The 55,806-nt window shown below is 72.6% G+C and carries 55 protein-coding genes (2 of these 55 only partly in view); 25 read left to right on the forward strand and 30 right to left on the reverse strand.

All coding sequences use genetic code 11. The features are described from left to right. Positions 1–252, forward strand: the 3' portion of a protein-coding gene (locus ACYQ8Q_RS20285) for a nitroreductase/quinone reductase family protein (RefSeq protein WP_460066763.1). It extends 144 nt beyond the left edge of the window; 252 of the gene's 396 nt are visible here — the last part of the coding sequence; its start codon lies beyond the left edge, outside the window; its stop codon occupies positions 250–252. 52 nt (positions 253–304) lie between these two features. On the opposite strand, the gene ACYQ8Q_RS20290 is transcribed toward ACYQ8Q_RS20285, so the two are convergent. The 7 genes from ACYQ8Q_RS20290 to ACYQ8Q_RS20320 form a co-directional block, all read right to left on the reverse strand. Next, on the reverse strand, positions 305–862 hold the full coding sequence (locus ACYQ8Q_RS20290) for a DUF3455 domain-containing protein (RefSeq protein ID WP_460066764.1): 558 nt from the start codon (positions 860–862) through the stop codon (positions 305–307). Positions 863–1,139: 277 nt separating this feature from the next. Further along, positions 1,140–2,621, reverse strand: a complete 1,482-nt coding sequence (locus tag ACYQ8Q_RS20295) for an aldehyde dehydrogenase family protein (protein ID WP_460066766.1) — start codon at positions 2,619–2,621, stop codon at positions 1,140–1,142. Further along, positions 2,618–4,348, reverse strand: a complete 1,731-nt coding sequence (locus tag ACYQ8Q_RS20300; protein WP_460066769.1) for an N-acyl-D-amino-acid deacylase family protein — start codon at positions 4,346–4,348, stop codon at positions 2,618–2,620. Before ACYQ8Q_RS20300 ends, ACYQ8Q_RS20295 begins: the two co-directional genes overlap by 4 nt. Positions 4,349–4,434: 86 nt before the next feature. Next, positions 4,435–5,553, reverse strand: coding sequence for an LLM class flavin-dependent oxidoreductase (locus tag ACYQ8Q_RS20305; protein ID WP_460066770.1), 1,119 nt, complete (start codon positions 5,551–5,553; stop codon positions 4,435–4,437). Positions 5,554–5,657: 104 nt separating this feature from the next. After that, the gene (locus ACYQ8Q_RS20310; RefSeq protein WP_460066772.1) at positions 5,658–6,428 is read right to left on the reverse strand and encodes an SDR family NAD(P)-dependent oxidoreductase; all 771 of its coding nucleotides are present in this window, start codon (positions 6,426–6,428) and stop codon (positions 5,658–5,660) included. Between the two features lies 1 nt (position 6,429). Then, positions 6,430–7,362: an LLM class F420-dependent oxidoreductase gene (locus ACYQ8Q_RS20315; RefSeq protein ID WP_460066773.1), complete on the reverse strand. Its 933-nt coding sequence runs from the start codon at positions 7,360–7,362 to the stop codon at positions 6,430–6,432. Further along, entirely contained in the window at positions 7,359–8,600 is a 1,242-nt protein-coding gene (locus ACYQ8Q_RS20320) for an amidohydrolase family protein (protein ID WP_460066775.1), read from the reverse strand. Before ACYQ8Q_RS20320 ends, ACYQ8Q_RS20315 begins: the two co-directional genes overlap by 4 nt. Positions 8,601–8,815: 215 nt before the next feature. Between ACYQ8Q_RS20320 and ACYQ8Q_RS20325 the strand changes: the two genes are divergently transcribed. Together ACYQ8Q_RS20325 and ACYQ8Q_RS20330 are read left to right on the forward strand one after the other, a co-directional pair. Then, on the forward strand, positions 8,816–11,791 hold the full coding sequence (locus ACYQ8Q_RS20325; protein ID WP_460066777.1) for an AfsR/SARP family transcriptional regulator: 2,976 nt from the start codon (positions 8,816–8,818) through the stop codon (positions 11,789–11,791). A 208-nt stretch (positions 11,792–11,999) separates the two neighbouring features. Further along, on the forward strand, positions 12,000–12,206 hold the full coding sequence (locus ACYQ8Q_RS20330) for a hypothetical protein (protein ID WP_460066779.1): 207 nt from the start codon (positions 12,000–12,002) through the stop codon (positions 12,204–12,206). Between the two features lie 141 nt (positions 12,207–12,347). Here ACYQ8Q_RS20330 and ACYQ8Q_RS20335 read toward each other — a convergent pair whose 3' ends face one another. The 4 genes from ACYQ8Q_RS20335 to ACYQ8Q_RS20350 all read right to left on the reverse strand — a co-directional run bounded on the left by ACYQ8Q_RS20335 (position 12,348) and on the right by ACYQ8Q_RS20350 (position 15,954). After that, a complete protein-coding gene (locus ACYQ8Q_RS20335) occupies positions 12,348–12,566 on the reverse strand; it encodes a hypothetical protein (protein ID WP_460066782.1) in 219 nt (72 codons plus the stop codon). Then, complete coding sequence (locus ACYQ8Q_RS20340; RefSeq protein ID WP_460066783.1) at positions 12,567–13,631, reverse strand: CU044_5270 family protein; 1,065 nt, start codon at positions 13,629–13,631, stop codon at positions 12,567–12,569. Next, positions 13,628–14,281: an RNA polymerase sigma factor gene (locus tag ACYQ8Q_RS20345; protein WP_460066784.1), complete on the reverse strand. Its 654-nt coding sequence runs from the start codon at positions 14,279–14,281 to the stop codon at positions 13,628–13,630. Before ACYQ8Q_RS20345 ends, ACYQ8Q_RS20340 begins: the two co-directional genes overlap by 4 nt. 83 nt (positions 14,282–14,364) lie before the next feature. Beyond that, a complete protein-coding gene (locus tag ACYQ8Q_RS20350; protein ID WP_460066786.1) occupies positions 14,365–15,954 on the reverse strand; it encodes a FadD3 family acyl-CoA ligase in 1,590 nt (529 codons plus the stop codon). Between the two features lie 116 nt (positions 15,955–16,070). Between ACYQ8Q_RS20350 and ACYQ8Q_RS20355 the strand changes: the two genes are divergently transcribed. The 3 genes from ACYQ8Q_RS20355 to ACYQ8Q_RS20365 are packed head-to-tail and all read left to right on the forward strand — an operon-like array spanning position 16,071 to position 18,422. Next, a complete protein-coding gene (locus ACYQ8Q_RS20355) occupies positions 16,071–17,216 on the forward strand; it encodes a lipid-transfer protein (protein WP_460066788.1) in 1,146 nt (381 codons plus the stop codon). 13 nt (positions 17,217–17,229) lie between these two features. Further along, positions 17,230–17,646: a Zn-ribbon domain-containing OB-fold protein gene (locus tag ACYQ8Q_RS20360; RefSeq protein WP_460073420.1), complete on the forward strand. Its 417-nt coding sequence runs from the start codon at positions 17,230–17,232 to the stop codon at positions 17,644–17,646. 2 nt (positions 17,647–17,648) lie between these two features. After that, positions 17,649–18,422, forward strand: coding sequence for an enoyl-CoA hydratase/isomerase family protein (locus ACYQ8Q_RS20365; RefSeq protein WP_460073422.1), 774 nt, complete (start codon positions 17,649–17,651; stop codon positions 18,420–18,422). Positions 18,423–18,426: 4 nt separating this feature from the next. On the opposite strand, the gene ACYQ8Q_RS20370 is transcribed toward ACYQ8Q_RS20365, so the two are convergent. Beyond that, a complete protein-coding gene (locus ACYQ8Q_RS20370) occupies positions 18,427–18,885 on the reverse strand; it encodes a hypothetical protein (RefSeq protein ID WP_460066790.1) in 459 nt (152 codons plus the stop codon). 258 nt (positions 18,886–19,143) lie between these two features. Here ACYQ8Q_RS20370 and ACYQ8Q_RS20375 point away from each other — a divergent pair, with 258 nt between their 5' ends. Next, positions 19,144–20,064: a helix-turn-helix transcriptional regulator gene (locus ACYQ8Q_RS20375; protein ID WP_460066791.1), complete on the forward strand. Its 921-nt coding sequence runs from the start codon at positions 19,144–19,146 to the stop codon at positions 20,062–20,064. Between the two features lie 224 nt (positions 20,065–20,288). On the opposite strand, the gene ACYQ8Q_RS20380 is transcribed toward ACYQ8Q_RS20375, so the two are convergent. The 3 genes from ACYQ8Q_RS20380 to ACYQ8Q_RS20390 all read right to left on the reverse strand — a co-directional run bounded on the left by ACYQ8Q_RS20380 (position 20,289) and on the right by ACYQ8Q_RS20390 (position 22,379). Then, the gene (locus ACYQ8Q_RS20380; protein ID WP_460066792.1) at positions 20,289–21,131 is read right to left on the reverse strand and encodes a hypothetical protein; all 843 of its coding nucleotides are present in this window, start codon (positions 21,129–21,131) and stop codon (positions 20,289–20,291) included. Positions 21,132–21,382: 251 nt separating this feature from the next. After that, positions 21,383–21,508, reverse strand: coding sequence for a DUF397 domain-containing protein (locus ACYQ8Q_RS20385; RefSeq protein ID WP_460066793.1), 126 nt, complete (start codon positions 21,506–21,508; stop codon positions 21,383–21,385). Beyond that, positions 21,462–22,379: a helix-turn-helix domain-containing protein gene (locus ACYQ8Q_RS20390; protein WP_460066795.1), complete on the reverse strand. Its 918-nt coding sequence runs from the start codon at positions 22,377–22,379 to the stop codon at positions 21,462–21,464. Before ACYQ8Q_RS20390 ends, ACYQ8Q_RS20385 begins: the two co-directional genes overlap by 47 nt. A gap of 156 nt (positions 22,380–22,535) precedes the next feature. On the opposite strand from ACYQ8Q_RS20390, the gene ACYQ8Q_RS20395 reads away from it, so the two are divergent. Further along, positions 22,536–22,967 (forward strand): ATP-binding protein, encoded by a 432-nt coding sequence (locus ACYQ8Q_RS20395; protein WP_460066796.1) that lies wholly within the window; start codon positions 22,536–22,538, stop codon positions 22,965–22,967. 19 nt (positions 22,968–22,986) lie between these two features. Here the strand turns inward: ACYQ8Q_RS20395 and ACYQ8Q_RS20400 are convergent, their stop codons facing one another. The 5 genes from ACYQ8Q_RS20400 to ACYQ8Q_RS20420 all read right to left on the reverse strand — a co-directional run bounded on the left by ACYQ8Q_RS20400 (position 22,987) and on the right by ACYQ8Q_RS20420 (position 27,904). Continuing rightward, a complete protein-coding gene (locus ACYQ8Q_RS20400) occupies positions 22,987–23,310 on the reverse strand; it encodes a cytotoxic translational repressor of toxin-antitoxin stability system (protein ID WP_460066797.1) in 324 nt (107 codons plus the stop codon). A gap of 98 nt (positions 23,311–23,408) precedes the next feature. After that, on the reverse strand, positions 23,409–23,825 hold the full coding sequence (locus ACYQ8Q_RS20405) for a prevent-host-death protein (RefSeq protein WP_460066799.1): 417 nt from the start codon (positions 23,823–23,825) through the stop codon (positions 23,409–23,411). 90 nt (positions 23,826–23,915) lie between these two features. After that, positions 23,916–24,425, reverse strand: a complete 510-nt coding sequence (locus ACYQ8Q_RS20410; RefSeq protein WP_460066801.1) for a hypothetical protein — start codon at positions 24,423–24,425, stop codon at positions 23,916–23,918. 153 nt (positions 24,426–24,578) lie between these two features. Continuing rightward, the gene (locus tag ACYQ8Q_RS20415; protein WP_460066803.1) at positions 24,579–26,942 is read right to left on the reverse strand and encodes an outer membrane protein assembly factor BamB family protein; all 2,364 of its coding nucleotides are present in this window, start codon (positions 26,940–26,942) and stop codon (positions 24,579–24,581) included. 215 nt (positions 26,943–27,157) lie between these two features. Beyond that, positions 27,158–27,904 carry a VOC family protein gene (locus ACYQ8Q_RS20420; protein ID WP_460066805.1) on the reverse strand — a complete coding sequence of 249 codons (747 nt, stop codon included), beginning with the start codon at positions 27,902–27,904 and terminating at the stop codon, positions 27,158–27,160. A 133-nt stretch (positions 27,905–28,037) separates the two neighbouring features. On the opposite strand from ACYQ8Q_RS20420, the gene ACYQ8Q_RS20425 reads away from it, so the two are divergent. Beyond that, positions 28,038–28,673 (forward strand): TetR family transcriptional regulator, encoded by a 636-nt coding sequence (locus ACYQ8Q_RS20425; RefSeq protein WP_460073424.1) that lies wholly within the window; start codon positions 28,038–28,040, stop codon positions 28,671–28,673. 81 nt (positions 28,674–28,754) lie between these two features. Here the strand turns inward: ACYQ8Q_RS20425 and ACYQ8Q_RS20430 are convergent, their stop codons facing one another. Then, positions 28,755–29,207, reverse strand: coding sequence for an Lrp/AsnC family transcriptional regulator (locus tag ACYQ8Q_RS20430; protein WP_460066807.1), 453 nt, complete (start codon positions 29,205–29,207; stop codon positions 28,755–28,757). A gap of 82 nt (positions 29,208–29,289) precedes the next feature. Between ACYQ8Q_RS20430 and ACYQ8Q_RS20435 the strand changes: the two genes are divergently transcribed. Beyond that, the gene (locus ACYQ8Q_RS20435; RefSeq protein ID WP_460066809.1) at positions 29,290–29,904 is read left to right on the forward strand and encodes a LysE family translocator; all 615 of its coding nucleotides are present in this window, start codon (positions 29,290–29,292) and stop codon (positions 29,902–29,904) included. Between the two features lie 7 nt (positions 29,905–29,911). On the opposite strand, the gene ACYQ8Q_RS20440 is transcribed toward ACYQ8Q_RS20435, so the two are convergent. After that, positions 29,912–30,385, reverse strand: a complete 474-nt coding sequence (locus ACYQ8Q_RS20440) for a nitroreductase family deazaflavin-dependent oxidoreductase (protein WP_460066811.1) — start codon at positions 30,383–30,385, stop codon at positions 29,912–29,914. Next, positions 30,382–31,572, reverse strand: a complete 1,191-nt coding sequence (locus tag ACYQ8Q_RS20445) for an acyl-CoA dehydrogenase family protein (protein WP_460066814.1) — start codon at positions 31,570–31,572, stop codon at positions 30,382–30,384. Before ACYQ8Q_RS20445 ends, ACYQ8Q_RS20440 begins: the two co-directional genes overlap by 4 nt. 139 nt (positions 31,573–31,711) lie before the next feature. On the opposite strand from ACYQ8Q_RS20445, the gene ACYQ8Q_RS20450 reads away from it, so the two are divergent. The 6 genes from ACYQ8Q_RS20450 to ACYQ8Q_RS20475 all read left to right on the forward strand — a co-directional run bounded on the left by ACYQ8Q_RS20450 (position 31,712) and on the right by ACYQ8Q_RS20475 (position 40,032). Beyond that, positions 31,712–32,881 carry a thiolase C-terminal domain-containing protein gene (locus ACYQ8Q_RS20450; protein ID WP_460066816.1) on the forward strand — a complete coding sequence of 390 codons (1,170 nt, stop codon included), beginning with the start codon at positions 31,712–31,714 and terminating at the stop codon, positions 32,879–32,881. Positions 32,882–33,007: 126 nt separating this feature from the next. Then, positions 33,008–33,793 carry a hypothetical protein gene (locus tag ACYQ8Q_RS20455; protein WP_460066817.1) on the forward strand — a complete coding sequence of 262 codons (786 nt, stop codon included), beginning with the start codon at positions 33,008–33,010 and terminating at the stop codon, positions 33,791–33,793. Next, the gene (locus tag ACYQ8Q_RS20460; protein WP_460066820.1) at positions 33,790–36,012 is read left to right on the forward strand and encodes a bifunctional serine/threonine-protein kinase/ABC transporter substrate-binding protein; all 2,223 of its coding nucleotides are present in this window, start codon (positions 33,790–33,792) and stop codon (positions 36,010–36,012) included. The genes ACYQ8Q_RS20455 and ACYQ8Q_RS20460 overlap by 4 nt, the downstream gene beginning before the upstream one ends. A gap of 12 nt (positions 36,013–36,024) precedes the next feature. Beyond that, on the forward strand, positions 36,025–38,220 hold the full coding sequence (locus tag ACYQ8Q_RS20465; RefSeq protein WP_460066822.1) for a bifunctional serine/threonine-protein kinase/ABC transporter substrate-binding protein: 2,196 nt from the start codon (positions 36,025–36,027) through the stop codon (positions 38,218–38,220). Between the two features lie 135 nt (positions 38,221–38,355). Next, the gene (locus ACYQ8Q_RS20470) at positions 38,356–39,330 is read left to right on the forward strand and encodes an expansin EXLX1 family cellulose-binding protein (RefSeq protein WP_460066825.1); all 975 of its coding nucleotides are present in this window, start codon (positions 38,356–38,358) and stop codon (positions 39,328–39,330) included. A gap of 36 nt (positions 39,331–39,366) precedes the next feature. Beyond that, positions 39,367–40,032, forward strand: coding sequence for a pyridoxine/pyridoxamine 5'-phosphate oxidase (locus ACYQ8Q_RS20475; protein WP_460066828.1), 666 nt, complete (start codon positions 39,367–39,369; stop codon positions 40,030–40,032). Here the strand turns inward: ACYQ8Q_RS20475 and ACYQ8Q_RS20480 are convergent. Beyond that, positions 40,009–40,533 (reverse strand): ATP-binding protein, encoded by a 525-nt coding sequence (locus ACYQ8Q_RS20480; protein ID WP_460066830.1) that lies wholly within the window; start codon positions 40,531–40,533, stop codon positions 40,009–40,011. The two genes, ACYQ8Q_RS20475 and ACYQ8Q_RS20480, sit on opposite strands and share 24 nt — an antisense overlap. Before the next feature lie 237 nt (positions 40,534–40,770). Here ACYQ8Q_RS20480 and ACYQ8Q_RS20485 point away from each other — a divergent pair, with 237 nt between their 5' ends. Next, positions 40,771–41,580: a TNT domain-containing protein gene (locus ACYQ8Q_RS20485; protein ID WP_460066832.1), complete on the forward strand. Its 810-nt coding sequence runs from the start codon at positions 40,771–40,773 to the stop codon at positions 41,578–41,580. Between the two features lie 15 nt (positions 41,581–41,595). Continuing rightward, a complete protein-coding gene (locus ACYQ8Q_RS20490) occupies positions 41,596–41,877 on the forward strand; it encodes a hypothetical protein (protein ID WP_460066834.1) in 282 nt (93 codons plus the stop codon). Between the two features lie 2 nt (positions 41,878–41,879). Here ACYQ8Q_RS20490 and ACYQ8Q_RS20495 read toward each other — a convergent pair whose 3' ends face one another. From ACYQ8Q_RS20495 to ACYQ8Q_RS20515, 5 genes are read right to left on the reverse strand one after another with little or no spacing between them, the layout of a single operon-like run. Continuing rightward, on the reverse strand, positions 41,880–42,746 hold the full coding sequence (locus tag ACYQ8Q_RS20495) for a GNAT family N-acetyltransferase (RefSeq protein WP_460066836.1): 867 nt from the start codon (positions 42,744–42,746) through the stop codon (positions 41,880–41,882). A gap of 42 nt (positions 42,747–42,788) precedes the next feature. After that, the gene (locus ACYQ8Q_RS20500; protein ID WP_460066838.1) at positions 42,789–43,391 is read right to left on the reverse strand and encodes a GNAT family N-acetyltransferase; all 603 of its coding nucleotides are present in this window, start codon (positions 43,389–43,391) and stop codon (positions 42,789–42,791) included. Between the two features lie 23 nt (positions 43,392–43,414). After that, positions 43,415–43,819 (reverse strand): hypothetical protein, encoded by a 405-nt coding sequence (locus tag ACYQ8Q_RS20505; protein WP_460066841.1) that lies wholly within the window; start codon positions 43,817–43,819, stop codon positions 43,415–43,417. Continuing rightward, entirely contained in the window at positions 43,806–44,213 is a 408-nt protein-coding gene (locus ACYQ8Q_RS20510; RefSeq protein ID WP_460066843.1) for a Zn-ribbon domain-containing OB-fold protein, read from the reverse strand. The genes ACYQ8Q_RS20505 and ACYQ8Q_RS20510 overlap by 14 nt, the downstream gene beginning before the upstream one ends. Beyond that, the gene (locus ACYQ8Q_RS20515; protein WP_460066846.1) at positions 44,210–44,659 is read right to left on the reverse strand and encodes a DoxX family protein; all 450 of its coding nucleotides are present in this window, start codon (positions 44,657–44,659) and stop codon (positions 44,210–44,212) included. The genes ACYQ8Q_RS20510 and ACYQ8Q_RS20515 overlap by 4 nt, the downstream gene beginning before the upstream one ends. Before the next feature lie 178 nt (positions 44,660–44,837). On the opposite strand from ACYQ8Q_RS20515, the gene ACYQ8Q_RS20520 reads away from it, so the two are divergent. From ACYQ8Q_RS20520 to ACYQ8Q_RS20550, 7 genes are all read left to right on the forward strand, one after another. Further along, entirely contained in the window at positions 44,838–46,445 is a 1,608-nt protein-coding gene (locus ACYQ8Q_RS20520; RefSeq protein WP_460066847.1) for a subtype B tannase, read from the forward strand. A 290-nt stretch (positions 46,446–46,735) separates the two neighbouring features. Beyond that, on the forward strand, positions 46,736–47,914 hold the full coding sequence (locus ACYQ8Q_RS20525) for a flavin-containing monooxygenase (RefSeq protein WP_460066848.1): 1,179 nt from the start codon (positions 46,736–46,738) through the stop codon (positions 47,912–47,914). 149 nt (positions 47,915–48,063) lie between these two features. Continuing rightward, the gene (locus ACYQ8Q_RS20530) at positions 48,064–49,581 is read left to right on the forward strand and encodes a flavin monoamine oxidase family protein (RefSeq protein WP_460066849.1); all 1,518 of its coding nucleotides are present in this window, start codon (positions 48,064–48,066) and stop codon (positions 49,579–49,581) included. A gap of 133 nt (positions 49,582–49,714) precedes the next feature. Beyond that, entirely contained in the window at positions 49,715–51,940 is a 2,226-nt protein-coding gene (locus tag ACYQ8Q_RS20535; protein WP_460066852.1) for an acetate--CoA ligase family protein, read from the forward strand. 1 nt (position 51,941) lies between these two features. Continuing rightward, positions 51,942–52,730, forward strand: coding sequence for an enoyl-CoA hydratase/isomerase family protein (locus tag ACYQ8Q_RS20540; RefSeq protein ID WP_460066853.1), 789 nt, complete (start codon positions 51,942–51,944; stop codon positions 52,728–52,730). Positions 52,731–52,866: 136 nt separating this feature from the next. Beyond that, entirely contained in the window at positions 52,867–54,168 is a 1,302-nt protein-coding gene (locus ACYQ8Q_RS20545; protein WP_460066856.1) for an RNA-guided endonuclease InsQ/TnpB family protein, read from the forward strand. A 194-nt stretch (positions 54,169–54,362) separates the two neighbouring features. Further along, positions 54,363–54,956 (forward strand): flavin reductase family protein, encoded by a 594-nt coding sequence (locus ACYQ8Q_RS20550; RefSeq protein WP_460066859.1) that lies wholly within the window; start codon positions 54,363–54,365, stop codon positions 54,954–54,956. Positions 54,957–54,980: 24 nt separating this feature from the next. Here ACYQ8Q_RS20550 and ACYQ8Q_RS20555 read toward each other — a convergent pair whose 3' ends face one another. After that, positions 54,981–55,806: the 3' portion of an MFS transporter gene (locus ACYQ8Q_RS20555; protein ID WP_460066862.1), read on the reverse strand. 482 nt of this gene lie beyond the right edge of the window; the window shows 826 of its 1,308 coding nt (coding positions 483–1,308); the start codon falls outside the window, past its right edge; the stop codon is at positions 54,981–54,983.

The raw sequence follows: 55,806 nt of genomic DNA on the forward strand, positions 1-55,806 counted from the left end.
GGCGGGCGGCGGGTCGGGGACACCTTCTGGCTGGTGTCGGAGTTCGGGGAGCGGTCGCAGTACGTCCGCAACATCAAGGCCGATCCGCGGGTACGGGTGCGGATATCCGGCCGCTGGCACACCGGCACGGCCCACCTGCTCCCCGACGACGACCCGGTGGCGAGACTGCGCACCCTGCCCAGGGCGAACAGCACGGCCGTACGGGCCCTGGGGACGCGGTTGCTGACGGTGCGGGTGGATCTGGACGGATGAGACGCGAGCAGTGGCTCCCTCGCACCGGGAGCCACTGCGCAGCGAACAACGCCTACTTGGCGGTCTTGTAGAACGCGTACGTCGCCGTGTACGGCACGCTGACCTGGTCCGTGCCCGTGCAGGCCGTCGTCGGGGCGACGCCGCCCGTGGTGTTCAGGCGCTGGATGTAGGTGACGCCGGCGAAGGTGCCCGTGCCGCGCGTGGCGGTGGCCTGCAGCAGCAGCTCCGGGATGGTGCCGGTCTTGGGCGAGTTGGCGATCGCGGAGGCGTTCACCGCGCTGCCGTCGACCGTGGAGACCCAGACCGGGCCGCGGGAGTGCAGGGCGACGGTGCGCCCTCTCTTGTCGGAGAGGGTGGCGGCGGGCTCCAGGAGCTTCCAGGCGCCGTCGGTGCAGGTGTAGGTCTGCACACCGTGGGCGGGGAAGACTCCGGTCAGCTTGTTGCCGTCGGGGACGGCGAGGGCGGCCGGGGCGGCCGGGGCCTTCACGGCGGCCGCGGCGGGGGCGGGCTCCGTGGCGGCGGCGTTGCCCGCGGTGGTGCCCAGGAAGAGGCCGGCGGCCGCGGTGGCGGCGGCCGTGGTGGTGAGGACGAGACGCTTGGCGTGCTTCAAGTGAGCTCTCCGCAAAGGTTTCTGACGAAGGAGTGCCTGGCAGAGGGAGTCCGACAGACGTTGCCCGGCCGATGGTGCCCGACCGGTGTTGTCCGTCTGATGTTTCCCGGGTCCACGGCAGGGGTAGACCGCCCTGATGGGCCGTCCGCGTCCGTGGCCCCCTGGGCCGGGACGCTACGGGCTCGCCGGAGGATTTCCAGCCCCATCGGCCGAATGTGGACCTCTCGCACTCCCGGTCTGCCCGCCCGGGACAGCCCCCGTGGTGCCAAAGGGCACCTCACCCCGGCCAGACGATCGCCTGCACCTCGCTGTAGGCGTGCAGCGCGTACGAACCGACGTCGCGGCCCACCCCGCTCTTCTTGAAGCCGCCGAACGGCGCCTCCATGTTGCGGCCGACGGTGTTGACGCCGACGCCGCCGGCCCGCAGCCGGCGGGCCACACGGAAGGCGCGGGCCACGTCGCCGGACCAGACGTAGTCGATGAGGCCGTAGTCGCTGTCGTTGGCCAGGGCCACGCCCTCGTCCTCCTCGTCGAAGGGGATGACGACCACCACCGGTCCGAAGATCTCCTCCCGGGCCACCCGCATGTCGTTGGTGCAGTCCGCGAGGAGGGTCGGGCGGATGTGGAAACCGCGGGAGGGGAGCCCCTGGCCCGCGTCGTCCCCGCCCAGGACCGTCGCGCCCTCCTTGCGGCCGAGTTCGACGTACGACTCGACACGGTCGCGGTGGGCGGCGGAGATCACCGGGCCGACCACCGTGTCCCGCTCCCTGGGGTCGCCGACCTTCAACCGGGCCGCGTACGCCGCCAGTTGTTCCACCAGGCGCCCGTACACCCCGCGCTGGGCCAGCACCCGGGTCGGGGCCGTGCAGATCTGTCCGCTGTAGAAGGAGAAGGTGGTGCCGATCCCGGCGACGGCCGAGCCGAGGTCCGCGTCGTCGAAGACGAGCGCCGCGCCCTTCCCGCCCAACTCCATGAGCTGGCGTTTCATCGTCCGCCCGCACACCTCGCCGATCCGCTGCCCGACCGCCGTCGAACCGGTGAAGCTCACCATGTCCACGTCCGGCGACTCCACGACCGCCTCGCCGACGGCGACCGCCTGCCCGGAGACGACGTTCACCACCCCGCGCGGCGCCCCGGCCGCCTCCAGCGCCTCCGCCATCCGGTACACCGACAGGGGGTCCTGCGGGGCCGGCTTCACGACCACCGTGTTGCCCATGGCCAGCGCGGGGGCGACCTTCCCGGCCGGGTTCGCCCAGGGGTTGTTGTACGAGGTGATGCAGGCGACGACCCCGACCGGCTGGCGTACGGCGAGCGCGCCCATCACGCCCGCCCTCCCCATCGGCCCGGCCTCGTTGATCTGCGGTGCTATCGCCCACTCGGCGGGCTCCACGCGCGCGTAGCGCCGGAATCGGGCCGCGGCCACCCCCACCTGCATCCCGCGGGCGGTACCGGTCGTGGCGCCGGTCTCGGCCTGGGCGAGCAGGGCGTACGGCTCCAGCTGCCCCCGGATGATGTCGGCGGCCCGGCCCAGCACCGCCGCCCGCTCCTCCGGTGCCGTGCGGGACCACGGACCGAAGGCCTCCCGGGCCGCCGCGCAGGCCGCGAGGGCCTGCTCCCGGGAGGCCTCCGGCGCCCCGCCGACGGTCTCCTCGGTCGCCGGGTCGGTCACCTCGTAGTGCCCGGCGTCCGGCTCGACCCACGCCCCGCCGACGAACAGCCGCTGCCCGTCGCCCCCTTGGGGAGCCGGCCGGGAACTCACCGGGTGCCCACCGTCTCGGTGTCCCGCCCCGACCGCAGCACCCGCCCCGGCACCGCCCCGGTCACCACGTCGTCGCGGATGGCCTCGACCCCGTTGACCCAGACCGCCCGTACGCCCACCGCCCGGGAGTCCAGCCGGGGACTGTCACCCGGCAGGTCGTGCACCAGGGTGGCCTTGCCCGCGTCGATCCGCTCCGGGTCGAACAGGACGAGGTCCGCATGCCAGCCCTCCCGCACCCGCCCGCGTTCCCGCAGCCCGAACAGCCGCGCCGGGTCGTCGGTCAGCATCTTCACGGCCTGCTCCAGGCTCGTCAGCCGCCGCCCGCGCAGGCAGTCGCCCAGGAAGCGGGTGGTGTACGGCGCTCCGCACATCCGGTCCAGATGCGCGCCCGCGTCGGAGCCGCCGAGCAGCACGTCCTCGTGCTGCCAGGCCTCGGCGCGCATCGCCCAGGACGCGGGGTCGTTGTCGGTGGGCATGGGCCACAGCACCGTCCGCAGCTCGTCGGCGGCGCAGACCTCCACCAGACAGCTGAACGGGTCCAGCCCCCTCTCCCGGGCGATGTCCTCCACCACCCGCCCGGTGAGCCCCTCGTTGGCCGCGCTGTACGTGTCGCCGATGACGTACCGCCCGAAGTCGGTCAGCCGCCGGAAGACGCCCGCCTCCTCGGACCCGGCCCGCCGCACCAGCTCGGCCCGTACCGCCGGATCCGCCAGCCGCTCGATCCGCTCCGGCACCGGCAGCCCGAGGACCTCCCCCCACCCGGGGATCAGGTTCAGCGCGCAGAACGTGCCCAGGGACATGTTCATCGGCGTGAGGATCGGCATGGTGAGCGCCACCACCCGGCCGCCGGCCTTGCGCGCCCGCTCGCTCGCCACCAGCTGCCGGGGCACCCGCTCCGGGACGGCCGAGTCGATCGTCAGCACGTTCCAGTTCAGGGGCCGCCCGGCCGCCGCGCTCATCTCCACGAACAGATCGATCTCGGCGTCGCTGAACTGGTCCAGGCACCCCGCGACGATCGCCTCGATCTGCGTCCCCTCGTGCTCACCGACGGCCCGGGAGAGGGCCAGCAGCTCCCCCGGCCCCGCGTGCCGCGAGGCGACGGGCTGCCCGTCCCCGTCCGAGTGCGTGGACGACTGGGTGGTCGAGAAGCCCCAGGCACCCGCCTCCATGGCCTCGTGCAGCAGCCGTACGATCTCGCCGAGCTGCTCCTCACTCGGCTGCCCTCCCACCGCGTCCGCCCCCATCACATACCGCCGCAGCGCACAGTGCCCCACCATGAACCCGGCGTTGACGGCGATCCGCCCCTCCAGGGCGTCCAGATACTCCCCGAACGCACTCCAGCTCCACGGCGCCCCCTCCTCCAGCGCCACCAGCGACATCCCCTCCACCTTGGACATCATGCGGCGGGTGTAGTCGGCGTCCGAGGGCCGGGAGGGATTCAGCGGCGCCAGGGTGAACCCGCAGTTCCCGGCGGCGACCGTCGTCACCCCGTGGTTGAGGGACGGGGTCGCGTACGGGTCCCAGAAGAGCTGGGCGTCGTAGTGGGTGTGCGGATCGACGAACCCGGGGGCGAGGACGAGCCCGGTGGCGTCCTCGGCGGTCCGGGACTCCTCGGTGATCGTGCCGACGACGGCGATCCGACCGTCGCGGATACCGACGTCGGCGACGAACGCGGCCGCACCGGTCCCGTCGACGACGGTCGCACCTTTGATGACGTGATCAAGCATGGGGTTCCCTTTTCAACTCCGTGACCGAAAAGGGGCGCGGGGAACTGCGCGACCAGCCACAACGCACCCGCACCCGCCGACGGCGATCAAGCAGCTTGACGGAACCGCGTCGTCCGGTGGACGGGATCCGTGTCGATCTTCGGAATCACGTGCTCCCCGATCAGCCGGATCGTCTGCAGCGTCTCCTCCTTCGGCACCCCCACCGGCAGCCCGAACGACAACTGATCGGCCCCGGCCTGCTCCCACCGCTTGCACTGCCGCAGCACCTCGTCCGGATCCCCGCAGATCAGCAGCTCCTCCTCCACGAGCAGCTCCACGAACTCCGGCGTGTACTCGGGCAGCGTCTCGGGCCACACGGGGAACCCCTCGGGCCGCGGGAAGGTGTCGTGGTACCGGAAGACGAGCGACGGCAGGTAGTGCAGCCCCCCGTTCACCGCGATCCGAATGGCCTCGTCGTGCGTCGGCGCGCAGATCGCCGTCGTCGTCACCATCACGTTGTCGTTGACGAAGTCCCCGACGGGTTCCGCGTTGACGATCGCGGTCTTGTACTTCTCCAGCACCCACTCCATGTCGGAGACCTTCTGGATGCTGAACCCGAGCACGCCGAGCCCCTTCCGCGCCGCCATCTCGTACGACGGCGGCGACCCGGCCGCGTACCACATCGCCGGATGCGACTTGCCGTACGGCTTGGGCAGCACCTTCCGCGGCGGGAGCTGCCAGTGCTTGCCCTGGAAGCCGGCGTACTCGTCCTGGAGCCACATCTTGGGGAACTCCGCGATGGTCTCCTCCCAGATCTCCTTCGTGTAGTTCATGTCGGTGATACCGGGGAGGAACCCGAGGATCTCGTGCGACCCGGCGCCCCGCCCGCTGCCGAACTCGAAGCGGTTCTCGCTGAGATGGTCGAGCATGGCGACCTTCTCGGCGACCTTCACGGGGTGGTTGACCTGGGCGAGGGGGTTGAAGATGCCCGATCCGAGGTGGATCCGTTCCGTCGCGTGGGCGAGGTAGGCGAGGAACACCTCGTTGGCGGAGAGGTGGGAGTACTCCTCCAGGAAGTGGTGCTCCGACGCCCAGGCGTACTTGAAGCCGGACCTGTCCGCCTGGATGACGTACTCGGTCTCCTCCATCAGCGCCTTGTGCTCGGCGAGGGGGTCGGTCTCGGCGCGCTTACCCACGTATCCCTGTACAAAGAGCCCGAATTCCACGGAGGTTCACCGTCCCTGGATCAGTTTTCTGACACATCGTCAGTTTTGCAGACTCTGACACCACCCGCATGAGGGGTCAATAGCTGACGGACAGTCAGATGGCGTCAGATGACACTGACCCCCGCCAGCCACCCGCCGTCGATCACGAACGGCTGCCCGGTGATGTACGAGGAGTCCTCGGCGGTGAGGAACAGCGCCAGCCGGGCCACCTCCTCGGCCCGTCCGATCCGGCCCAGCGGCACGAGCTTGCGGTAGAGCTGGTCCAGGGCCCGGGTGGTCTCCTCGGGGTCCGCGTCGGGGTCCAGCCGGGCCGGGTTGGACATCGCGGTGTCGATGGCGCCGGGGCACACCGCGTTGACCCGGATGCGGCGGGGCGCGAGCTCCAGGGCGGCGACCCGGGTGAGGCCGAGCACGGCGTGCTTGGTCGCCGCGTAGGCGCCGACGGCCGCCATGCCGGTGAGCCCGGTGTAGGAGGCGGTGTTGACGATGGTGCCGCCGTCGGCGAGCTGGGGCGCGACCGTGCGCACACCCAGGAAGCAGCCGACCTGGTTGACCTGCACGACCTGCATGAACTCGTCGAGAGGCGTGTCGACGAGGGCGTTGAAGCGCAGGATCCCGGCGTTGTTGACCAGCCCGTCGAGATGCCCGTACGCCTCCTTCGCGGCCCGTACGGCGGCGGTCCACTCCTCCTCGCGGCCGACGTCGAGATGGACGTAGAGCGCGTCGATCTCCTCGGCGAGGGCCCGGCCCTGGTCGTCGAGGACGTCGGCGACGACGACCCAGGCGCCCTCCTCCCGGAACAGCCGCGCCTCCTGTTCGCCCTGCCCGCGCGCGGCGCCGGTGACCAGGACGACTCTTCCGTCGAGCTTGCCCATCTCAGTCTCCTCGCAGGCGGGGTGCCACCTCGGCCCCGAACGCCGTGATCTGGTCGGTGAGTTCGGCGCGGTCGCGGCAGCGGAAGCGGACCTGGATCTGGTCCACGCCCATCGCGGCGTAGGCGCCGAGGGACTCCGCGAGGGCCTCGGGGGGCCCGGTGAGGGTGCGGCGGCCGGTGTCCCAGGCGGGGGTGCCGACGTAGAGGGGCTCGGTGATGGCGCCGATCGTGAACGGGGACCCGGACCCCTCCCGCAGCCGCCGTATCCGCTCGATCTGCGCGGGCAGCCGGTCCCGGGGGTCTCCCTGGGGCAGCCAGCCGTCCCCCTTGAGGGCGGCCCGGCGGACCGCCGCCGGGGAGGAGCCGCCGACCCACAGCGGCACCCGCGCCTGGGCCGGCCGGGGCCGCTGTCCGAGCCCCTCGAAGTCGTACCGCTTGCCGTGGTGGACCGGGAACTCCTCCGGCCCCAGCGCGGCCCGCAGCGCGTCGATCGTCTCGTCCAGTACGGCGCCCCGACGCTCGAAGTCGGCCCCGAGCGCCTCGAACTCCTCCCGTACGTGTCCGGCGCCGACCCCGAGGATCAGCCGGCCGCCCGAGAGCGCGTCCAGGGTGGCGTACTGCTTGGCCGTGACGAGGGGGTGGCGCAGTCCGACCACCGCGACATGGCTGAGCAGCCGGACGTGTTCGGTGACGGCGGCGAGGTGGGCGAGGGTGGCCACGGGGTCGTACCAGACCGTGCTCATCGCGTCCGCGAGGCGGCGCGGGATCGCGACATGGTCGCAGCAGGCGACATAGGCGAATCCGGCGCGGTCCGCGGCGCGGGCGAGCGCCACGAGGTCCGCCGGGCCCGCGTCCGCCTCCCAGGGCTCGGCGAACATCGCGGACTGGGACTGGACGGGGAGCTGGATGCCGTAGGCGAGCCGCCCCGGGCTCATGCGGGGCTCCACAGGCCGTCCGGGGTCAGGCCCAGCAGGTCGATGGCGTTGCCGCGGACGATCCGCTCGACGACCTCCGGGTCCAGATGGCCCATCTGGGCCTCGCCGACCTCGCGGGACTTGGGCCAGGTGGAGTCGGAGTGGGGGTAGTCGGTCTCGTAGAGGACGTTGCCGAGGCCGATGGAGTCCAGGTTGCGCAGGCCGAAGGCGTCGTCGAAGAAGCAGCCGTAGACGTGGTCGGCGAAGAGCTCGGACGGCGGCCGGTGGACCTTGTCGGCGACCCCGCCCCAGCCGCGGTTCTCCTCCCAGACGACGTCGGCGCGCTCCAGGATGTAGGGGATCCACCCGATCTGGCCCTCGGCGTACATCACCTTCAGGTTGGGGAAGCGTTCGAACTTGCCGCTCATCAGCCAGTCGACCATCGAGAAGCAGCAGTTGGCGAAGGTGATGGTGGAACCGACGGCGGGCGGGGCGTCCGCCGAGGTGGAGGGCATCCGGCTGGACGAGCCGATGTGCATGGCGACGACCGTGCCGGTCTCGTCGCAGGCGGCGAGGAACGGGTCCCAGTAGTCGGTGTGGACCGAGGGCAGGCCCAGGTGCGGGGGTATCTCGGAGAAGGCGACGGCGCGGACGCCGCGGGCGGCGTTGCGGCGGACCTCGGCGGCGGCCAGTTCGGCGTCCCACAGGGGGATGAGGGTGAGCGGGATCAGCCGGCCCCGGGCCTGCGGGCCGCACCACTCCTCCACCATCCAGTCGTTGTAGGCGCGCACGCAGAGCAGGCCCAGCTCGTGGTCGGCGGCCTCGGTGAAGGTCTGGCCGCAGAACCGCGGGAAGGTGGGGAAACACACCGCGGACTGCACGTGGTTGACGTCCATGTCGGCGAGCCGGGAGGGGACGTCGTAGGAGCCGGGGCGCATCTGCTCGTAGGTGATGACCTCCAGCTTGATCTCGTCCCGGCTGAAGCCGACGGCGGTGTCGAGGCGGGTGAGGGGGCGCTTGAGGTCCTCGTAGACCCACCAGTCGCCGAGCGGGCCGTCGTCGCCGGGTCCGCCCATGACGGGCTTGAAGTGGCCGCCGAGGAAGGTCATCTCCTTCAGCGGGGCGCGCACGATGCGCGGTCCGGTGTCGAGGTGCTTCTTCGGGAGCCGGTCCTGCCAGACGGTGGGGGGTTCGACGGTGTGGTCGTCGACGGAGATGATCAGCGGGAGAGGGGTCGTGGTGCCGGATGTGGTCTCCATGGGGGCACGGTAGCGCCGATCTGACGACCCGTCAGCTACGTCGGCTGTATCAGACGGGGTCGGAGTTGATCGACTCTGTGGAGAGGTGTGCGTCCGGATGTGCGGGCTGTGCGGACTCACGTGTACCGCCCGGAATCGACGTCCTCCGCGGCTGACGACTCCGGCACCGACAAGGCAAGATGAACCGGTACTTCGGATGTCTAAGGGGAGCCCTGATGGACCAACGCGTAGGACCCGGCGGCCCGCGCGTCCCGGAGCAGAGGCGTCCCGGCTCCCCCGGGGAACCGGCGGCGCTCCGCTTCGACGTGCTCGGCCCGGTGCGCGCACGGCGCGGCGAGGAGCACCTCAACACCGGGTCCCCGCAGCAACGGGCGCTGCTGGCCGCCCTGTTGCTGCGCGAGGGCCGTACCGCGACGGCGGGTGAGCTGATCGACGCGCTGTGGGGCGAGGAGCCTCCGTCGCAGGCGCTGGCGGCGGTACGGACGTACGCCTCGCGGCTGCGGAAGGTGCTGGACGCCGGGGTCCTGGTGAGCGAGTCCGGCGGCTACGCCGTGCGCGGCCTCGGCGAGGGCGCGCTCGACCTCGCGGTCGCGCAGGAGTGGGCGGCCCGGGCGGAGAAGGCACGCACCTCCGGCGACCTCGGCCGGGCCCGCGACGGCCTCAACCAGGTACTGGGCCTGTGGGACGGCGAGGCCCTCGCCGGGGTCCCCGGCCCGTACGCGGAGACCCAGCGGGTCCGGCTGGAGGAGTGGCGGCTGGGGCTGCTGGAGACCCGGCTGGACCTGGACCTGGAGCTGGGCTGCCACGCGGAGGCGGTCTCCGAGCTGACCGCGCTGACGGCCGCGCATCCGCTGCGCGAGCGGCTGCGGGAGCTGCTGATGCTGGCGCTGTACCGCAGCGGGCGGCAGGCGGAGGCGCTGGCCGTGTACGCGGACACCCGGCGGCTGCTGGCGGAGGAGCTGGGGGTGGACCCGCGCGCGGGGCTGCGGGAGCTCCAGCGCCGGATCCTCCAGGCGGACCCGGAGCTGGCCGAGCCGTCGGCGTCGGCCGCGGAGCCCGGGGTGGTCCGCGTCCGCCCCGCGCAACTCCCGGCGACCGTTCCCGACTTCACCGGCCGGACGTCCTTCGTGACCGAGCTGAGCGAGGTGCTGGCGGAGGCCGGTGCGGGGGAGGGCGCGGGCCGGGTGATGGCGGTGTCGGCGCTGGCGGGCATCGGGGGCGTCGGCAAGACGACGCTCGCCGTGCACGTGGCCCACCGGGCCCGCGCGGCCTTCCCCGACGGCCAGCTCTACGTCGACCTCCAGGGCGCCGGCGCCCGGGCGGCGGAGCCGGAGACCGTCCTCGGCTCCTTCCTCCGCGCCCTCGGCACGGCGGACTCGGCGATCCCGGACTCCCTGGAGGACCGCGCCGCCCTGTACCGCTCGGTGCTGGACGGCCGCCGGGTCCTGGTCCTCCTGGACAACGCGAGGGACGCGGCCCAGGTACGACCGCTGCTGCCGGGCACGGAGGGCTGCGCGACCCTGGTCACCTCCCGGGTCCGGATGGTCGACCTGGCGGGCGCGCACCTGGTCGACCTGGACGTGATGTCCCCCGACGAGGCGCTGGCGCTGTTCACCCGCATCGTCGGCGAGGAGCGCGTGGCCTCCGAACGGGACGCCGCCCTCGACGTGGTGGCGGCCTGCGGCTTCCTCCCGCTCGCGATCCGCATCGCGGCCTCCCGTCTCGCGGCCCGCCGCACCTGGACGGTCGCGGTCCTCGCGGCCAAGCTCGGGGACGAGCGGCGGCGGCTGGACGAACTCCAGGCGGGTGACCTGGCGGTGAAGGCCACCTTCGAACTCGGCTACGGCGCCCTGGAACCCACCCAGTCCCGCGCCTTCCGCCTTCTGGGCCTGGCGGACGGCCCCGACATCTCGCTGGCGGCGGCCGCGGCGGTACTGGACCTGCCGGTGGAGGTGACGGAGGATCTGCTGGAATCACTCGTGGACACCTCCCTGCTGGAGTCGGCGGCTCCCGGCCGCTACCGCTACCACGATCTGGTGCGGCTCTACGCGCGTGCTTGCGCGGAGCGGGACGAGTGGCCGCCGAGCGAGCGGGGCGCGGCTCTGTCACGGTTGCTGGACTTCTATCTTGCGACGGCGACGGGGGTCTACGCGCTGGAGCGGCCCGGGGACCGGCTGGTGGAGCATCTGGCGGCCGCCGAGTACGCGGGGCTGGCGTTCGAGGGCCGGCATCGGGCTCAGGACTGGTTGTACACGGAGGCCAACTGCCTTCTGGCCTGTGTCCGTCAGTCCGGCGGCGCCACGACGCTGAGGCGAGCGGTCGATCTCCTCTGGGCGAGCAAGGACCTGGCCGAGTCCGGGGCCAACGCGCGTCAGTACGAGGTCGCGGCACTGAGCCTGCGGGACGCCGCACGGGAGGCGCGGGACATCCGCGCCGAGGGCCGCGCGAGAACCGCCCTGACCAACGTCCACCTCGTCGCGGGCCGCTTCAAGGAGGCGGACGACGAAGCCAGGAAGGCCATGGAGCTGGCGGCGCAGGCCGACGATCCGCTGCCCGGTTGCTGCGCGCCGAACGATCGCGGCATCATCGCCATCTACGAGAACCGGCACGCCGACGGCGAGCGCCATCTCCTGCAGGCGAGCGACAACTTCCGGTCCGACGGCAACGACGTCGGCGAGGCGAGCGCTCTCTGCAACCTCTCCCGGATCCACCTGGCCACCGGCCGTACGGCCGACGCCATCGAACTCGCGCAGCGGGGCATCGACATCTACGACCGCATGGGCCTGACGCTCCGGCTGGCCAACGGCCGCTACGCGCTGGGCATGGCCCTGACCCAGGCCGGACGGCTGTCCGAGGCACTGGAGCAGCTCACCGAAGCGCTGGCGCTGTTCCACGACAACCGCCAGCCCCTGTGGGAAGGCGTCACCCACTTCCGTATCGCCGAGGCCCATCTGGCGGCACGGCGGCCGACCCTCGCCGCGAGCCACGCGGAGCAGGCGATCGCCCTGCGGGGAATCGGCGGAGAGTGGCGACGCGGTACGGTCCTCACCGTCCTGGGCCGGGCGCTGTCGGCGATGGGGCAGCAGGACAGGGCCAAGGCGTGCTGGCGGGAGGCCCTCTCCATCTACGAGCGGCTGGGCTCCTCCGAGGCCGACGAGGTGCGTTCGCTGCTGACACCGGCCGCCGTGTAGCGACCGGGCGTGGCCGTTCATCATTCGTTTATCGCGACTGGGCAGTCTCGGCTCCATCGATCCGTCGCGTCGGGGGGCAGACGGGTCGTCAAAAGGCCGCCCCCTTAGGGTGAGCGGCCGAACGTTGCCCGCCCGGCAGCACTCGGGGGAGTCGCCGGGCGGGCCGCGCCCATCCTTGTGAGCTGAGAATTTGCCGGAGTTGAGAAAAATGAGCCAGGCCGCAGAGAACGACGACGTCGTCAAGCCGCTGGACAACCACGCCTCCCTTGTGGAGGAGGGCGTCCTCGCCACCGCCCTGAAGGACGAGACGTCCGAGGACACGACGGCCGAGGAAGAGATCACCACCCTCGACAACCACGCGTCGAGCGGCACGGCGAAGCTCCTGGACAACCACGCCTCGGACGAGACGGCCTGACGAAGACCACATCCCACATGCGTCGGCCGCGGTGGCCCGGAGGGGAGCCACCGCGGCCGACGCATGTCCCGGGCCCCGGCCCTCAGCTCCTCGCCCCCCTCCCCCGCAGGTTCTCGCGGCCCTCGGCCCGCCGCACCCCGGTCACCCGGTTCCGGGCGTCGAGCTGGACCCGGTCCCCGGTGACAAGGTGACGTACGGCGCCGGGGTGCCGGAGCCGGAGTCCGCGCCGATGGCGGTGGCCGTGGGCATGGGCGTGCTCCGGATGCCGGTGCCGGAGCCGGTGGCCGCGACCGAGGCGCCCCCCATCAGGCCGGCGACCAGCAGAGCGGCCAGGGCCGCCGACGATGAACCGACGCGCATTCAGCTCGCCTGCCCGGGGACCTGCTTGTTGGCGTCGACGACCGCGCGCTCGGTGATCACGCTGGTGAACACGACGGTTCCCGGCTTGAACCCCCCGTCCTTGTCGGCCTCGACCTGGACGATGCGCTCGCCGAGGAACTCCAGGGTCTTCTCGTCGAAGATCCACTCGATGCGCTGTCCGTCGGTGTCGTTCTGCCGCGCCACCGCGATCCCGTGGCGGCCCGTGGCGTCGACCGCGTCGTCCACGGCGACGACCCCGGGGATCTTCGCCGCGGCCTTGTAGAGGGCGGCGCCCAGCTTCGCGGGCGGGTAGCTCTCGGTCAGCAGATCGCCGATGGCGACGAACGCCGCCTGGTCACGGGGGACTTCATGGTCCCGCACGGCGTCCGAGTCCTTGTAGATCCGCTTCAGCAGCGCGTCGGGGTCGGTGGGCAGCTCGGCCAGGTTGTCGTACGCCGAACTCGGCGAAACGTCGCCGGCCAGGGTGATGCCGTCCTCGCCCGTCGCGCCCGCCTCGATCAGCCAGCCGTCCTTCCCGTCGAGGGACTGCCACACCTGGCGGGAGTGCAGTTCCTCGCTGACCACGGTGGTCTTGCCGTCCTCGCTCTTCGGATAGGTGTTGGCCACCTTGGACTCGATGTAGAGGAACTGCCCCTTGTGCGGCGTGGGCTCGGAGGTGTCGGCGGCGGCCAGGGAGATCCGGTCGAGCAGCTGGGGCGCGCCCTTGGCGTCGACGGTGCCGAGCTGGGTGGTCAGCGCGGGGCCGGTGGCGAGGGCCGTCTTGCCGCCGCCTCCGCCGCCGGACAGGGCGACTCCGGCGACGACCGCCCCGGCCAGGGCGAAGGCCGCGGCGGGCAGCAGGACCACCCGGCGCAGGAAGGGGTTGGGGCGGCGGACGACGGCGGCCTTGGGGGCGGCGGTGCGGAGGTCTTCGTGGATCTGGGCCATCAGATGCTCCTTGTGGAACTGGTGACGGCCCGCCGGCAGATCCCGCTCCTCGGCGGACCGGAGGCGCTGGGCTTCCGGCCAGTCAGCCGGGTGCGGCTGGGAGGGGGTGGCGTTCATCGGTTTCCTTCCTGTGCGGACCGGATCACGTAGTCGCGATCACCTCTTGACTGCCGGATCGGAGAGGCGGGTTCCCGTTTTTTCGCGACGAGTTCGGATTTCTCCTTGCGGAGTTCGGCGTCCGCGAGCTTGCGCAGCTTCGTGCGGGCCCGGGACAGCCGGGAGCGGACCGTGCCGACCGGGATGCCGAGGGCGCGGGCGGCGTCGGTGTACTCCAGGCCCTCCCACAGGCACAGCACCAGGACCTCGCGTTCGGGGCGCTTGAGGGAGCCGAGCGCGGTGAGCGTGGCGCTGATCCGGCGCCGGTCGTCCAGCCGCCCTGCGGTCTCGTCGGCGTGGTCGGGTACCTCCGCCTGCGCGGGGCCCGCCTCGGCCGCCGCGCGGGCGGCGGCCCGGTAGCGCCGGTTGCTGCGGTAGTGGGAGCGGGCGACGTTGGTGGCGATGCCCAGCAGCCACGGCCGCAGCGAGCCCCCTTCGGCCTCGACGGAGGCATGGCGCCGCCAGGCCTCCATGAAGGTCGCCGACATGACGTCCTCGGCCACGGCCCAGTCCGCGGTGAGCCGGAAGGCGTGGTTGTACACCGTGCGGGCGCACTCGTCGAAGAGTTCCGCGAAGGCGTCCGGATCCCCGGCCCGTACCCGGGTTCGCATATCTGTGGTCACGCTTTGGACTGCCGGTGCGGATCAGCGAGTTCCCGTGACCTGCGTCACACCGGCCGCCTGAACCATCCGCGTCACACCAGCCGCCGGAGCTCCCCCTTCACCACCTTGCCGCCGGCGTTGCGGGGCAGTTCCGCGACGAACTCGACCGCCCTCGGCACCTTGTAGTTGGCCATCTCGCGCCGCGCCCAGGCGATCAGGTCCTCGCCCGTCACCACCGATCCCGCCCGCCGTACGACGTAGGCCCTGCCCACCTCGCCGAGCCGGGCGTCCGGGACGCCGATGACGGCCACGTCCGTCACATCCGGGTGCAGGCCGAGGAGTTGCTCTATCTCCGCCGGGTAGGCGTTGAAGCCGCCGACGATGAACATGTCCTTCAGCCGGTCGGTGATGCGCAGGTTGCCCGCCGGGTCCAGGACGCCGATGTCGCCCGTGCGCAGCCAGCCGTCGGGGGTCAGCACCTCCCGGGTGGCCGCCTCGTCCTCGTAGTAGCCGCGCATGACGTTGAAGCCGCGGACCAGGACCTCCCCGGGCTCTCCGGGGGGCGCGTCCACCCGTACCTCCGTGCCGGGGATCGCGCGGCCCGAGGTCGAGGCGATCACCGTGGGGTCGTCGCCCCGGCGGCACATCGTCACGATGCCGCTCGCCTCGGAGAGGCCGTACGCCGTGAGGACCGTCCCGACGCCGAGTTCGCCTCGCAGGCGTTCGACCAGTCGCAGGGGCACCACCGCCGCGCCCGTCACCACCAGCCGCAGCGCCGACAGGTCATAGGTGTCCCTGGACGCGTGGTCCAGCAGGGACTGGTGGAGCGTGGGCGGGCCGGGCAGGACCGAGACCCGCTCCGCCGCCAGGTTCGCCAGGACCGTGTCCACGTTGAAAACCGGCTGCGGGATCATCGTCGCGCCCCGCATCAGACAGGCGATCACCCCGGCCTTGTAACCGAAGGTGTGGAAGAACGGGTTGACGATCAGATAGCGGTCGCCGTGGCGCAAGCCCGCCAGGTCGCTCCACACCTCGTACGCCCGCAGGGTCTGCGCGTGGGTGATCACCGCGCCCTTGGGGCGGCCCGTCGTGCCCGAGGTGAAGACGAGGTCCGAGGGCCGGTCCCCGCGCACCGAGTCCGCCCGGGTCCGCACCTCCCCCGCGCCCACGCCCTCCCCGCTCGCCAGGAAGTCCTTCCAGGTGCGGAAGTCGGCGGGCGCGTCGTCCGACAGGACCACCACCTGTTCGAGCGCGGGCAGGCCCGGCAGCGGACCCCGGCCGCCCGAGGGCCCCTCCCCGGCCGCCCGGCGCAGCGAGGCCACGTACGAGGTCCCCAGGAAGGTCCCCGGCACGAACAGCAGCCGCGCCCCGCTCCTGCGAAGCACGTCCGCCGCCTCCGCGCCCTTGAACCGGGTGTTGAGCGGCACCAGCACCGCGCCCGCCGTGACCGCGCCCAGCGCCGCGACCATCCAGTCCAGGGAGTTGGGGGCCCAGATGCCGACCCGGTCGCCCGCCCGCACCCCGTTCGCCAGGCACGCCGCCGCCGCCCGCTCCACCCGGGCGCCGAGTTCGCCGTACGGGATCCGGGTCCGGCCCTCGACCACCGCCTCGGTGTCGGCGTACCGCTCGGCCGCCCGGCGCACCAGTTCGGGGATCGTGCCCCACTCCACGTCACCGCGCATGACCGGCCTCCCCATCAGCTGACTACCCGTCAGATTAGCGGTAGCCTGACGACCTGTCAGCCGCGTCGGCTGCCTCTTGTCCGCCCCCTTGTTCTCCTTGTGGAGGTGCGTGCAGCGTGACCCTCAAGGACGCCACCGCGATCGTCGGCATCGGCCAGACGCGGTTCGCCAAGCACCTCCCCGAGAGCGAGAAGACCCTCGCCTGCCGTGCCGTCCTCGCCGCGCTCGACGACGCCGGGATCGCCCCGGACGAGGTCGACGCGCTCGCCTCCTACACGATGGAGGAGACCGACGAGGTCGAGCTGGCCAAGGCGGTCGGGTTCGGGGACCTGACCTTCTTCAGCAAGGTCGGCTTCGGGGGCGGGGGTTCGTGCGCGACCGTCGCGCATCTGGCCGCCGCCATCGCCGCCGGCCAGGCCACGGTCGGCGTCGCCTGGCGCTCCCGCAAGCGCGGCAGCGGCCCCCGCCCCTGGACCAACACCGCCGTCCAGCTGCCCACCCCGGCCCAGTGGACCCGCCCCTACGGCCTGCTCCGCCCGGCCGACGAGATAGCCATGCTGGCCCGCCGCTACATGCACGAGTACGGCGCGACCAGGGACCACCTCTTCAACGTGGCCCTCGCCTGCCGCAACCGGGCCAACCAGAACCCCGCCGCGATCATGTACGACCGCCCCCTCACCCGCGAGATGTACATGACCGCCCGCTGGATCAGCGAGCCCCTGTGCCTGTACGACAACTGCCTGGAGACGGACGGGGCGCTGGCCTGCGTGATCGTCGGCCGGGAGCGGGCCCGGGACTGCCGGCAGCGGCCGGTGTACGTCCACTCCGCCGCCCAGGGTCTGCCCGCCCAGCACCACGGCATGGTCAACTACTGGAACGACGACCCGCTGACCGGCCCCGCGTGGACGGCGGCCCGCCATCTCTGGAAGCACTCCGACGTCACCCCCGCCGACGTGGACGTGGCCCAGATCTACGACGCGTTCACGGCCCTGGTCCCCCTCTCCCTGGAGGGCTACGGCTTCTGCGGCCGCGGCGAGGGCGGCGCGTTCACCGAGGGCGGCGCCCTGGAGACCGGCGGCCGGCTGCCCCTGAACACCGGCGGGGGCGGGCTCAGCGAGGCGTACGTGCATGGCTTCAACCTCATCAACGAAGGCGTCCGCCAGCTGCGCGGCACCAGCACCGCCCAGGTCCCCGACGCCGCGACCTGCCTGGTCACGGCGGGCGAGGGCGTCCCCACCTCCGCCCTCCTGCTGAGGAGCTGATCGCCCCATGCCCTTGCTGACCCCGGTCACCGACCCCGACGGCGCCCCCTTCTGGCAGTACGCCGCACAGGGCGAACTCCGCGTCCAGACCTGCGCCGACTGCGCCGAGCCCCGCTTCCCGCCCCGCCCCTGCTGCCCGCACTGCCAGTCCTTCGCGAGCGAGTGGCGGCCGACGTCCGGGCGGGGCCGTATCTGGTCGTACGTCGTCCCCCACCCGCCCCTCCTCCCCGACTACGCGGCGCAGGCGCCGTACAACGTGATCCTCGTCGAACTCACCGACACGCCCCGGATCCGCCTGGTCGGCAACCTGGTCCGCGCGGCGGGCGCCCCCCTCAACTCCCTCTCCCCCGACCGGATCCGGATCGGCGCCCGGGTGCAGGCGGTGTTCACGGCCGAGGGGCTGGTGCAGTGGACGCTGGAGCGCCCGTGAGCGTGAACGTGAAGGTGGAGGTGTCGAAGGAGACCGGGGTCGCCGTCGTCACCCTGAACCGCCCGCACAAACTGAACGCCATCGACCTGGACACGGCCCGGCGGCTCGCGCAGGTGTGGCGGGACCTGCGCTTCGACGACTCCGTCCGCGCCGTGGTCCTCACGGGGGCGGGGGGCCGGGCCTTCAGCACCGGCCTGGACCGGGACGCCGTCGTCCCGCAGCCCTCCTCCCCCTACATGCAGGACGACCCGCTCCTCACCATCGGCCCCAAGGCGAACGACCTCTGGAAGCCGGTGATCGCGGCGGTGGAGGGCATGGCCTGCGGGGGCGCCTTCTACCTCCTGGGTGAGTGCGAGTTCATCGTGGCCGGGGCGGACGCCGTCTTCTTCGACCCGCACACGACGTACGGCATGGTCAGCGCGTACGAGTCGGTGTTGATGGCGGGACGGATGCCGTACGGCGAGGCCGCCCGCATGATGCTGATGGGCACCGCCGAACGGCTCTCCGCCCGGCGGGCCCACGCCGTCGGCCTGGTCTCCGAACTCACCGACCCCGGCGAGGCACTGGGGGCCGCCACCGCCTGCGCCACGGTCATCGCCGGATACCCGACCACCGGCGTCCAGGGCACGGTACGGGCCCTGTGGTCGGCTTCGGAGGCGGCACGCGGGGCGGGCTTCGCCCAGGCGCCGCATCTCATCGCGCTGGGCAACCTGCCGGGTGAGGAGCAGGCGGCGTTGTTCGGGGGCCGGTCCATGTCACGGCCCCGGATCCGGTGAGGCGTCAGTCGATCTGCGGGGAGCCGCCCAGCTCCCATGTGTATGCGCCCTTGCCGTCGCGGTCGATGTCGTACGTGACGGTCCCGTCGGCGCTCCAGGTGAGCGCTCTGCTGTGGCTGTACCACTTCGGGCAGCTGCCGCTCCAGGAATCCGTCGTGTTGATGTTGTACCTCGCGTCGCAGACACGCGCCGCCTTGACGATGTCGCCGTCGTCAGGGTCGTGCTGTTCGACCCGGACCTGGATGTCGAACTGGTCGAACTTCCGGTTGTCGTCGAGATCAGTGCCACCGCTTCCCGACCACTTGTAGTAGGCGGTGGCCTCGTACCCGCCCTCCGAGTAGTACTCGATGCACAGTTTGATCCAGACTTTCACGTCGCTCCCCGGGGTGGAGAAGGACTTCTCCTGGTACAGGGTGCAGGCGTAGTCCACTGCGTAGGCGGGACCGACCGTCAACGCGCTCATACCTCCGAAGGCAAGCAGAAACGCGGCCGATGCTGTCGCCGCACGCCGGACCTTGACCATCATGCGCATGCCTTTCCGTGGTTGCCTCTTCTTCTGCTGGGCCGTTCGGATCCAGCCTCTCGGGTCGTCCGGGCACCTGGGAGGGGTCCAACTGGCCCCTGGCTCAAGCCGTTTCACTGTGAAGCCGCTCTCAACCTGCCCCTCCGTACAGGTGACCTGTCTAGGATTCCGGCCACGTGAATCCGGCCAGGAGAGGCTATGAACAGACGCACCGAACTCCGCGCCTTCCTCCAGTCCAGACGCGCCCGGCTGAGCCCGGCCGAAGCGGGCGTGCCGACGTTCGGAGGCGTTCGCCGGGTACGGGGATTACGACGCGAGGAACTGGCACAACTGGCCGGGATCGGAATCGACTACTACATACGGCTGGAACAGGGGCGGAACGACAAGGTCTCCGCCTCCGTGCTCGACGCGGTCGCCCGCGCGCTGCGGCTGGACGAGTTGGAGCGGGTCCATCTGCACAATCTCGCCCATCCCGACCGGAGCCGGCCACCCGCCGCCGAGCGGGTCTCTCAGGGTACGCAGTGGCTGCTGGACAACATGCCGGACACCGCCGTGTTCGCCCTGGGGCGCCGGACCCAGGTGCTGGCGTGGAACCGCCCCGCCTCGAAGATCTTCCTCGATTTCGACCCCGTTCCGGAGCGCAACCTGGCCCTTCTCACGTACGGGCAGCCCGCCATCCGGAAACTGGTGCTCGACTGGCCGGTCATGGCACGGAACGTCGTCGCCTGGCTGCGTCTGGAAGTGGGCCGCCATCCCGAGGACGAGGAGACCAACGCGTTCATCGCGGAACTGGCGGCGATGTACCCCGACTTCCAGCGGCTGTGGCGCGAACAGAACGTCGTCGACCCCATGCACGGCACCTACCGCCTCCAGCACCCGCTGCTCGGTCCTCTCACCTCCACCTGGCGGACGCTGCTCCTTCCCGAGGATCCGGACCAGATGCTCATCGTCTATGCCATCGAGCCGGATCCGCCCGGCACGGAGGGAGGAGAATCCGACAGCGACACCTGGCGCATACCGACGGATCACGGACCGGTCCTGCCGGGGTGCTGCCCGACCCACGACATCGCCGCCTTCATCGTGCGGGGGCGGGCGGCGTCACGGGCTCGGGTCCGGTGAGGGGCTTCTGGGCGAATAATCGAGTGCGATGAGCGCGACGACGATCGATCTCGAAGACGGGCACGCCGACCGCCACGAGTGGGCAGCACTCGTGCCCAGCACTTCCGCGCCGCCCAGCAGTGGGACCACGACGGCTGGCTGCGACACCGTACCGAGGACAAGGCGCGGCCGGTCCGATCCACCTGATGCCCTGCGGCCGGACCGCACACCCGCCCGCAGGCAGCTCAGCAGGCCACACGGAGACGATCCCCCGATTCCCTGATTCGGCAATCCCGGCACTGGCCGGGGCCCGTTGCGCGGAAGGCGCGCTCGCAGCCGTCGCATGTCTGGAAGGGGAGCCTGGTCGGGCGCTCCGGGGCGGCGGGGGCCGGGAGTGGGGGCGGTGCGGGCAGCGGGGTCTCGCGGAGGCGGAAGGCGAGGATGCCGACCGGGCGGGTGAGGAAGGTGTCGGGGAGGCGTGTGGTCAGCATCGCGGTGATCTGGGAAGGCGCGACACCGGCGGCCAGCCACTGGTCGACGGCCGGTGCCAGGCTGACCGCCTCCCGTTCGGAGAGCACCAGGCGGGGGTCGACGCGGCGGAGCGAGGCCAGGACGGCGACTGCCTGTGAGGCGGGGGCCGGGAGCGACGCCGGTTCCTCCGCCTGCTCCTGGGAAGGTGTGGTCGTGACCGTGCGCGGTTTCCTCGGGCGGGGCGGAGTCGGCGGGCCGTCCGGGTCGGCGGCGGGGACGTCGTAGAAGTACGTGCGGGTGCGGATGTGGCCGGAGGGCGTGCGCTCGCGGCGGCGTTCCAAGTAGCCAGCTTCTTCGAGGTCCCTGAGCGCTCGCGAGATGAGGATCTCGCCCTCACTGAAGTGGTCACACAGGGCCGTGATGGTCACGGAGGTGCCGTCGGGGAGGGAGGAGATGTACGCCGCGACGCCGATCGTGACCGCGCTGCCGCGCCGCTGGGCGAGGGCGTTGGAGATCACCGTGAAGTCGGACGTGAGGCGGGTGCGGACGTGGATCACGCCGGAGGCCGGAGGTCCGGCGGTGGTGCGCGAGGGCGCGTTAGACTGCGATTCAGCCATCGGGAAGGTGCTACTTCCTGAGCGGTGAGGCCCTCGTTCGGGATGCCACTCCCGACCGGGGGCCGTATGTGTCTGTGGTGGTCGCGGCGAACCTAACCGTCCGAAACCCGCGCCTGCAAGCCGGTCACCCGGACGAGTGACGCGGGCTTCGCTGCCGGGGAGGGTGGGTGGGCGGGAGTTCTTTCCCCCGGTTCTTTCAGGAGGTCAGCGACCCGCCGGACCCTCGCGGACAAGGGTCCGGTGAGGTGGCGTCAGGACTTCAAGTCGCCTATGAAGGCGGCCCAGGAGGCGGCTTCGAAGTACAGGGCCGGGGCGTGGGGGGTCTTGCTGTCACGGACGGGGACCACGGCTGCCGGGAAGGCGTCGGCCACCTCCACGCAGTCGCCCCCTTCCTGGTTGCTGTAGCTGCTCTTGCGCCAGGCGACGCCGTTCAGATCGGGACGGGACGTTCGCTCCACGGTGGTTGTCCTCCATCACGGATCGGATCATGTCGAGTGACATGAGCGGGGGCAGAGCTGCCGCCCGCAGCCGATCGTAGGTCAGCGTGAAGCGCCTGACCTCGTCCGGATCCTCGATGAGTTGGCCATAGTGGGCGCCTTCCGTGTAGGCGATCTCCGTGCCGTCCGGCATGGTCAGGACCGTCAGGGAGCCGCCCATGACTTCGTGCTCGCCCTGGTCGAACGGCAGTACCTGCACGGTGATGTGAGGCTCCGTCGCGGTCCTGAGCAGTCGTGTCAACTGCTCGCGCATCACCGGCCGGCCGCCGACCGGGCGCCGGAGCACCGCCTCATCGAGGACCACCCACAGTTCGGGGCGGTCGGGTGCAGCGAGCCGCTCCTGTCGTCCCGTACGAAGGGCGACCCGTTCCTCCAACTGCTCTTCGCTGCCAAGCGTTCGACCGACTCTCAGTACCGCCCGCGCATAGTCCTCCGTCTGCAACAGACCCGGCACCAGATGCGCCGCGTACTGCCTGATGGCCACCGCTCGCGCCGAATACTCCATGAACCTCCGCGACCAGTCCGGAAACGCCTCCCGGTACACGTACGGCCACAACTCCACCAGCAACTCGTCCGCGCCGAGCGCCGCGTCCAGCGCACGCGCCAGTTCCCGCGTCGGCTTCGCGCCGGACGCCCGCTCGATCTGGGTGATCCGGGTGCTCACCACGTGCGTCCGGTCGCCGAGTTCGGCCTGGGTCAGGCCCGCCGCCGTACGGAGTCTGCGCACCCGTGCGCCGAACAGGGCCGCCATCGACGCACTGGGGTCAATTCCGTTGGCCAAGGCGTCACTTCCGTTCCTTACGGGAGGAAAAGTAAGGCTCTGTCACCTGTCGAGCGTAGGGCGACCGGACGACTCTTGGACACGGAACGTGATGACTCGTGTACGACAGACAGGAGCGGACCAGCCGTGCTGACAGGAACGACCGCATTCACCGGGCAGTTCGTCTCCTCGCCGCGAGGGGCGCGGCTCGCCCGGCGGCTCGCCGTCCGGCGTATGGAGGAGTGGGGGTACGCGCCGGAGTCTGAGGTGTCGTGCGCGGTCGCCCTGGTGGTCGCCGAGCTGGCCGCGAACGCCGTGCGGCACGGGCGGGTCCCGGGGCGGGACTTCGGCCTCCGGCTCGCCATGGACCCGGCAGCGGGCCTGGTGCGGGTCGAGGTCGCGGACGCCGCCTCCGGGAGGCGGCTGCCCGCGGTCGCGCCGTCGCCCTGCCCGGAGGGCGAGTCCGGGCGGGGACTGCTGCTGGTGGAGGCCCTGGCCGTGCGCTGGGGGTCGGCGGACCGGCATCCCCTGGGCAAGACGGTGTGGGCGGAGGTGCCTGTCAGGGCATCGGCTCAGTGAAGAGCGGGACGGCGGAGGCTCAGCTCCCGTCCGTCCAGTACTCCTGGAGTCTCGCGACCGCCTCGTCCTTGGTCATCCCCGCCACCATGTCCTCACCAACGCCCACCCGATGGATCAGCAGATGCACCAGGTCGGCGGGAAGCGCCTCGCGGGGCGGCTCGGGAGCGCCTCGGTCGGGCAGCTCGCCCCGCTGTACGCAGGACCAGAAATCGTCCTCGGTGACGTCCAGTTGGTCGCGCAGGACATGTCCCCACATCGCGGCTCCGTACACGGTGCGGTCCACGGGGTGCGAGATCCTGGTACGCAGGATCCGGCCGTCGTGCAGGGTGAGTTCGTAGGTCACGTGGTGAGTACCAGTGCGCCCTCGTGCGTCACGAACGCGCTCCCACTTCTCGGTGCGGCAGAAACGGTCATGGTTCTCGCGGTCGGCCTGGGCCCAGGTCACCTCGGAGCACCCACCAGCCAGTCGTGCAGCTGTCCGTCGTCGCTGAGGGCGATCAACTGCACCAGGCCCCAGTTGTCCGCGTGGTTGGGCGCGGTCCGCAGCCGGTCCTGCCAGTCCTCGGCGTACTCGCGCAGGACCTGGACCATCTCCCCTATGGCTTCGTCGAAGGTGGCCCCGTCGGCGGCCAGCGGCAGGCCGGGCAGGAAGACGGACCAGCCGTTCGCCTCGGCGACCACCTCTGCCTTCGACGGGCACACCAGCGACAGATAGTGGCGCAGCCGCTCCACGTCCACGACCGCCGAGCGGCCCGACTCGCGGCGCACGGTCGCCACGCGCCCCTCGTCGGCCGCGTCGAGGAGGTCCTTCAGGTGCGCGCGCGCCTGGGTGTAGCTCTCGTAGTGGACCGCGGCCATGGCCTGCCTCCTCACTCGTCCCGACCTGTCCAGGGTGCACTCGGCCACCAGGTACGTCAAGTACGTGAGGTACGCGACGTACGCGCGGGCTCAGCTCACCGGCGCGTACGCCTCCGGCTCGCAGTGGTCGACCTTCGCCGCGACCGATGCGCTGGACATGGCCACCTGGACCGTCGTGGTGTCGTCCCCGGCGACGTACGCGTCCGCTGTGCGCTCCTCCAGCTCTTGGGAGTCGGCGTCGAAGAAGCGGACGGTGACGGTGAAGTGGTCGCCGGTGGAGTTCGGGTTGGTGAGCCGGACCGTCGCGTACGGGTCGGACTCCGTCGCGCAGATCAGCAGGTCGACCACGGCGTCCTGCCCGGTCGTCGAGGAGGAGCCGCCGGACGACGAGCCACCGGACGACGACCCGTCATGGTCCTGGCTGGAGCTGCTGCACCCGCCGCCCCCGCCGCTGCTGTCGCTGTCGCTGCTGCCGCTCCGGTGCTTGCCGCTGCTCTTGCCGATGCCGTGGTGGCTGCCCGTGGAGAAGCCCGTCAGGGCCAGCACCACCAGAGCTGAGACCGCCGCGAACCTGAGCTTTCCGTGCCCCCGTGTGTTCATACCGTCAGCCTAGACAAGTGCTGTCACGGGCATGCCACTACCTGGCGACCCGGCGGCACCCGGCGTAGCGTCTGGCGTGGCGGCCGCCGTGCGGACCCTTCCGTGAAGCCCGAGCCCGGTGCGACGGCCGTCCCGGAACGGGACAACACCGCGTCAGACCGTGCGCGCCGTGCCCGTCCCCTTCTCCGCGTCCAGCGCGTACACACAGCGGTCCTTGCTGCACGCGTACACCACACCGTCCCGGACCACCGGGGAGCCGGTGATCTCGCCGCCGGTGGCCAGCTTCCAGCGCAGGCGGCCGTCGTCGGCCTTGAGGGTGTAGAGGAGGTGGTCCGTGGAGCCGAAGTGGATACGGCCCGCCTCGACCGCCGGGGAGCCCACGATGTCGCCACCCGCCTGGAAGCGCCACTTGGGCGTGCCGGTGACCGCGTCCAGGGTGTAGAGGCCCTTGCCGCTGCCCACGTGGACATGGCCGGCCGCCACCAGGACCGGGTCGACGGAGGAACGGGACTCCGTCGCGATGCGCCAGCGGTCGCGGCCGTCGGCGGCGTCGAGGGCGTAGACCGTGCCGAGGTAGTCGGCCAGGTAGACGCCACCGCCGGTGACCGCGGGGCCGGGGACGAAGGCGGGCGGGGAGAGGAAGACCGCCGGGGCCTCGAAGTGCCAGCGCACCATGCCGCTCGCCACGTCGACGGCGATGACGCGGGTGCCGGCCGAGAGGTAGACATGGCCGTCGGGCGCGGGGGTGACGCGGACCGGTACGCCGCCGCAGGAGGCCGCGTCGCCGATGGGGTACGACCAGCGCTCGTCACCCGTACGGGCGTCCAGGGCCCTGAGCCGGGCTTCCTGCCAGACGAAGACCGTGCCGTCGTGCAGGGCGGGGCCCGCCTCGGGCGACTCGAAGTCGCTCTGGCAGCCGGTGATCTCCCAGAGCTTCTGCCCGGTGGAGGCCTCCCAGGCCTGGACCCCGCCGCCGCGGGTGGCGGTGACGACCGTGCCGCGCTCGGCTCTGAGGCAGTAGACCCAGGCCTCCGTCTGGAGCCGCCACAGGTCCTGGCCCTCGCGGGCCTCCAGGGCGAACAGGGTGGGGCCGTCGGAGGCGTGGACACGGCCGTCCGCGACCGCCATGGACCAGGCCACGTCCCGGGTCTTGAAGCGGCGCCGGCCGGTCGCCACGTCCAGCGCGTGCACCTCGAAGGAGGTGACGTAGACGAGGTCGCCGGAGACGGCCGGGGTGCCCCACACGTCGTTCGACATCCGGAACCGCCAGGGGCGCCAGCCCGCCGGGTGGCCGTCGGGGGCCGCCGTGGTCTGCGGGGCCGTGAGGGCGGTGTCCGCGCCCGCGCCCAGGGCGGGGCGGATCCGGGTCCAGTTGGCGACCAGGCCGGGCTCGGGCAGCGGCGCCTTGACGGCGGCGGTGGCGCGGACGTCGGCGACGCGCGGGCCGGGGCCGATCGGCACGGCCGCGCCGGCCAGGCGCACCGGGCCGGGGTCGGGTGCGCCGACGACGGCGGGCACCGGGCCGGGGCCCAGGGCGGGCGCGGGCACCACGGGGTCGTGGGCGGGCGGCGGCGGCAGCGCCGGGAGGCGCGGGCTCACCGGCGCCGGTTTGGGGGCGGGACGGCCGCCGCGGCGGGTCTCGATGAGGGTGACCGCCTTCTCGGGCAGCCACGCCGACGCCGTACCGCTGTCGTCGGAGCCGGAGCCGAACAGGTGCGGGGCGAGCTGCGCCTGGAGGTCGGCCGGGTTGGGGCGGGCCGTGGCGTCCATCTGCATACAGGACTCGATGAGCGGGCGCAGCTCGTCCGGGAGGCCTTCGAGGTCCGGGCCCTCGCGCAGCAGCATGAAGACCGTCTCGACCGGGTTGGCGCCGTGGAAGGGCGGGTGGCCGGTGGCGGCGAAGACGAGCATCGAGCCGAGGGAGAAGACATCGCTGGCGCCGGTGACGCTGCGGGAGTCCTTGGCCTGCTCGGGGGACATGTAGGCGGGGGTGCCGACGGCGACGTTCGTCATCGTCAAACGGGTATTCGATACGCCGGAGGCGATACCGAAGTCGATCACCCGGGGGCCGTCCTCGACGACGAGGACGTTGGAGGGCTTCAGGTCACGGTGGACCAGCCCGGCGCCGTGGATCGACTGGAGCGCCTCGGCGACGCCCGCCGCCAGCCAGCGCACGGCCTGGGCCGGCATCGGCCCGCAGTCGTTCACTATCTCCTCGAGGGAGGGCGCGGGGACGTAGGCCGTGGCGAGCCAGGGCACCGCGGCGCGCGGGTCGGCGTCGACCACGGCGGCCGTGTAGAAGCCGGAGACCGCCCGGGCCGCCTCCACCTCACGCGTGAAGCGCACGCGGAAGAGCTGGTCCTCGGCGAGCTCCGTCCGGACCGTCTTGATCGCCACGCGCCGGCCCGACGCGGAGCGCGCCAGATAGACCAGCCCCATGCCGCCGGCCCCCAGCCGTCCCAGCACCTCGAACGGCCCGATCCGCCGCGGATCGTGCTGCGTCAGCTGATCCACCACTTGCCTGCCACCTCCCCGTACGGGCCACGTCACCCACTATGTGTACGCGACCGAAGTGCAGCGTCTCACCACCGCACCGCCATGGCGGCACGCACCCCAGATTCTTCCTGGCCGGGCGGCTGGTTGCGAACCCGGGGGCGATCGGGGTGTCTCATCTCATATACGGGCGAAACAGCATGCGGGACGGTGCGTGAGCGGGTACTCCGGTACGTGGTTCAACGCTGAAGCAGCGCGAACGACGCACCTTGATTGTCCGTGACGACCGCCACGATTCCGTACGAAGCCGTGAACGGGCCCGCCTGGACCCGCCCGCCGAGCCGGCTCACGGTGCCCAGCGCCGCCTCGCAGTCCCGGACCCCGAAGTGGACCAGGAAGTGCGGCGGCATGACCTCCGGGAAGACGTCCGTGACCGGCACCCGGCCGAAGTCGGGCGCGGCACCGGGCCCGAAGAGGGCCTCGTGGAAGAGATGGCCGTAGAAGGTGTTCGCGATCTCGGTGTCCCGGGCGTAGAGCTGCGCCCAGGCGAAGGCGCCGGGGATGTGCCGGACGCCGAATCCGGGGTGGGCGACCGGCTGCCAGAGGCCGAAGACGGCGCCCTCGGGGTCGGCGGCGAGCGCGGCGAAGCCCTGGCCGTCCACCGGGAACGGGGGCATCACCACCTGTCCGCCCGCCGTCCGGATCCGCCGGACGGTGGCCTGGGCGTCGGGGGTGGAGAAGTACACCGTCCAGACGGTGGGCATCCGGCCGTCCGTCTTGTGGGCCAGCGCGGCGACCGGCCGGCCGTCCAGCAGGGCCCACACGGAGCCGCCGGACACCTCCTGGAAGGTCCATCCGAAGAGCTCGCCGTAGAACCGCCTGCCCGCGTCCACGTCCGGAAGCTGCGCGTCCACCCAGCACGGGATGCCCTCGGGGACCGCCCCGGCGCCACCCTCTGTGTTCACCGATGCCCTGTTTTCGGCCATGCAGCCAAACTAACGGCGGTGCACGCAACGCGCAGACCAGCGCACCCTTCCTCCGGGCCCCTCGCACCCCATTTGCAGTCGGCCGAATCGCGCTCCGATCACCCCTCGGTAAGCTGACGGCATGACAGGACAAGTGCGTACCGTCGACGGCCGCGTGGCCGGCCGGCGCGGGCAGGCGACGCGGCAGAAGCTGCTGGACTGCCTCAGCGAGATGCTCAGCTCCTCTCCGTACCGGGACGTCAAGGTCATCGACGTGGCCCGGAAGGCGGGCACTTCGCCCGCGACCTTCTACCAGTACTTCCCGGACGTCGAGGGCGCCGTCCTGGAGATCGCCGATCAAATGGCCGCCGAGGGCGCCGGGTTGACCGAGCTGCTGGAGGGCCGCTCGTGGGTCGGCAAGGCGGGCTGGCAGACGGCGCAGGAACTCGTCGACGGGTTCCTGGAGTTCTGGAAGAAGAACGACGCGATCCTGCGGGTCGTCGATCTCGGCGCGGCCGAGGGCGACAAGCGGTTCTACAAGCTGCGGATGAAGATCCTCAATTCGGTGAACAACTCCCTCTCGGACGCCGTCGCCGAGCTCCAGTCCAAGGGCCGGGTCGACCAGGACGTGAACCCGGCCGCGGTCGCCGGTTCGCTGGTCGCGATGCTCGCGGCGGTCGCCTCGCATCAGAAGGGCTTCCAGTCCTGGGGCGTCAAGCAGGCCGAACTGAAGCCGAACCTGGCACTGTTGGTCCACCTGGGCATCACCGGCAAGAAGCCGACGAAGTAGTTCCGGCCATCCCGGCGAGGCCATTGACCAAGTCCTGTCTGACGGGCGGTGGTTCCACAGGGTGGAGCACCGCCCGTGCCGCTACGCGGGCAGCGGCCGGTCCTTGACCACGTGCTTCATCACCAGCGTGGACGTCAGCCGCTGCACCCCCGGCAGGGTCGCGAGCCGCTCGTCGTAGAGCCGCTGGAAGGCCGCGAGGTCGGCGGTCGCCACCCGCAGCAGATAGTCGGGCTCCCCGAAGAGCCGCTGGGCGTCCAGGACGTGTGCCAGCTCACCCACCGCCCGCTCGAACTCGGCGACCGTGTCCCGGTCCTCCTGTCGCATGGACACGAAGACCAGCGCCTCGAAGGTGAGCCCGACGGCAGCCGGCTCCACCACCGCCCGGTAGCCGCTGATCGCCCCGGACCGCTCCAGCTCCCGCAGCCGCCGATGGCAGGGCGAGACGCTCAGCCGCACCCGCGCGGCCAGCTCGGTCACGGTCAGCCGCCCGTCCTGCTGAAGCTCGGCAAGAATCTTCCGGTCCACGTCGTCCATGGGGCAGATCTTCCCCCATTCTGCCGCGTTCCGGGAAAAGAACGGGAACACTTTCGGCCGGATCACGCCTAATGTCCCCGACATGGACACGGGAACGCTGATTTCTTTCCTCGCGCTGGACCTGCTGCTGGTCTGTGTGCCGGGCGCCGACTGGGCGTATGTGATCTCCGCCGGGCTGCGCGGCCGTTCGGTGGGCGCGGCGGTGGGCGGCCTGGTGAGCGGCTACGCCCTGCACACGGCGCTGGCGACGGCGGGCCTGGCCGTCCTGGTCGCGGGCTCGCCCGCCCTGCTCACCGCGCTCACGGTGGCGGGGGCGGGGTATCTGGTGCGGCTGGGGTGGGGGGTGCTGCGCCGGCCGGGCGTGCCGGAGGAGGGCGAGCAGCCGGTGGTCGAGGGCCGGGTCTTCCTGCGGGGCGCGATGATCAGCGGCCTGAACCCCAAGGGCCTGCTGCTGTATCTGTCGATCCTGCCGCAGTTCCTGGTGACCGGGGGCGGCGCGCGCCTGCCGGTGGCCGCGCAGACCGCCGTCCTCGGTCTGCTGCACATGGCGTGCTGCGCCACCGTCTACCTCGCGGTCGGCGTGCTGGCCCGCGCGGTGCTGGGCGCCCGCCCGGCGGCGGCCCGTGCGGTCACCCGGACCTCGGGGGCGGCGATGCTGGGAATCGGCGCGTTCCTGCTGGTCCAGCACGCCTTCTGATCGTGTTCTACGCCTTGGGCACCAGCCGGAACACCCGGATCTCCCGCTCCACCCTCGCCTGGTAGGTCGCGTACGGCGGCCAGAACGCGAGCAGGTCCTTCCAGACCGCCGCCCGTTCCTCCCCCGTCAGCAGCTGGGCGGTCACCGGTATGCCGGTCCCCTTCCAGCTGATCTCGGCGTCGGGGTGGGCGAGGAGGTTGGCGGTCCAGGCGGGGTGGCCGGTGCGGCCGAAGTTGGAGCCGACGAGGATCCAGGTGCGGCCCGTGGGCTCCGGCATGCAGGCCAGGGGTGTGCGGCGCGGCTCGCCGCTGCGGGCGCCGGTCGCGGTGAGGATCACCCCGGGCAGCATCTGGGCGCTGAGCAGCACCTTTCCCCGGGTGAGCCGGTGGACGGCCCGGTCGAGGGCGGGGACGACATGGGGGGCGAACCGGGCGAAGGCCCGGGTCGAGGACACCTTCTGCACCACGCGGACGCCGATCACACCGTCACCTCCGTGCCCGTGCCCGCGAACAGTCCCGACTCCTCGGCCGCGTGGGCCCGCAGCCGGTGCACCGGACCGAACAGCAGCTCGTCGCCGGCGGCCCGCTTGAAGTACAGGTGCGCCTGGTGCTCCCAGGTGAACCCGATGCCGCCGTGCAGCTGGATCCCCTCGGCGGCGGCGAGCCGCAGCGCCTGGAGCGCCTGGGCGAGCGCGAGCCCGCCGACGCCCTCGCCGCGCCCGGTCGCCCAGGCGGCGTAGTACGCGGCGGACCGGGCCGCCTGGACCTGCACATAGACATCGGCCAGCCGGTGCTGCACCGCCTGGAACGACCCGATGGCCCGCCCGAACTGCTCGCGCTGCTTCAGGTACTCCACCGTCCGCTCCAGCGCCCGGTCGGCGGCCCCGACGGCCTCGCAGGCGAGGAAGGCGGCGGCGAACTCCCCGGCGCGGGCCAGCGGCCCGGCCACCTCCGTCGCCTCGTCCCCCAGCAACTCCGCGTCCACATGCCGCAGTTGCACCCGGGCCTGGGGCCGGGTCGGGTCCAGGGCGGTCTGCCGGGTCCGTACGGCTCCGGTGGCGTCCCCCGCCACGAGGAACAGCAGGGTCCGCGACCGTACGAACCCCCCGGTGTGGGCGGCGACGAGCAGCAGCCCGGCGCTGTGCCCGTCGAGGACCTGGGCGGCCTCGCCGTACAGCCGCCAGCCGTCCCCGGCCCGCCGGGCCTGCACCCCGCCCGCGCGTCCGCCGCCGGACCAGTCGCCGCCGCCCGGCCCGGTGAGGGCGAGCGCGGTGGTGAGGGCGGGCGCGGGGACGGCGAGGGCGGCGGTGAGGGTGCCGTCGGTGAGGCGCGGGAGCAGCCGGGCGCGCTGGGCGTCGGTGCCGAGGGCGAGGATCAGGGGCGCGGCGAGGACGGAGGTGGCGAGCAGCGGGGTGGGGGCGAGGGCCCGGCCGGTCTCCTCGGCGGCGAGCGCGAGGTCGGTGCGGGGGCAGCCGACACCGCCGTACGCCTCGGGGAGCGCGAGGCCGGGCAGGCCGAGCTGTTCGGCGAGGGTGGTCCACAGGGCGCGGTCGTGGCCGGCCGGGGTGTCGAGGGCGGCCCGCAGTTCCTCGGGGCCGCAGCGTTTGTGGAGCAGTTCCCGCAGGGTGCGGCGGATCTCGTCCTGCTCGGCGGTGAGGCGGGGGTCCATGGATTCCCTCCCGATCTGGCATGTCCCTCCGGATCTGGCACTTCCCTCCGGATCTGACGGTCCGTCATATTAGGAGGGCCGGATCGAGATGCACAGAGGAAGACAGAAGACAGCGGAAGACAGCGGAAGGTGGCCTCTCATGACCTCGGGGACCCGGAAAGTGGCCGTCGTCGGCGTCGCGCTCTCGGACTGCGGGCGGGTGGACGACGCGACCCCGTACACCCTGCACGCCCAGGCGGCCCGCCGGGCGCTGGCGGACGCCGGGCTCGACCGGTCGCGGGTGGACGGTCTCGCCTCCGCCGGGCTCGGCACCCTCGCCCCGGTCGAGGTGGCCGGGCATCTGGGGCTGCGCCCCACCTGGGTCGACTCCACCTCGGTCGGCGGCTCCACCTGGGAGGTCATGGCGGCGCACGCGGCCGACGCGATCGCCGCCGGGCACGCGAACGCGGTCCTGCTGGTCTACGGCTCCACGGCCCGCGCCGACATCCGGGCCGGCCGCCGCACCGGCACCTTCGCCTTCGGCGCACGCGGCCCGCTCCAGTTCGAGGTGCCGTACGGGCACACCCTGATCGCCAAGTACGCGATGGCGGCCCGCCGGCACATGACCGAGTACGGCACGACGATCGAGCAGCTCGCCGAGGTCGCCGTGCAGGCGCGGGCGAACGCGGCGCTGAACCCGGAGGCGATGTTCCGCACCCCGGTCACCGTGGACGAGGTGCTCGCCGGGCCGATGATCGCCGATCCGTTCACCAAGCTGCACTGCTGTCTGCGCTCCGACGGGGGCGCGGCGGTCCTGCTGGCGGCCGAGGAGTACGTACGGGACTGCCGCACGGCGCCGGTGTGGATCCTCGGCACCGGGGAGCACGTCTCCCACGCGAGCCTGTCGGAGTGGGAGGACTTCACGGTCTCCCCGGCGGCGGTCAGCGGGCGGCCGGCCTTCGGACGGGCGGGGGTGCGGCCGGCCGAGATGGACTTCGCGCAGATCTACGACGCCTTCACCTACATGACCCTGGTGACCCTGGAGGACCTGGGCTTCTGCGCCAAGGGCGAGGGCGGGGCGTTCGTGGAGAAGGGCCGGCTGACGGTCGGCGGGGAGCTGCCGGTGAACACCGACGGGGGCGGGCTGTCGGCCCAGCATCCCGGTATGCGGGGGCTGTTCCTGCTGGTGGAGGCGGTCCGGCAGCTGCGGGGCGAGGCCGGGGAACGCCAAGTGCGGCGATCCGACGGCGAGTTGCCCCGGCTGGGGGTGGCCTCGGGGACCGGTGGGTGGTTCTGTTCTTCGGGGACCGTGGTACTGGGACGGAACTGAATTCCGCCGTACTCTCGTCGTCCTGAGGGAGTCCGGGAAAGTGCCGGGAGAAAGCTGCGACGCGCGGAGCGCCGGGGGGCGGAAGCGGTGGACAGTGGGCTTTTACGGGGCTTGTGCGCCCTTTCGGTGAGCGGATTACTGCTCGTCGGCGCGTGTTCCGGCGGGGGTGGTGGGCCCGGAGGCGGCAAAGCCACGGAATCGCCGAAGCAGACCGCCACCGGCGCCTCCGCCGACGGCGCCACGGCCGCTCCCGGCCCGGAGCCCACCGCGCTCGACTTCACCCCCGATCCGGCCCGTGCCCCGAAGACCCGCGCGGACGCCGTGCGCCTGGCCGAGAAGGTCGCCGCGGGCCCCGAGCTGTGGGGCGCCGGCTATGTCCGCTCCGCCCCGGACAGCGATCCGGACAGCTGGCCGGTCCTCGACGACGACTGCGTCTGGCAGCGTGAGCCCGTCCCCGACGACGTCCTCGCCAGCGTCACCCGCTACAGCGAACTCCCCGCCACCGACGGCACGGGCCCGGTCAGGGTCGCCGTGACCGTCACCGTCCACAAGGACGCGGACGGCGCCGACTGGGAGCAGGCGTCGACCCTGGAGGAAGCGCTGCGCTGCCCGGACCAGGTGCTGCGCGCCGGGGAACGGATCACCAGGCTGAAATCGCTCGGCGCACCGTTCGGCAAGAACGGCAACCTGTACGCCCAGGACTCGCTCTTCGAGTCCGGCGAGTACCGGAGCGACACCCTGGGCGGCCCGTACACCTACACCTGGACCCAGGGCCGTATCGGCCAGGTCACCGTCGCCACCACCAGCCGGGGCTCCAAGGGGCACGAGTACGGGGAACTGATCCAGGCGGTGGCCGAGACCCAGAGCAGCATGCTGCTGCGCCTGCAGACCGAACTGGAGGCGGACACGTGACCGGCCCGCTGCTGCCCTCCGACCCCTCCTCCCTCGCCGGGTACCGGCTGCTCGGCCGGCTCGGCGCCGGCGGCATGGGTGTGGTCTACCTCGGACGTACGGACGAGGGCGCGCTGGCCGCGATCAAGGTGATCCAGGCCGAGTACGCCGAGGACCCCGCGTTCCGGGCCCGTTTCCGGCGCGAGGTGGAGGCCGCGCGCCGGGTCGCCAGCGCCTGGGCGGTGCCCGTCACCGGCGCCGACCCGGACGCCGCCGCGCCCTGGCTCGCCACCGCCTTCGTCCCCGGGCCCTCGCTCGCCGAGGCCGTCGCCGACTGCGGGCCGCTGCCCGCCCGCAGTGTGCGCGTGCTGGGCAGGATGCTCGCCGGGGCGCTGGCCGAGGTGCACGCGGCCGGACTGGTGCACCGGGACGTCAAGCCGGGCAATGTGCTGCTCGCCGTGGACGGACCGCGGCTCATCGACTTCGGGATCGCCCGGGCCGCCGACGACACCGCGATCACCTCCGCCGACATGATCGTCGGCACCCCCGGGTTCCTCTCGCCCGAGCAGGCCGAGGCCCGCGCCGACGCGCTCGGCCCGCCCAGCGACATCTTCTCGCTGGGCTGTCTGCTGGCGTACGCGGCGACCGGCCGCCCGCCCTTCGGCACCGGCACGGCAGACGCGCTGCTCTACCGCACGGTGCACGACGAGCCCGATCTCGCGGGCATCGACGAGCAGGTGCTCGTGCTGCTGCGGCCGTGCCTGGCCAAGGACCCCGCGGACCGGCCCTCGGCGGCGGCCCTGTCCGAGCTGATCGTCGAGGACACCTCGGGGGATCCGGCCGGATGGCTGCCCGAGGACGTCGTACGGGTCATCGCGGAGCGTTCGGCGGCGATGCTCGCGCTGCCGGACATCGAGCCGACGGTGGTGGCTGGGGCGGGGGCGGCGACGAACCCGGGAACAGCGGCGCCGGAGCCGCCCGCACCCGGCCGGCGGCGGTTCCTCCTCGCGGCGGGCGCGGGCGCCGTACTCGCGGCGGGCGGTGGGCTGGCGGCCTGGGCCGCGCTGCGCGGGGACGACGACCACGAGACGTCCGGCCCCGCCGGGGCCCGGGACTGGATCATCGGCGTCCAGGCGGATCTCAGCGGCCCGGGCAAGGCCCTCGGGCGGGCGCAGGAGCGGGGCGCGCGGCTCGCGGTCGAGCAGTTCAACGCCCGTAAGGACAAGCCGTTCACGCTCACCCTGAAGACGGCCGACGACCGGGGCGACGCGACCCGGGCGGGCGCCGTCGCCCGCGCCTTCGTCGCCGACAAGGACGTCCTCGCCGTCCTCGGCCCGACGTCCGACGAACCGGCCCGCGCCGTCGTCGGCGTGTACGACGGGGCGCTGCTCCCCCTGATCTCCGTGTCCGCCGGATCGACCATCCTGACCACCAGCGAGAACCGTTCCTTCCTGCACGCCCGCCCCGCCGACGTGGCGGCCACCGGACCCATCGCCGTGTTCCTGACGGCCGGCGGCGAGGCGGTGAGCGAGGAGTACGCCTCCGGGGTCGCCGCCACCGGCCCCTCCCGGCGGCCCGGCCTGCTCATGGACCGCGGCGGCGGCGACTACGCCTGGGAGACCGTCGGCTCCGTCAACCTGCTGCTGCGGGGGCAGGGCCGCGTGCCCTATCCGCGGGTCGTCCCGGCCGGCACCACGGCCTTCCGGCCCGTCGTGGCCGACATGCTGGCGGCGGGCGCCGACGCCTTCGTCTACGGCGGACCCGCGGCGGGCGCGGCGGCCTTCGCGGGCGAGCTGGCCGCGGCCGGCTTCGACGGACCGAGGTACACCCCGGGAGCCGCCCTGACCCAGGGCTTCCTCGACGCGGCGGGCGAGGCCGCCGAGGGGTGGCTGATCACCAGCACCTGCGCGGACCCCGTGGCCCTGCCCGGGGCCGCCGACTTCACCGCCGCCCACCGCGAGCGGTTCGGCTCCGCGCCCGGTTTCTTCGCGGTGGAGGCGTACGACACCGTCAACCTGGTCGCCGACGTCCTGCGCAAGGCGGGCAGGCGGCCGACGCGCGCCCAGCTGACCGCCTCGCTGCGCCGGGCGAGCTATCAGGGAGTGGCGAAGAAGTACGCCTTCGATCCCAAGACCGGGGCCTTCAGCCCCTTGAACGCGCCGATCTTCGGATACCTGGTCGACGGGGGCAGGTTCCGCTTCCTCGGTACGGCACCCGTACCGAACTGGTCGGACGCGTAGGACCACCCCGCCGTGCCCGTCAGCGCCCTGCGTCCCGGGGACCCGCAGGCCGTCGGCGGCCACCGGCTGCTGGGCCGGCTGGGCGCGGGCGGCATGGGGGTGGTCTATCTGGCCCGTACTCCGGGCGGGGCGCTGGTCGCGCTCAAGGTGATCCGCGCCGAGTACGCGGCCGACCCCGACTTCCGGGTGCGCTTCCGGCGCGAGGCGGAAGCGGTGGGCCGGCTCGGCGAGCAGGTGGCCACGCGGCCGGGCGGACGCTGGCTGGTGCCGGTGACCGCCGCCGATCCGGAGGCCCGCGAACCGTGGCTGGCGACGGCGTACGTCCCCGGGCCGCCGCTCACCGACGCGGTCGCCCGCTACGGGCCGCTGCCGCCGGAGAGCGTACGGGTGCTCGGCGCCCGGCTGGCCGAGGCGCTGGCGGAGGTGCACACGGCCGGTCTGGTGCACCGGGACGTCAAGCCGGACAACGTCCTGCTCGCCCTGGACGGGCCACGGCTCATCGACTTCGGCATCGCCCGCTCGGCGGACGCGACGGCGCTCACCGCGAGCGACGTGGTGATCGGCTCACCGGGCTACCTCTCCCCCGAACAGGCCCGGGCGGGCGGGGCGGACCGGGTCGGCCCGCCGAGCGACGTCTTCTCCCTGGCCTGCGTCCTCGCCCACGCCTCCACCGGCCGCCGCCCCTTCGGCACCGGCACGCCGGCCGCCGTCGTCTACCGCACGGTGCACGGGGACGCCGACCTCACCGGCGTACCGGATGCCCTGCTGCCGCTGCTGACGGCCTGCCTGTCGAAGGACCCGGGCGAGCGGCCCACGGCGGAGGAGGTCCGGGCGGCGCTTGATCCCGGTGGCTCCGGTGGGGCCGCCGGGAGCGGCTGGCTGCCTACTCCCCTGCCGGGGCTGATCGCCGAACGGGCGGCGCGGGTACTGGAGTTGCCGGGCCCGGTGCGCGGCCCGTCGGACCTCGACGAGACACGGGTGGGGGTCCGGCCCTCGCGGCGGCGGTTCATGGTCCTCGGGGCGGCCCTGGGGGTGCTCGGGACGGGTGGCGGGGTGGCGGCGTGGGTGGCCCGCTCGGGCGCGGGACCCGGGGGCGGGACGGGCGGCGGGCAGGGGCCGCTGCCCCGGTACACGATCGGGCTGCACGCCGACCTGAGCGGCGGTCACCAGAGCCTCGGGCAGGCGCAGGAGCGGGGGGCGCGGCTCGCCGTGGAGCGTCACAACGCCCGTACGGACCGGGCGTTCGACCTCGTGCTCAAGGTGCGGGACGACGGCGGGAAGCCCGCGCGGGCCGTCGAGATCGCCGACGGCCTCACGGCGGACGGCACGGTGTACGCGGTGATCGGCCCCACGACGGACGAGACGGCCGTCGCCGCCCAGGAGACCTATCAGAAGGCGCTCCTGCCCTCGCTGATCGTCTCCGCCGGGGACGACCGTCTCTCCAGCACCTCGAACACGGCGGTCTTCCAGCTCAGACCCAGCGACATCTCCATGACGACGCCGGTCGGCTGGTATCTCACCCACGTCGAACCCGCCCGCAGAACCGCCGCCCTCGACGACCGGGCGGCGGGACAGACCAGCTGGAAGAGGGCGAGATCGCTGAACGAGTACCCGCCCTCCGAGGGCACCACCACCCTCCACACCGTCGCCGCCGACGGCGAGGACTTCCGCCCGGCCGTCCAGGCGGCGATCGCCGCCGAGGCCCAGGCCCTCGTCTACACCGGCACCTCCGCCTCACGTGCCGCCCGGTGCGCCCGCGCGGCACGCGAGGCCGGATTCACCGGCACGTGCGCGGCCGTGGAGCCGGTGCTGGGTCCGGCGTTCCTGAAGGAGGCGGGCGAGGCCGCCGAGGGCTGGGTGTTCGGCACGACGTACGTGGATCCCTCGGCCTCTCCCGCGTCGAAGGCGGCGCGGTCCTTCGCGGCGGCGTACCGCGAGCGCTACGGCGTCGACGACGTGCCCCCGTACGCCGCCGAGGCCTACGACGCGCTCGGCCTGGCCGCCGAAGGACTGCGGCTGCTCGGCCCGGACGGGGTGGAGCGGGGCGGTGTGACACGGCGGCTGCGCACACTCACCTACCAAGGCGTCTGCAAGAAGATGTCGTTCGACGCCACGACCCTTCAGCTGGTCCACCAGCCTGGCCTCTTCCTGTACCGGGTGGAGGAGGGGCGGGCACGCTTCCTGGGCCAGTACGAGAAGGTGACGTGAGCGATCCGGACGGAACCGGGTGAACCCGGGCGCCCCCGAGGCCGTATGGACTCACGGCAACCTTTGGGAGGTCCGCGGCAACTGATGGGCGGACGCTCTCGTCACCGGAGCCCCGCCCGACCGAAGGACTCGACTGTGACCACCCCTTCGCACCGCCGCCGCTCCCGCCCCCGGCGCCACACCGCGCTGCTCTCCGCCGTCGCCGTCGCCGCCGTGGCGCTCGTCGTGTCGCTGGCCGTGGCCTTCCGCCCGGGCGGCGGCGGGACCGCCGACGTGCGGGACGCGGCCAAGCCCGTCTCCGGCGCCCGGGCGAGCGCCTCGCCGACGCCCGGGACGCCCTCGGCCTCCGGGTCGCCGACGCCGTCCGCGAGCTCCGCGAGCCCGACGGCCGGCGCGTCCGCGTCCCGCTCGGCCACCGCGGCCGCCACCTCCGCCGCCTCCGCCCGGGCGAAGGCCACCACCGCCACCGCCCCGAAGACGTCGACGACGGGCTCCCTGGCCGGCCGGATCCGCCCCGGCGTCACCTACCGGGGCGTGGCCACCTCCTACGACGTCGGCAACGGCGACGGCGCCTGCTCCTACGGCCCCACCTCCGACGTGATGACGGCGGCGATGAACACCGCCGACTACGAGACCTCGAAGGCCTGCGGCGCGTTCGTGGCCGTCCACGCGGGCGGCAAGTCGATCACCGTAAGGATCACCAACGAGTGCCCCGCGCCCTGCCAGGCGGGCCAACTGGACCTGAGTCAGCAGGCCTTCGCGAAACTCGCTCCCCTCTCGGCCGGCCGCATCCAGATCACCTGGAACCTCCTCAGCCCCGACACCGGCGACAAGATCTCGATCCGCTACAAGACGGGCTCCACCCAGTACTGGTGCGGCATCCAGGCCATCGGCCACCGCAACCCGCTGGCCCGCCTGGAGGTCCGTGCAGGCGGCTCCTGGGTCCGGCTGGCGCGCACCGAGTACAACTACTTCCTCTCCGAGCAGGGCACCGGCTGCGGCGCCGCGATCCGGCTGACCGACATCTACGGCGAGCAGCTCACCGTCGAGGGGATCGCCGTGAAACCGGACGCCGTGCAGTCGACGAGCGCCCAGTTCACCCGGCGCTGATCGGCGGAGCCGATACGCGGGGCCGATACTCGGGGCATGGCTACGGATCTTCATGAGCTGCTGAGGTCACTGCGGGTGTGGGACCCGGAGGTGACGCGGCTGCCTCCCTTCGACCCGGAGCGGGCCCCCGGCACCCCGGTGGAGCTGTTCACCGCCTGGTTCGCCGAGGCGGTGGCGGCGGGTGAGCGGGAGCCGCACACCATGACCCTGGCCACCGCCGACGAGGAGGGCCGCCCGGACGCCCGGATCGTGATGCTGCACGGCGCCGACGCCACCGGCTGGTCCTTCGCCACCCACGCCACCAGCCGCAAGGGCCGCCAGCTCGCCGCCCGCCCGTACGCGGCGCTCACCTTCTACTGGCCGCTGCTCGGCCGCCAGGTCCGCGTCCGCGGCCCGGTCACCTCCGCCCCCTCCGGCGAGGCCCAGGCCGACCTGCACGCCCGCTCCACCGGCGCCCTGGCCGCCGCCCTGACGGGCCGCCAGAGCGAGCCCCTCTCCTCGACGGAGGAGCTGGCGGCCGTGTCCCGGGCGGCCTGGGAACAGGCCCAGGCCGACCCGACGGCCGAGTCCCCCACCTGGACCCTGTACCGGCTCCACCCCGAGGAGGCGGAGTTCTTCCAGGGCGAGGAGCGCCGCCGGCACGTACGGCTGTCGTACGTCAGGGACGGCGACGGCTGGTCACGGCAGCTGCTGTGGCCCTGAGGGACCCGCGAGGTACCGGGCCGCCCCCGTGCGGGGCAGGACCGCCCACATGCGGGTGCCGCCGCCCGATTCGTGTTCGCCGCCGATTCCCCAGTCGCCGTGGCAGGCTCGGACGACCTCGTCCAGGACGCGCAGGGACACCCGGCGGGACAGGACGCAGATGGCGCCGAGGCGGGCCCGCTCGTGGCGGGGGTGGCCGTCGTAGACGGTGACGCGCAGGTCGCCGCCGCGGTGGCGCAGCGAGACGTACACCTCCTTGGTGGTGGACAGCCGGCAGGCGCAGGCGGTCAGTTCGCTGACCACCTGGACGACCGCGTCCGTCACCTCGGTGAGGCCGTGCGCCCTCAGGACCGTCCGGGTCGCGGCGCGGGCCACACCGGGACTGCGCGGGGCGGCCGGGAGCGTGAAGCTGTACGAGAGGTTCTCCGCAAGCGCGGGGGCGAACGGGGCATCGACGGGAGCGCTGGTCGGCGACGGGCAGGTCGTGGTGTCGGGGTGCACGGCAACTCCCTGGTCTCATGGGGGTGTTCCCCAGAGAAGCAGAGACCACGCGAACCGTCCTGATGCCTGTCCGGACGACTCCGGTACGACGTTGTGGTCGGCCGGTGACAAACGCGGAGTGGCGCGGCTGCGCCGTTCGGCCCCCTCCGATTGCGACACCCCTGATGACGCTCTGTGATGGTTCATGACTTTCCGTGAGCTTCCTCGGCTCGCGGACGAATCTCGCGGAGGTGTTCAGTGACGTTCCGTCGTTGGAGTGCGGCCCTGGTCACGACAGCCGGGCTCGCCGGCTCCGTGCTGCTCGGCGCGCCCTCGCCCGCCACGGCCGCCCCGGCCGCCGAGCGGTCCGTGGTGGCGCCGCTGCCCGTCCCGCGGGCGGCCGGCAAGGAGACGGCACCGCAGGGGTACGGTGACTCCGCGCCGGACGACAGGCAGGCGTCCCCGTGCCTGGGGCTGGTGCCCTCGCCGTACCCGTACGCCCACACGCCGTACTACTGCAACGACTGGCGGTTCGGCCCGGCCCGGCTGCCCGACTCCGGTCTCATCGGCGCCACCCTCCAGGGCTACAACCGGTTCGGCACCCTCACCCCCGTCGAGTTCCTCAACAAGTGGTGGGACCCGGCCCTGGAGCACGGCATCGGCGACTGGAAGTACGCGCTGATCCCGGACGACGGCTTCGACCACAACGCCCAGGGCGCGCCCATCGCCACCGAGGCGACCCTCCCGGTCGGCCAGCTCCTGGACCGTTTCGGCAACGAGTTCGGCAAGTTCCTGGCCCCGGCCGGCGCCAAGTACGCCGAGCGGTCCATTCCGCCGTCCGGCCTGGACACCCAGGACCCGCGCTTCCCGTACAACTACCACCTGTACCGGGTGAAGAAGCCGACGCTGGTCTGCGCCGGTCCGACCGCCCCCGCCTTCGAGCAGCCGGGGCAGGGGGTGCAGTACGTCACCTCCGTCGCGTCGGCGGCGATGTACTGCCCGCATGTGAAGACCGGCGCCACGGTCAGCTCCCTGATCAACAGCGGCAACCTGGAACGCGCCAACTGAGTGGATCGGCGCGGGTTGTGTGCGGCGCTTCGGGCGGCGGGCGTCCCCGCCGGGCTGTACGAGATCGCCGGCTGCCCCGCCCCGCCCGGCACACCCCGGCCGGAGGACCGCCTCTACCTGGCGGAGGAAGCGGGCGGCTGGGTCGTGGGCGTACGTCAGCGCGGCGTACGCACCGTCCTGGAGCGGTTCCCCGACGAGGACCGGGCCTGCCGAGGCCTCTACGCCAGGCTGACCGACCCGGGGCCGCCGTCCGTGCCGCTCACCGCCGAGGAGCGGGCGCGGCTGCTGGGACCCTGAGGTCACTCCCCGAACCGGTACACCGTGAAGTCCGCCACCGGCCGGTAGCCGATGCGCTGGTAGAGGCCGTTGCTGGTGGGGTTGGCCAGGTCGGTGAAGAGGAGCACCTCGCGGGCCCCGGCGGCGCGGGCCGCTCGGCTGACCTCGGCGGTCGCGGCGCCCGCGTAGCCCCGGCCGCGCAGGTGGGCGGGGGTGTAGACGGTGGTGACCCGCACCTGGCCGGCCACCTCGGGGGTGACCACGGCCAGGGAGACGGGGGTGCCGTCCGGGGTCTCCCAGAAGAGGGCCCCGCCGTGGGCGATCCGGGCGTCGGCGAGCGCGCCGGTGTCCTGGAGCTGGCGCTCGCCGATGCTCTCGCCGAACTCCTCGTACCAGCTCATGAGCCGGGCACGGTCGGCGGCGGTGGCGGTGGCGATCCGCGGGGCGCCCTCGGGCACCGGCTCGGGGACCGTCAACTCGCCGAGCCGGTAGAGGCGTTGCTCCTTCCAGAGGTCCGCCCCCGCGCCGGTGTGCCGCTTCCAGGCGTCGGCGAAGGCGTCGGCCGTGGCGCGGTCGGCGGTGACTCCGGGAAGGCGGTGTCCGGCGGACGCCAGCCGGACGGCGAGGGCGTCGGCCTGTTCCCCGGTGAGGGAGGTGAGGTTGATCCAGTACGGCGGGGTGTGCAGGGACACCGCCTCCACCGCGCCGCCCCGCTCCAGCACACCGAAGAGGGGGGCCTCCTCGCCGTAGACGTTCACCCCCCTGAGGCGCAGGTTCTCGAGCACGGTCAGCGGCACGGTGTGCGGCGCGGGCCGGGAGGCGAGGAAGTCGCCGGCGCGGTCCCAGAAGGCGTCGAGGTCATGGGTGAGGTGCCAGTCGTCCGGTGTCATGCCCCGCATCGTGGCGCACCCCGCGGCCGCACCGCCCCCGATTTACGGCCCCTGCGGCTCCGGGTCCGTGGCCAGGCGTCCGTGCAGGTGGACGTCGCGGAAGGCGTCGCGTCGGCCCTCCTCCCACATCGCCCCGCGCACGGTCCCCTCGTACCGGAACCCGCACCGCTCGGCGACCCGGCAGGAGCCGTCGTGGCCGAGGGCGTGGCCCAGTTCCAGCCGGTGCAGGCCGACCTCGTCGTAGGCCCAGCGGGCGGCGAGCAGCAGGGAGCGGGTGGCGACGTGCCGGCCGCGCGCCTCGGGCAGCACCCAGTAGCCGACCACCGCGTTGCTCAGCACCCGGTCGATCGCGTTGACGGAGATCTGCCCGAGCACCGTCCCGTCGTCGGCGGCGGTGACGCAGAAAGTCGCGGCGCGCCCCGCCTCCGTGTCCGCGGCCTTGGCCACCAGCGACTCCACGGCGCTCGCGGTGTCGGTGATCGTCCTGATCGGGGTGTTCCAGCGCCGGAACTCCGGGTCGGTGTGTCCGCGCAGCCACGCGTCCACATCGGTGGCGGACGCCGGGTCCCAGCGGCGGAGGGTCAGACCGTGGCCGTGTATCTCCGGCGGGTGCGGGGCGGTGCGGGGTGCGCGGATGCCAGTCATCCGGCCATTCAACACCTGGCCCCTTACCAGGCGTCGTACGCCCAGGCCTCCGCGACGACCAGGAGCCCGACGCCGATCATGCACAGCGCGACCCGGCCCCGGGCGATGTCGTCGCTGTCGGCGTCCGGGACATGGCGGATGTACTTCCGCGGCTTCGTCGCCTGGTAGTTCGCCTCGTTGAGGAGCCGCGCGATCAGGGCGAGTCCGAGCAGTTGCGCGCTGGTTCTGGCGGGCAGCGGCCAGCCCGGTCCCACGACACCCGCGAGGACGAGGCCGTCGATCGCCGCCAAGCCGATGCTCAGGAAGTAGCAGAGGAGCTGTTCGAGGCAGCCCAGCGCGTTCCTCGCGTCCCGGAAGAAGGTGACGGCGGATATCTGCGCCACCGCGATCTGAGCGACGAAGAAGGCCGTCCAGTCAGTCCAGCGCACGGCGCACGTCCCCCTGGAACACCGGCACCCCCTCCCGGAAGGCCACCTTCAGTGCCATCCCGGCCCGCAGCGCGCCGTGCTCCTCCCCCACCACCTCGGTGGACATCCGGGGTCCCTCGGCGAGGTCGACGACCGCCGCGACGTACGGGGTCCGCTCCCCGAACGGGGGCAGGTCGTTGCGGTGGACGACCGACCAGGTGTAGAGCGTGGCCCGGCCGCCGGCGTCCTCCCAGGTCACGTCCTCGCTCCAGCAGTACGGGCAGAACTCGCGGGGGTAGTGGTGGGCGCGTGCGCAGGCCCCGCAGCGCCGGATCAGCAGCCGGCCCGCGGCGGCCGCGTCCCAGTACGTCCGGGTGAAGGCGTCGGCCTCGGGGAGGTCGTGGCGCGCGCTCACAGGAAGAGCCCCAGGGCGTCGTCCACCGACCAGGTCTGCCAGGCCATGCCGCCCAGCGCGACCACCGAGATCAGCGCCATCATGCCGTTCTGGCCCTGCTCGGCCCAGTCGTGGATCATGAGGACGAGGTAGACCAGGTTGAGGAGCAGGCCGGCGACGAGGGCGACCGGGGTCAGGAAGCCCGCGATCAGCCCCAGGCCGAGGGCCAGTTCGGCGTAGACGACGACGTACGCCATCACGCGCGGGCGCGGCTTGACGACGACCTCGAAGCCCGAACGCACGGCGTTCCAGCGGTGCTTGGCCGCCACGTCCGCCGCCCAGGCGATGCCGGAGCCCTCGAACCAGCTCTTCTTCTCCTTGTGCCGCCAGCTCTCCAGCCACCACAGCCCGAGCCCGATCCGCAGCACCGCCAGCCACTGGGCACCGTCGAGCCAGATCGCATCCATGGATCTGACGGTACGTCAGATGGTGGGATCCGGGAAGACGGGATCCGGGAAGACCGCGAAACCTGTGCGCCCGCCCTGAAGCTGTGGGGTCCCCATGAATGACCCCTGATTGTTGGCAATTTTGTTCGCACTCTCGGTACGTTCACACCGCAAGCAGCGAAACCGAGGGAGTCGAACCGTGAAGCACAGGGCAATCAAGCGCAGGTCGGTCGTCATCGGCATCGGCGCCACCGCCGGAGTCGCCGCGGTGGGCGGCATCGCCCTGAGCGCGCAGGCCTCGGACACCTCCGCGTCGGGCTCGGACTCCCTGGTCTTCGACCCGGACGCCCACACCACGCTGACCACGAGCGTCACCGACGCCGACGGCGACGAGCACTCCGTGACGTACCACTTCTGGAAGGCGATCACCTATGTCGCCGACCCCGTGGACGCCACCTACCAGTCCCTGATCGTCAGCGCCCCGGTCGAGATCGACGGCGAGGCGGTCGACGCGAGCGACGCGCCGATCCTGCTCGCGAACTCCATCGGCGGGTACATGCCGTCCTCGGTCGCGGACGCCACCGGGGTCGGTGCGGGCGGGGGCGGCGGGATGCCCGGCGGCACCCTCCCCTCCGGCGCGGCCAGTGCCTCGGCCGCGCCCAACGCGAACGAGAACACCAACGCCGACGGCGGCGCCACCTCCTCCAACCAGCTGCTGGCCCTGGCCGCCGGGTACGTCGTCATCGAGCCCGGCGCCCGCGGCCGTACGCTGAAGAACTCCGACGGCGAGTACTACGGCGTCGCCCCCGCCGCCATCGTCGACCTCAAGGCCGCCGTGCGCTACATCCGGTCCAACAAGGGCCGCATCCCCGGCAACACCGACCGGATCGTCTCCGCGGGCACCAGCGCCGGCGGCGCCCTGTCCGCGCTGCTCGGCGCGTCCGGCGACAGCCCGCTCTACGACAGGCTCCTCAGGGAGATCGGCGCCGCCGACGCCTCGGACGCGATCTTCGCGACCGGCGCCTGGTGCCCGATCACCGACCTGGACCACGCCGACGGCGCCTACGAGTGGAACTGGGGCTCCAACGCCACCGGTTCCGGCTCGAAGGTCGACCAGACCGTGTCGAAGGCCCTGCAGGCCCAGTTCGCCGAGTACCAGGCCGGCCTCCGGCTCAAGGGCCTCGACGGCACCCGGCTGACCGCCCGGAACTACGACGCGTACCTGGTCGAGCAGTACCTGGAGCCCTCCGCCACCCGGTACCTGACCGACCTCCCGGACTCCGAGCGCACCGCCTACCTCGCCGCGAACACCTTCATCACCTGGAAGAACGGCAAGGCCTCCTTCTCCTGGGAGGACTTCCTCACGCACGTCGGCGCCCGCAAGAAGACCACCCCGGCCTTCGACGCCTTCGACCTGTCGGCGGGCGAGAACAACCTGTTCGGCAAGGGGACCGCACAGACGCGTCACTTCACGGCGTACAGCCTGAAGCACGACACCAGCGGGACCACCGCCACGCGCCTCGACAGCGACATCCCCGAGGTGCTGCGGCTGATGAACCCGATGCACTTCCTCGCCGACGAGCCCAACCGGGCCCGTACCAAGCACTGGTGGATCCGTCTGGGCACCAACGACTCGGACACCTCGCACACGGTCTCCGCCAACCTCGCCGCCGCCGCGCACACCCTCGGCGACGACGTCAACCACCTCTACTACTGGGACCAGGGCCACGGCGCCAACACCGACCCGGGCGACTTCATCACCTGGATCGCGAAGGTGACCGGACACCAGGCGAAGGCAAAGAAGTGAGCCGGACCCGGAGCCGATCCGTACCCTGGAGGACGGCACCCCTGAACGCGGCGGCGTCCGTTTCCCGTCATAGCTACTGACGCCGTCCGCCCGCGACGCCTGGCCCAAGCGCACCTGGACCAGGCGTCGCACCTTTTCCCGCAGCCTTCGCACCCTCCTCGCGCCTTTCTCACAACCAAGTGGCCCACGCCACAAGTTGCCCGCACAACCTCCCCAAGCGTGATCGATCCGCAACCAATTCCGGTCTTGACCGAGACCCACCGAACGCGCGCGTGATTACGCTCGCGCTCATGGAAGACTCCGCACCGCCCGCGATCACCACCGCGAACCCCGCCGACCGCCCCGTCTACGTCATCGGCGCCGGCCCCGGCGGACTCGCCGCCGCGTACGCCCTGCGCGCCCAGGGGATACGCGCCGTCGTCGTGGAGAAGGCCGACCGGGTCGGTGCGTCCTGGAGCCGCCACTACGACCGGCTGCATCTGCACACCACCCGCCGCCTCTCCGCCCTGCCGGGGCTGAGGATGCCGCGCCGGTTCGGCCGCTGGGTGACCCGCGACAACATGGTGCGGTACCTGGAGAAGTACGCCGAGGTCCATGAGCTGGAGATCGTCACCGGCGTCGAGGTCTCCCTGATCGAGCGCACCGGGGACGGCACCGGCTGGCTGCTGCACGCCACCGGCGGCCGTGAACTGACCGGCGCCGCCGTCGTCGTCGCCACCGGCTACAACCACACCCCCTTCCTGCCCGACTGGCCCGGCCGCTCCGCCTTCACCGGCGACCTCACCCACGCCGGCGCCTACCGTGACGGCAAGCCCTACACCGGCCGTGACGTCCTCGTCGTCGGCGTCGGCAACACCGGCGCCGAGATAGCCGTCGACCTCGTCGAGAACGGCGCCGAACGGGTACGGCTGTCCGTGCGCACCGCCCCGCACATCGTGCGCCGCTCCACCGCCGGCTGGGCCGCCCAGTACACGGCGATCCTGGTACGGCGGCTGCCCGTCGGCCTCGTCGACCGGCTGGCCCGCCCGATGGCGAGGCTCAGCGTGCCGGACCTCTCGGCGCACGGCCTGCCGCGCCCCGACACCGGCCTCTACAGCCGGGTCAGGCAGGGCGCGATCCCGGTGCAGGACGTCGGCCTGATCGACGCGGTCCGCAAGGGCCGGGTGGAGGTGGTGGCGGCCGTCGAGTCCTTCGAGGACGGCGGCAAGGTCGTCCTCGCCGACGGCACGCGCGTCACCCCGGACGCCGTCGTGGCCGCCACCGGCTATGTCCGCGCCCTGGAGGGCCTGGTCGGCCACCTCGACGTCCTCGACGAGCGCGGCCTCCCGCACGCCCACGGCCCCCGCACCCCGAAGAACGCCCCCGGCCTCTACTTCACCGGCTTCACCACCCCCATCAGCGGCACCCTGCGCGAACTGTCGATCGACGCGGACCGCATCGCGAAGGCCGTGGCCCGGCAGCTCCGGTAATTTCCGTTACTCCCGGTAACTCCCCTCGTTCTGCTGCCAGTTACACCTGTGCCAGATGTGACGAGGGCGTTGTCGCGCGCCCTGGTGCGGAGCCAGAATGTGAGCCCTGTTCACCTTTCTGCTCCGCCCCCTCTCCGTGGAGGACGCACGTGGCACGTGAAAGACAGCTCTCCCCCCGCTCCGGCGACGGCCTCTCCCGCCGCTCCCTGCTCGGGCGCACCGCGGCCGTGGCCGCCGGCGCGACCGCCCTCACCGCGACCGCCGCCGGCCCGGCCGCCGCGGCGGCCACCCGGGAGGTGGACGTCGCGATCGTCGGCGCCGGCCTGGCCGGACTCACCGCGGCCCGCGACCTGGTGGCGGCCGGCAAGACCGTCGCCGTACTGGAGGCCCGCGACCGGGTCGGCGGCCGGGTCCTCAACCTGTCCCTGACCAACGGCGGGGTGACGGAGGGCGGCGGTGAGTTCATCGGCCCCACCCAGGACCGCATCAAGGCCCTCGCCGACTCCCTGGGCGTGGCCACCTTCGCCACCTACAACACGGGCGACAACCTCCTCTACAAGGACGGGAAGAAGACCCCGTACGCCACCGACGGCCTCCTCGGCTCGGTCCCGCCGATCGACGTCGCCGGGCTCGCCAACGCCGCGATCGTGCAGTCCTCGCTGGACGACATGGCCAAGACGATCCCGGTCGACGCGCCCTGGACCGCCGCCAAGGCGGAGGAATGGGACCGGCAGACCTTCGAGACCTGGCTGCGCGCCAACGCCGTGATCCCGTCGGCCAAGTTCCTCCTGGACGTGGCCTGCACCTCGATCTTCTCGGCCGAACCCCGGGAGCTCTCCCTCCTGTTCGTGCTCTTCTACATCGCCGCCGCCGGCAACGAGTCCACCGTCGGCACCCTGGAACGCCTCACCGAGACCGCGAACGGCGCCCAGGAACGGCGTTTCGTCGGCGGCTCCCAGCAGGTGCCGATCAAGCTGGCCGCCACGCTCGGCGACCGGGTGGTGCTGAACGCCCCGGTGCGCACGATCGCCCAGTCCGGCGGCAAGTACGTCGTGACCGCCGACGGCATCACCGTCACCGCGAAGAAGGTCGTCGTCGCCGCGCCCCCGCCGCTCGCCGCCCGGATCACCTACGACCCGCTCCTGCCGGCCGGCCGCGACCAGCTCACCCAGCGGCTGCCGATGGCCTCGGTCGCCAAGGCGATCGCGATCTACGACACCCCCTTCTGGCGGGCCGACGGCCTCAACGGCCAGGTCGTCAGCGACACCGGCGTGGTCAGCTCCACCTTCGACAACTCCCCGCCGGACGCCTCCTACGGCGCGCTGATGGGCTTCATCGAGGCCGACGAGGCCCGGGCCTACGACGCGGCGAGCGAGGCCGAGGTCAAGGCGGCGGTACTCAAGGACTACGTGACGTACTTCGGCGCGAAAGCGGCCTCCCCCACCTCCTTCGTCCTGCAACGCTGGAACAACGAGGCCTACACCCGCGGCGGCCCCGTCTCCATCGCCGCGCCCGGCGTCCTGACCCAGTACGGTCCCGCCCTGCGCAAGCCGGTGGGCGGTATCCACTGGGCGGGGACCGAGACCTCGACCTACTGGATGGGCTTCATGGACGGCGCCGTCCGCTCCGGCGAGCGGGTGGCGAAGGAGGTGCTGGCCGCGCTGTAGGGCCACGGGCCGCCCGGGCCGTCCCCGAAAGGTCCGCTCCTTTCTCGCTGCACGCCCATTCCTGACATCCCGTCAGGTCTGTAATCTGACAGTGCGTCAGTTACTTGCCAGTCACACAGGAGCGGGCGGACCGATGCTTGGATCAACCCACGGCACCCTCACCACCGACTCCCGCCGCGCCCGGGTCATCGCGTGCGGCGAACAGCCCGGGCCCGCCGTCCACGGCCGGCCCGTCGACGTCGACGACCTCGACGTCAGCGGCCGGCCGCTGTATACGACCGTCCCCGATCTGGACCGGTTCTTCCGGCCCGAGTCGGTGGCGGTCATCGGCGCCTCGGACGCCGAGGGACGCCCCAACACCGGTGTCACCCGGCAACTGGTGGGCTGGGCCGAACGGGTGGGGGCACGGCTGCACCCCGTGCACCCCACCCGCGCGTCCGTCTTCGGCATCCCCTGCGTGGCATCGGTCGCCGAACTGCCGGAGCAGATCGACCTGGCCGTGCTGCTGGTCGCCGACCCGCTGCCGGTGATCGAGCAACTGGCCGAGGCGAAGGTGCGGTTCGCCGTCGTGTTCGCCTCGGGCTTCGCGGAGACCGGCGAGGCGGGCGCGGCGGCGCAGGCCCGGCTGGCGGCGGCCGTGGACGGCTCGGGCATCCGGCTGCTCGGCCCCAACACCAATCTCAACGCCTTCGAGCGGTTCCGCGAGGATCTCCCCGGCCCGTCGATCGCGCTGATCACCCAGTCCGGCCACCAGGGCCGCCCGGTCTTCGCCCTCCAGGAGCTGGGCATCCGGCTCTCCCACTGGGCGCCCACCGGCAACGAGGCCGATCTGGAGACCGCCGACTTCCTGTCCTACTTCGCCGAGCGGCCCGAGGTCGGCGCCATCGCCTGTTACGTGGAGGGGCTGAAGGACGGCCGGGCCTTCCTGCTCGCCGCCGACCGGGCGGCCCGGCGCGGGGTCCCGGTGGTCGCCGTGAAGGTGGGCCGCACCGAGACCGGGGCCCGCACCGCCGCCTCCCACACCGGCAAGCTGACCGGCGCGGACGAGGTGGTGGACGCGGCGATGCGGCAGTACGGGGTGATCCGCGTCGACGGACTGGACGAACTCCAGGACACCGCCGCCCTGCTGGCCCGGGCCCGCCGCCCGCAGGCGGACGGTGTGGTCGTCTACTCGATCTCGGGCGGCACCGGCGCCCACGCGGCCGACCTGGCGACGGCGGCGGGACTGCGGCTGCCGGCCCTGTCGCCCGCCAGGCAGGCCGAGCTGCACCAGTGGATCCCCGCGTACCTGAACGTGGCCAACCCGGTCGACAACGGCGGCCATCCGGTGGGCGACTGGCGCGGCCGGAAGATCATCGACGCGATCCTCGACGATCCCGAGGTGGGGGTGCTGATCTGCCCGATCACCGGCCCCTTCCCCCCGCTCAGCGACCGTCTGGTGCAGGACCTGGTGGACGCGGCGGAGCGGACGGACAAGCTGGTGTGCGTGGTGTGGGGTTCGCCGGTGGGCACCGAACCGGCCTACCGCGAGGTGCTGCTGGGCTCCTCCCGGGTGGCGACCTTCCGCTCCCTCGGCAACTGCATCACCGCCGTCCGGGCGTATCTGGAGCACCACCGCTTCGTGCGCGACTACCGCTCGCCCTTCGACCAGGCCCCGCGCACCCCGTCCCCGTCCTTCCGCAAGGCGCAGCTGCTGATGCGCCCCGGCCAGCAGCTCAGCGAGCACGCGGCGAAGCAGCTGCTGCGGGCGTACGGCATCCGGGTCCCGCGTGAGCAGCTGGTGACCAGCGCGGCGGCGGCGGTGCGGGCGGCGGGGCTGGTCGGCTACCCGGTGGTGATGAAGGCGTCCGGCGGGCAGATCGCGCACAAGACCGAGCTGGGGCTGGTGAAGATCGGCCTGACCTCGGCGAGCCAGGTCCGCGACGCCTACCGCGAGCTGACCGACATCGCCCGCTACGAGGGGGTCTCGCTGGACGGCGTCCTGGTCTGCCAGATGGTCGAGCGGGGGGTGGAGATGGTGGTCGGGGTGACCCATGACGACCTGTTCGGCCCGACGGTCACCGTCGGTCTGGGCGGGGTCCTGGTGGAGGTGCTGCGCGACACCGCCGTACGGGTGCCGCCGTTCGGGGAGGAGCAGGCGCGGGACATGCTCGCCGAACTGCGCGGACGGGCTCTGCTGGACGGGGTCCGGGGCCGCCCGCCGGCCGATGTCGACGCCCTCGTCGAGGTCGTCCTGCGGGTCCAGCGCATGGCGTTGGAGCTGGGAACCGACCTGGCCGAGCTCGACATCAACCCGCTGGTGGTGCTGCCGTTCGGGCAGGGCGCGGTGGCGCTGGACGCGCTGGCGGTGTGTCGCTGAGATGGACACCTCGCTCCGGCACACCACGGACGGCCACGTCGCGTTCCTCACCCTCGACCGCCCCGAAGCCCTCAACGCCCTCACCCCCGACCTGCGCGAACACCTGATCCTGCGGTTCTCGGAGGCCTCCGCCGACCCCGCCGTCCGGGCGGTCGTCCTCACCGGCGCCGGGCGGGGTTTCTGCGCCGGGGCGGATCTGCGGGGCGGGGCGGCGGCGGGCGAGCGGGTCGCCGGTGACGTGGCCCGTACGATCCGGCTGGGCGCGCAGCGTCTGATCGCGGCCGTGCTGGACTGCGAGAAGCCGGTGATCGCCGCGGTGAACGGCACGGCGGCCGGCCTCGGCGCGCATCTCGCCCTCGCCTGCGATCTGGTCCTGGCCGCCGAGTCGGCGCGGTTCATCGAGGTGTTCGTCCGCCGCGGTCTGGTCCCCGACGGCGGCGGCGCCTATCTCCTCCCCCGGCTGATCGGCCCTCAGCGGGCGAAGGAGCTGATGTTCTTCGGCGACGCGCTCGGCGCACCGGACGCCGAACGCCTGGGCCTGGTCAACCGGGTGGTCCCGGACGGCGAGCTGGAGAAGACGGCCCGGGAGTGGGCGGCCCGGCTGGCCGCCGGGCCCACCCGCGCCCTGGCCCTCACCAAACAGCTCGTCAACGCCTCCCTCGACGCCGACCGCGCCACCGCCTTCGCCGCCGAGGCCGCCGCCCAGGAGATCAACATGACGACGGAGGACGCGCGGGAGGGCGTCACGAGCTTCGTGGAACGCCGGGCGGCCGAGTTCGAGGGGCGCTGACGCGCGGGCCGCGTGTCATGGGCCGGCCGCGAGGGTCCTGGGACGGGTGGTCGGCGGTGGGTGGGGTGGTCACTCGCTCGGGTGATGGTGATCGATGAGGTGCTCGGGCGGGGAACGTGTGGTCTACGTTCACGGCATGGCACGGTTTCGGATGTACCCGACGGGCGGGCAGGAGCGGCAGATGCTGCTGCACTGCGCGCACGCGAGATACGTGTGGAACCTCGCCGTCGAGCAGCACGCGCACTGGAAGCCGGGCCGGAAGTCCGCGCCCTCCTTCGCCGAGCAGTGCCGTCAGCTCACCGAGGCCCGGCGCGACAACGAGTGGCTGGCAGCCGGGAACGCCGACGTGCAGCAGCAGGCCCTCAAGGACTTCGCCACGGCCAAGCAGGCGCGTTTCACGTCCGGGTTCGGTGAGCCGACCTGGCGCAGAAAGTACCGGCACGAGGGCTTCCGGGTCATCGGCACCGACCGCGTCCCCGAGTACCACACGGACGGCACGCCGCAGCTGAACGCGAGGACCGGCCGACAGGTCATGGGCCGCTCGGTCGTGGTGCGGAGGCTGAACAGACGGTGGGCTCAGGTGAAGGTGCCCGGCTGCGGCTGGGTCCGCTTCCGTCTCAGCGCCAGCGGCAAAGGCGCGAAACTGCCCGAGGCGAAGACGTTCCGGGTCACCTTCCGCAACGGACAGTGGCATGCCGCGTTCGCCGTCATCCCCGAGCCGGTACCCGCACCCTGCACGGACACGGTCGTCGGTATCGACCGCGGCATCACCGTCACCGCGGCTCTCTCGGACGGGCGGATGCTGAACTGCCCGCAGCTCACCGTCCGGGAACGCGCCCAGATCCGCAAACACCAGCGGCGCGCCGCCCGCGCCCCCAAGAACAGCGAGCGCAAGACCGCCGCCTACGCGAGGGCCGCGAAACTGAAGGCCCGTGAGGCCAACCGCCGCAAGGACTGGTGCGAGAAGACCAGCACCCTGCTCGCCCGCTCCTACGACCTGATCCGCTTCGAGAAGCTCAACATCCAGAACATGACCCGCTCCGCGAAGGGCACCGTGGAGCAGCCCGGCCGGGGCGTGGCGCAGAAGGCCGGGCTGAACCGGGGCATCCTCGCCCAGGGCTGGGGCCTGCTCCGGCAGCGCACCGGGCACAAGGCCCCCGGCCGGGTCGAGGACATCCCCGCCCCCTACACATCCCTGCGGTGCAGCGCCTGCGGATGGATCGACAAGAACTCGCGCAAGAACCAAGCCGAGTTCGTCTGTTCGTCCTGCGGCTTCACCTGCAACGCGGACACCAACGCAAGCCACAACGTCGCGGCAGGACAGGGCGGGATTCCCCGCCCCCGGCGAACAGCCGGTACCGGAGGGACAACACCGCCCGCAGAGCGGTCGAGTGTCCGTGAACCTCAACCCACCCGGGTTGGAATCCCCCGCTTTTAAGGAGGGAGGATGTCAACAGAGCAGCCAGGCCGCCGGAAGCTGTGCGGCCCCGGCCGCGACCGCCGCGGTCACCTCGGCGTCGGCCTTTCTCCGGCCCATTTTCGTGCGCGCGTCACCCCGCCCCATGGCGGCAGCGTACGGGGGCGTGTCGGTTCCCCTCGCACCCCTTCCTATCTGACATACCGTCAGCTTCAATGGGGGACATGATGGGACACGTGGGGATGGCGGCCGCCGCCGTCCGTTACTTGAGGGCGGGCCCGGTCGAACCGCTGCCCCGTCCCGAACTGCGCTGCGTCCGCGAGGACGAGCGGGCGCCGGTGGACCAGGGCGAGTTCCGGCGGGTGCTGGGCACCTTCGCGTCCGGCGTGACCGTCGTGACGGCGGCGACGCCGGACGGCCCCGCCGGTTTCGCCTGCCAGTCCTTCTCCTCCCTCTCCCTCGACCCGCCCCTGGTCGCCTTCATGGTCGGCCGTACGTCCACGACCTGGCCGCGCATCGCCCACGCGGGCGTGTTCTGCGTCAACGTCCTCGCCGCGGGCCAGGCCGCGCTGTGCCGCGCCTTCGCGGTGAGCGGCGCGGACAAGTTCGCGGGCGTGCCGTACGACGCGGCCCCGGCCTCCGGCTCCCCGCGCCTGGCCGGCGCCCTCGCCTGGATCGACTGCGCCGTTCACGCGGTGCACACCGGGGGCGACCACCTCATCGTCGTGGGCCGGGTGAACGCCCTGGGGTCGGCCCCCGCCGCGGACACGGAAGGGCCCCTGCTGTTCCACAGGGGCCGGTTCCTCTAGCCGGGCACGCGGGCGTCCTCGCCCTCAGGCCGCCGCCAGGGCCGGGCCCGCCGGCCGCCGGCGGATCACCAGCGCCATCAACGCCGCCGCCGCGCACAGGGCGCCCGACGCGTACCAGACCATGTCGTACGAGCCGAAGGTGTCGCGGGCGACGCCGCCGAGGAAGGCGATCAGGGCCGCGCCGACCTGGTGGGAGGCGAGGACCCAGCCGAAGACGATGGCGCTGTCGTCGCCGTAGTGCTCACGGCACAGGGCGAGGGTGGGCGGCACGGTGGCGACCCAGTCGAGGCCGTAGAAGACGATGAAGAAGATCATCGGGGGGTGGACGGCGGGGGCCAGCAGCAGGGGGAGGAAGAGGAGCGAGACGCCCCGCAGGGCGTAGTAGACGGCCAGCAGGCGGCGCGGGGAGAAGCGGTCGGTGAACCAGCCGGAGGCGATCGTGCCGACGACGTCGAAGACGCCGATGACCGCCAGGAGCGAGGCCGCCGCCGTGACCGGCATGCCGTGGTCGTGCGCGGCCGGCACGAAGTGGGTCTGGACCAGGCCGTTCGTGGAGGCGCCGCAGATCGCGAAGGTGCCGGCGAGGAGCCAGAAGGGTCCGGTGCGCATCGCGGAGAACAGGACCTTGACCGTGCGGCGCGCCGCCCCCTGCACGGGTGCCGGCTTCGGTACGAACTCCGTCGCGCCGTACGGCCTCGCGCCCACGTCCGCCGGGTGGTCGCGCAGCAGCAGCCAGACGAAGGGGACGACGGCGAGGGCGGCCAGGGCCACCGTGACGGCGGCCGGGCGCCAGTCGTGGCGGGTGATCATCCAGGACAGCAGCGGCAGGAAGATCAGCTGGCCGGAGGCG

It is taken from the genome of Streptomyces sp. YKOK-I1 (assembly GCF_054660435.1).

Bases quoted from the DNA above. Each gene is read 5' to 3' on its own strand.
- ACYQ8Q_RS20300 (WP_460066769.1), bottom strand. From the start codon at position 4,348: ATGCTTGATCACGTCATCAAAGGTGCGACCGTCGTCGACGGGACCGGT.
- ACYQ8Q_RS20310 (WP_460066772.1), bottom strand. From the start codon at position 6,428: ATGGGCAAGCTCGACGGAAGAGTCGTCCTGGTCACCGGCGCCGCGCGC.
- ACYQ8Q_RS20315 (WP_460066773.1), bottom strand. From the start codon at position 7,362: ATGAGCCCGGGGCGGCTCGCCTACGGCATCCAGCTCCCCGTCCAGTCC.
- ACYQ8Q_RS20320 (WP_460066775.1), bottom strand. From the start codon at position 8,600: ATGGAGACCACATCCGGCACCACGACCCCTCTCCCGCTGATCATCTCC.
- ACYQ8Q_RS20325 (WP_460066777.1), top strand. From the start codon at position 8,816: ATGGACCAACGCGTAGGACCCGGCGGCCCGCGCGTCCCGGAGCAGAGG.
- ACYQ8Q_RS20330 (WP_460066779.1), top strand. From the start codon at position 12,000: ATGAGCCAGGCCGCAGAGAACGACGACGTCGTCAAGCCGCTGGACAAC.
- ACYQ8Q_RS20335 (WP_460066782.1), bottom strand. From the start codon at position 12,566: ATGCGCGTCGGTTCATCGTCGGCGGCCCTGGCCGCTCTGCTGGTCGCC.
- ACYQ8Q_RS20340 (WP_460066783.1), bottom strand. From the start codon at position 13,631: ATGAACGCCACCCCCTCCCAGCCGCACCCGGCTGACTGGCCGGAAGCC.
- ACYQ8Q_RS20345 (WP_460066784.1), bottom strand. From the start codon at position 14,281: ATGCGAACCCGGGTACGGGCCGGGGATCCGGACGCCTTCGCGGAACTC.
- ACYQ8Q_RS20350 (WP_460066786.1), bottom strand. From the start codon at position 15,954: ATGCGCGGTGACGTGGAGTGGGGCACGATCCCCGAACTGGTGCGCCGG.
- ACYQ8Q_RS20370 (WP_460066790.1), bottom strand. From the start codon at position 18,885: ATGAGCGCGTTGACGGTCGGTCCCGCCTACGCAGTGGACTACGCCTGC.
- ACYQ8Q_RS20375 (WP_460066791.1), top strand. From the start codon at position 19,144: ATGAACAGACGCACCGAACTCCGCGCCTTCCTCCAGTCCAGACGCGCC.
- ACYQ8Q_RS20380 (WP_460066792.1), bottom strand. From the start codon at position 21,131: ATGGCTGAATCGCAGTCTAACGCGCCCTCGCGCACCACCGCCGGACCT.
- ACYQ8Q_RS20390 (WP_460066795.1), bottom strand. From the start codon at position 22,379: ATGGCGGCCCTGTTCGGCGCACGGGTGCGCAGACTCCGTACGGCGGCG.
- ACYQ8Q_RS20405 (WP_460066799.1), bottom strand. From the start codon at position 23,825: ATGGCCGCGGTCCACTACGAGAGCTACACCCAGGCGCGCGCGCACCTG.
- ACYQ8Q_RS20410 (WP_460066801.1), bottom strand. From the start codon at position 24,425: ATGAACACACGGGGGCACGGAAAGCTCAGGTTCGCGGCGGTCTCAGCT.
- ACYQ8Q_RS20420 (WP_460066805.1), bottom strand. From the start codon at position 27,904: ATGGCCGAAAACAGGGCATCGGTGAACACAGAGGGTGGCGCCGGGGCG.
- ACYQ8Q_RS20430 (WP_460066807.1), bottom strand. From the start codon at position 29,207: ATGGACGACGTGGACCGGAAGATTCTTGCCGAGCTTCAGCAGGACGGG.
- ACYQ8Q_RS20435 (WP_460066809.1), top strand. From the start codon at position 29,290: ATGGACACGGGAACGCTGATTTCTTTCCTCGCGCTGGACCTGCTGCTG.
- ACYQ8Q_RS20445 (WP_460066814.1), bottom strand. From the start codon at position 31,572: ATGGACCCCCGCCTCACCGCCGAGCAGGACGAGATCCGCCGCACCCTG.
- ACYQ8Q_RS20450 (WP_460066816.1), top strand. From the start codon at position 31,712: ATGACCTCGGGGACCCGGAAAGTGGCCGTCGTCGGCGTCGCGCTCTCG.
- ACYQ8Q_RS20475 (WP_460066828.1), top strand. From the start codon at position 39,367: ATGGCTACGGATCTTCATGAGCTGCTGAGGTCACTGCGGGTGTGGGAC.
- ACYQ8Q_RS20495 (WP_460066836.1), bottom strand. From the start codon at position 42,746: ATGACACCGGACGACTGGCACCTCACCCATGACCTCGACGCCTTCTGG.
- ACYQ8Q_RS20500 (WP_460066838.1), bottom strand. From the start codon at position 43,391: ATGACTGGCATCCGCGCACCCCGCACCGCCCCGCACCCGCCGGAGATA.
- ACYQ8Q_RS20515 (WP_460066846.1), bottom strand. From the start codon at position 44,659: ATGGATGCGATCTGGCTCGACGGTGCCCAGTGGCTGGCGGTGCTGCGG.
- ACYQ8Q_RS20525 (WP_460066848.1), top strand. From the start codon at position 46,736: ATGGAAGACTCCGCACCGCCCGCGATCACCACCGCGAACCCCGCCGAC.
- ACYQ8Q_RS20535 (WP_460066852.1), top strand. From the start codon at position 49,715: ATGCTTGGATCAACCCACGGCACCCTCACCACCGACTCCCGCCGCGCC.
- ACYQ8Q_RS20540 (WP_460066853.1), top strand. From the start codon at position 51,942: ATGGACACCTCGCTCCGGCACACCACGGACGGCCACGTCGCGTTCCTC.
- ACYQ8Q_RS20545 (WP_460066856.1), top strand. From the start codon at position 52,867: ATGGCACGGTTTCGGATGTACCCGACGGGCGGGCAGGAGCGGCAGATG.
- ACYQ8Q_RS20550 (WP_460066859.1), top strand. From the start codon at position 54,363: ATGGGGGACATGATGGGACACGTGGGGATGGCGGCCGCCGCCGTCCGT.